This is a genomic window from Kitasatospora sp. NPDC057904, assembly GCF_042887925.1.
Taxonomy (GTDB): Bacteria; Actinomycetota; Actinomycetes; order Streptomycetales; family Streptomycetaceae; genus Kitasatospora.
Genome location: NZ_JBHVOL010000004.1, coordinates 397,972 through 451,986, shown reverse-complemented (window position 1 = coordinate 451,986; position 54,015 = coordinate 397,972). Strand labels below are relative to the sequence as shown.

The window sequence follows — 54,015 nt, the reverse complement described above, 5'->3', positions numbered from 1 at the left end:
GTCGAACGTCCGGCCGAGGACGTCGTTGCGCACCGTGAGGGTGGCCAGCGGGCAGCCGGGTTTGACGAGGACCTCCAGGGCCCAGTGCCGTTGTTCGGCGATGGCGATGCCGGCCGAGATCCACTGTCCGGCGTGCGAGTCGCCGAGCAGGACGACGCGGTCGGGGCTGTTCTCGTCGCCGAACAGGCAGCGCGGGCTGGTGTCGGCGTTGAGCGGGATCTCGCAGCCCTTGCCGGGCGGGAAGTCGGCCCGGGCTCGCGCGAGCGACGGCGTGAGCCCGGTGACGCGCGTGCCGGGGGCGAGGAGGCCGGGCCCGTCGACGGCGCCGGCCGGGGCGACGGCCGGCGTGTCGGCGGTGCCGAGGGCGCGGACGGTGCCGCCGCCGAGGGTGAGGCCGGCGATCAGCGGGATGACGAGCGCGCTGGCGCCGACGGCGAGGCCTCGGCGCGGGGCCGGGCTGCTGCCGTACCGCAGGGGCTGTTCGACGAGCCGCAGGGTGAGCCAGGCGGGTAGGGCGGCGGCCGCGACGAGGGCGAGCTGGACGGGCCAGGACAGCGTGCCGTACCGGGCCTGGGCGATGGTCAGCACCGGCCAGTGCCACAGGTACCACGCGTACGAGAGGCGCCCGGCGGCGCGCAGCGGGCGGGTGCCGAGGAGCCGTCCGGCGTCCGGCGCACCGCCCGGGCCGGCGAGGAGGACGGCGGCGGTGCCGAGGACGGGCAGGAGTGCGGCGGTGCCGGGGAAGGGCGTGGTGTGGTCGTACAGGAGGACCGGCGCGACGACGGCCGCGAGGCCGCCCCACCCGACGATCCGCCGTGCCCACCCACCGCGGCCGAGCACCCCGCCGAGCAGCGCCGCCAGCGCCCCCGCCGTGAACTCCCAGAGCCGGCCGGCGGTGGAGAAGTACGCGAGCGGCGCCGACGTCTGCGTCCACTGGATGCACAGCACCAGCGAGGCGGCACCGACGCCCGCCGTCACGAGGAGGGTGGCGGCGGTGCGGCGGCGGCCGTGGAGGTGGCGGGCGAGGCCGAGCAGCAGGACCCCCCACAAGAGGTAGAACTGGTTCTCGACGCCGAGCGACCAGAAGTGCTGGAGCGGGCTCGGATCGCGCCCGGCGGCGAGGTAATCGGTCTGCTGCCCGACGAACCGCCAGTTGGCGTACTGCCCGGCGGCGGCGATCAGGTCACGGGCGAGGTCGGTGCCGCGCAGCGGGTCGAGCAGGACGCCGCCCGCGACGGCGGTGGCGACGAGCACGACGGCGGCGGCGGGCAGGATGCGGCGGGCGCGGCGGGCGAGGAAGTCGACGAGGCCGGGCGGACGGCCGGACGAACCGCCGGACGAACCGCCGGACGAACTGCCGGTCAGCAGGCCGGTGATGAGGAATCCGGAGATGACGAAGAAGACGTCGACGCCGACGTAGCCGCCGGTGAGGCCGGGCACGGCGGCGTGGTAGGCGAGGACGGACAGGACGGCGACGCCGCGCAGGCCCTCGACGTCGGGACGGAAGGCGGCACGCTTGCGCGGCGCGCCGGCATCGGGAACGGGAACGGCTGCGGGAACGGGAACGGCTGCGGGAACGACGGGCCGCTCGACCCGGACGACGCCGGGGAGCAGGGACGCAGAGTCGGAGGCGGTGTCGGAGTCGGATGAGGTCGGCGGTTCGGCGCTCGCCGGTGGTACGGCCGTCGGCACGGCGGGGCTCCTTGCTGGGCAGGCAGCGGGGATCGGGGGCCGCCTGGCCGATGGGGCGGCCGGGCGGCGGGTCCGCGCCGGTGGGGCGACGCGCAAGGAAGGGAAGAGCTCGTAGGACTCGTAAGGGGGGCGCGGGTCAGAAGACCAGCGGGTCGGCCCAGCCGGACGCCAGCAGGCCGCAGAGCAGCAGCACGGCGGTGACGGCGACGGCCTCGGCCCGGCCGAAGCCCGGGTCGGTGCGGCGCCGCGCGGGCGGGGCGACGTCGGCGACGGCGGCTCCGTTGCCGCCGCGCAGCAGGGGACACAGGGCCCTGATGAGCGGGACGATCGTGTACGCGGTGAGCGCGAGGAGCGCGGTGAGCGCCCAGTACGGCCGCCAGCCGTGTTCGGCGACGGCGCGGCCGAGTCCGGCGGCGCCCGCGAGGACGACGAGCCCGAGCCAGCCGACGCCGATCCGGGCGACGGTCCGGGCGAGCGAGCCGCCGCGCGACACGGCGCCGGTGGGCACCCAGTCGGCGCTGCGGCGGCGCAGCGCGTGCGCGATGGCGACCACGTGGCAGAGCCCGCCGAGGAGTTGGACGCGGGTGACCTCGAAGCGCCAGCGGGTGCGGGACATCGCGGGCAGCAGGACGAGGGCGACCCAGATCGGCGGCAGGAAGGGCAGGACCTGCCAGGGCCGGATGTCGTCCGGGGCGAAGAACAGCATGATCAGGGCGGGCAGCGGAACGGCGAAGACGTTCACCGCGCTCGTCACGTAGCCGAGGATGCCGTTCCAGAAGCAGAGCCGGGCGGAGCGGGGCAGCGGTCCCCGGCGGAAGTCCGGGTCGCGGACGAGGGCCAGGGAGCCGAGGCACCAGCGGTACTGCTGGCTGATGAAGGCGGGCAGGCCGGTGGGCGACATGCCCTTGGCGACCAGGGCCGGCACGTACCGGGTGGTCCACCCGGCGCGGGCGAGCGAGAGGCCGGTGTAGAGGTCCTCGCTGTGGTCGGTCTCGGCGAAGCCGCCGACGCGCATCAGCGCGGCGCGGCGGTAGAGGGCGTTGGTGCCGCAGCAGACGGTGCCGTCCTGCGCGTCCCGGGAGGGCTGGATCCAGCGGTAGAAGATCTCCTGGGTGGCTCCGGCGGCGCGTTCGAGCCAGGACATGTCGGCGTCCGTGTCGAAGCACTGCGGGCTCTGCACGATGCCGACCTCGGGGGTGTCGAGGTAGGGCACCAGGTGGTGCAGGAAGTCGGGGCGCGGGCAGAAGTCGGCGTCGAGGACGGCGATGATCTCGCCGTCGCCCTCGGCGAGGCCGTGGTTGAGGTTGCCGGCCTTCTTGAATCGGCCGCGGTCGGGCCGGGCGCGGTAGCGGAAGCCGTAGGACTCGGCGAGTTCGCGCACCTCGGGGCGGGCGGCGTCGTCGAGGACGAGGACGGTGAGTTCGCCGGGCCAGTGGACGGCGGCGGTGTGCCGGTAGGCGTTGTCGAGGACGGCCAGCGGCTCTCCGGCGGTGGGCAGCAGCAGGTCGACGCCGGGGTGCCGGGCGGGCCGCCAGGCGCGGATCAGCAGGTCGTGCGAGTCGCGCGTGTAGCGGCGGGCGCGCTGGCCGTCGGTGAGCGAGAGCAGCCAGGTGGCCGCGTTGAGGACGGTGAGGAGCAGGAAGGGCCAGAGCAGCGGCCGGCTCAGGGCGAACAGACCGAGGGTGGCGGTGGCTCCGGCGTAGGAGAGCGTCGCGCACAGCGGCACCCAGCGGCGTTGCGGGCCGAAGTACCAGTAGAGCTCGTCGTCGCCGGGCGGGGCGGGCAGTCGGTGGTCATCAGGGCGGTCGGGGTCGTCGGGCCGGCCCGGATCGGGTGTCCGGCGCGGGCCGGTGTCGGGTGCGGGCATGGCGGTGCCATGGAGTACGGGCATGCGGAATTGGCCCCCTGGGAGTGGGACGGAACGTCGGCCGTTCGAGCCCAGGGTCTCACATTGGCCTAGACCAATCATGAACGAGGTATGACATCTCCGCATCGGTGCTGGTCAGCGACTTTGACGGCACATCAGCTCGGGACCGCCCTCCAGGGATCATGGATCCGGACACGAGAAGACGCCCCCGGCCGTGCCTCGTGGGCAACGTCCGGGGGCGTCGGGACCGCGACCGCTCCCGTCGTGGAAAGGGTCAGATCTCCTTCGTCAGCGTCTCGAAGCGCAGGTCCTCGCGGCGCGGGATGCCGAAGCGCTCGTCGCCGTACGGGAACGGCGTGTAGACGCCGGTCCGGCGGTAGCCGCGGCGCTCGTACCAGGCGATGAGGTCGGCGCGCTGCTCGATCACCTTCATCTCCAGCACCGTGACGCCCCACTCCTCCCCCGCGAGCCGCTCCGCCTCGGCCAGCACGGACCGGCCGAGGCCGCCGCCCTGGAGGCCGGGGCGCACCGAGAACATGCCGAAGTAGGCGTGGCCGGCGTGGCGTTCCAGCTGGCAGCAGGCGAGGAGTTCGCCGTCCCGCTCGGCGACCAGGACGACGCCGTCGGGGTCGCCGACCGCCTCGGCGACGGCGTCGGCGTCGGTGCGCTGCCCGTCCAGGAGATCGGCCTCGGTGGTCCAGCCGGTGCGGCTGGAGTCGCCGCGGTAGGCGGACTCGACGAGGGCGACGAGTGCGGGCACGTCGGCGGCGGTCGCCGGACGGAAGACGGGCGGGTGAGCGGTCTCGGTCATGGGGGCGGTCCTTCCGCTTGCTCTGGTCTGTCGCGATCGGCCCAGGTGGGGCGGCCTTGCGGGCATCGTGTCACAGCCGTGGAGACCCCTGAGCGGCAGGCCCGGGGCGAACCGCGGACGACAAACGGGAGGCGCACGGGCAACGGGCGGACGACCGGGGCGCGCGGTGTCACCCCGCCACACGGGGCGGCGGTTCAGGATGTGGCCCCGGCGTCTGGTCTTCCTGGCGGGTGCATGGCTACTCTGCTCCCCGGCCGGGCCAACTCCCCGCCACACCGGCCCCATTGGGCCGCCACGCACCGGACCAGAGGAGTGTTCATGTCCAGCACTTCCCGCTCCGCCCGCACCACCAGATCCACCGCGACCCGCCGCCGCACCACGCTCGCCGCGCTGGCCGCGACCGTCGCGCTCGTCGCGGGCGCCGCCGCCCCGGCGTACGCGGACGCTCCCGCGCCCGCCGCCGCACCCGCCGCCCGCGGCGACCACCCCGAGCTCGACTTCGCCGGCTCCACGGTCGCCGCGCACGAGGGCGGCGACGCCGACCCGGCCGCGATCCGCTCGCTCGCCGTCACCCAGACCGCCGGGATGGACGTCTCCGGCTGGCAGGGCAGCGTCGACTGGGCCACGGCCGCCGCCAACGGCGCCACCTTCGCCTACGTCAAGGCGACCGAGGGCACCACGTACCGGAACCCGTCCTTCGCGCAGCAGTACAACGGCTCCTACGACGCCGGGCTGATCCGCGGCGCCTACCACTTCGCGCTGCCGGACCGCTCCTCCGGCGCCACCCAGGCCGACTTCCTGGTGGACCACGGCGGTGGCTGGTCCGCCGACGGCGTCACGCTGCCGCCCGCGCTCGACATCGAGTACAACCCGTACGGCGCGACCTGCTACGGGCTGAGCCAGGGCGCCATGGTCGCCTGGATCCACTCCTTCAGCGACACCGTCCTCGCCCGCACCGGCCGCTACCCGACGATCTACACCACGACCAACTGGTGGTCCCAGTGCACCGGAAACAACGGTGACTTCGGCGCCACCAACCCGCTCTGGATAGCCCGCTACTCCAGTTCGCCCGGCACCCTGCCGAACGGCTGGGGCTACCAGACCATCTGGCAGTACGCCTCCTCCGGCACCTTCCCCGGCGACCAGGACCTCTTCAACGGCGCCTACGACCGCCTCCAGGCGCTCGCCGCCGGCTGACGCGCGAAGGGAGCCCCCGGCAGATGCCCGGGGGCTCCCCTGCGTCGCGCTCAGCGCGGGTCGACGAGGTCCTGGGCGAAGACCGTCCCGAGCGGCTCGGGGCCCACGTACTGCTGGCAGTTGCACTGGCGCGGCTCGAACTGCACCGGCCGGCGCTCGGCGTCCCACGCGGTGGGCGCCTCGACCTCCTCGTGGCAGCGGCCCTGCTTGTCGTGCTTGGCCAGGTGGTGCGTGCAGCCGCAGACCGGCTCCGGCGGGCGCTTGGCCGCCTCCAGCGCGGCCTGCTGGCGGTCGGCCGCGTCCAGCAGCTCCAGCTTGCGCTCGTGCCGCGTCTTCAGCGCCCGGCGGGCGTTGTTGGCGACGTACCCGCCGCCGTACAGCACTGCCGGCACGATCCACCACGCGATGTCGAACATCGGCCCATCCCCCGTCGTCCCCGAATTCCCCCCTTGCGGGGTTCCGGCGCACATCGTACGCCTGACCTGCGGTGGAGGACCCAACGAGGACCCGACGAGGATCCGACGAGGACTCGGGTCAGCGGATCACGGGGAGCACCGCGGCGTCCGAACGGCCCGACGCCGCCTCGATGAACGCGACCGGGTCGGCCACCTCGGCGAGCAGCGCGCGGACCGCGCGCAGGGCCGCGTCGGCGGGCGGCGGGCCGCCGACGGCCGCGATCAGGTCGAGCAGGTGGACGGTCGCCTCCATGAGCGCCACCTCGGCCAGCGCGCCGATTCGCACGGTGCCGAGGAGCGGGTGGGCGGCGACGGTGTCGGGCGGGAGGTCCGCGCAGCCGGCCAGCGCGGCAGGGCCCTCGACCTCGAAGCGGGCGATCAGCCCGGCCGGGTCCGTCCCGGCGGCGGTCTGCTTCGCGGCGTCGGCGACCTGCCCGGCGGCGGTGTGCGCGAGACCGCCCGGCTGGTTGAAGAAGCGCAGGATGTCGGCAGCGGACTCCACCTTCGCCGGGCCGTCGACGATGGCGGAGCGCAGCTGCGTGAACGATTCGGCGCTGGGGGCGACGTGCGCGAACAGGTCCAGGACCGTCCACTCCGGCAGCCGGGTCCGCCGGGCCCACGTCTCGGCGTCCAGCCCCTTGCCGCGTTCCGCCCAGGAGAGCCAGGCCTCAGCCAACAGCTCGGTCGCGGGGGCGATGTGACGGGTCATTAGGTCTCCTCCGGCAGGGGCGCGGACAACGTGCGTCCACCGTAACCGAACGGCCCGGAAAACCGGTTGCCGGATGGGCACTTGAGACCCCACGATCGGGGCATGACCAGGACCTCCGCCCGCCCGCTGCCGCTTGCCCCCGCCGCCCGCCCGGCCCGGGCCCAGCAGCAGCGCCGCCACCGCCGGAGGCCCGACCGCGCCCACGCGTGAGCGCCGAGCTCGTCCCGGGGCTCCTCGCCGGCTACGGCATCGCCGTCCCGGTCGGGGCCGTCGGGGCCTACCTCGTGGCGCTCACCGCCCGCACCGGGCTGCGCACCGGGGCCTGCGCGGCCCTCGGCGTGGCCACGGCCGACGGGCTGTACGCGCTGCTCGCCGCCGTCGGCGGGGCCGGGCTGGCGCCGCTGCTCACGCCGGTCGCCGGGCCGCTGCGGATCGCCTCGGCGCTGGTACTGCTCGCCCTCGCCGTCCGGACGGCCGTCACCGCGCTCCGCGCCGGGTTCCGGACCGGGCAGGCCGTCGAGGCCGCACCGCCCGGACCGGCCAGGGCCTACCTCACGCTGCTCGGCATCACGCTGATGAACCCGCTCACCGTGCTCTACTTCGCCGCACTCGTCCTCGGCCGGCAGGACACGGCTCCGGGCTCGGCTCCGGGCGCGGCCGGGCGGGCGGTCTTCGTCGCCGCCGCGTTCGCGGCCTCCGCCAGCTGGCAGCTCCTGCTCGCCGCCGGCGGGGCCCTGCTGGGCCGGGCGCTCACCGGTCCGCGCGCCCGGCTGCTCACAGCACTCGCCTCCGCGGCGGTGATCGGCGGGCTGGCGGTGCACCTCCTCGCCGGTGCGCCCGGTTCACCCTGAATCGGAGCAGTTCATCCGCTTCGGTAGCACATTTACCTTGTATCCTGGATTCGTATCCCTGGACATCCCTCGCCGTCCCCCACCGCGAAGGAGTGCGGACATGGCCGAGCAGGACAGCCCCGGGCCGGACGACACCGGTCAGGTCGGCCCCGCACCCGACAGCCGCGCACACGAGGGCCCCGAGAAGCGGGGACGCCTGAACCGTCCGCTGGTGCTCCGCACGGCCGTCGCGCTCGTCGACCGCGAGGGCCTCGCGGCGCTCACCATGCGGCGCCTGGCCGGGGAGCTCGGCGTCGAGTCCATGGCCCTCTACCGCTACACCCCCGGCAAGGAGGCGCTGCTCGACGGACTGATCGAGGCCTACTTCGCCGAGGTCAACGAGCGACTGCGCAGCTCCGCGCAGTCCCCGGAGCCCGCCTGGCGCGCCGAACTGCGCCGCATCGCGCGGACGTTCGCCGCCGTCGCGCACGCCCACCCCGAGATCCTGCCGCTCGTCGCCACCCGCCCGCTCGCCGTGCCGATGGCCCGCCGGCCCGCGTCCGTGCTCGACCTCACCGAGCACATCCTCGCCGTCCTCGGGCGGGCCGGCTTCGACGACTCCACCGCGCTCACCGTCTACCGCGCCTTCGTCGCCTGGAGCCTCGGCTGCATGCTCGTCGACAAGCGCCAGGTCGTCGACAACGAGGCCGAGCCGGACCCGGCGCTGCGCCTGGGCCTGCACCGGCTGTCCGCCGCCGACTACCCCCGGCTGCGCGCGCTGGTGCCCCGGTTCGCGGACTTCGACGACGAGGCGGAGCTGCTGGCCGGCCTGGACAGCCTGCTCGACCGGATGCCCCCGTCCCCGCTTGACGGGTTCTACGGCGGCGGCGCATCCTGAGGATACGAGGTACACGTCGGACATATCCCCCGCGCCCGAAAGAGGCCGCCATGATGTCCGCCGTTCCCAACGAACCATTCCCCGACGACATCCTCCGCGTCCGCGTCACCGCCAGGGACGCGGACACCCTGCGCGCGCTCCTGCGCGAGGTCCGCCCCGACAGGGGCGGCAGCCCGAGCATCGCCCCCGACGGGAGCGTCGGCATCGACGCGTACGTCCCGGAGGAACTGATTCCCGCCCTCGAACGCGAGGGCGTCACGGTCGTCCGGATCGCGAACGCCAGCGCCAAGGGCCGGGCTGCCCAGGCCGAGGTCGGCACCGGCAACCGGTTCGCCGAAGGCGCCGTGCCGCGCGGCCTGGCCGCCAAGCTCCCCGGCTGACCAGGGAGGAGAGCGTCATGCCGTACCTGAACATCGTCGAGGTCGAGTCCGCGCTGGAGAACCTCGCCACCGCGTACCCGGGCCTCGCCCAACTCGTCGACCTGCCCGAGACCTCCGTCGAGAACCGGACGATCCACGCGCTGAAGATCGGCGCCCCCGCGCCCTTCCCCAAGGACGCCGTCGTCATGCTCGGCGGCGTGCACGCCCGCGAGTGGGGCAGCTGCGAGATCCTCGTGCACCTCGCCGCCGACCTGCTGGAGGCCCACCAGAACGGCACCGGCCTCGGCTACGGCGGCGCGACGTACAGCGCCGCCCAGGTGACCGGGCTGCTCCAGCGCCTGGACCTCGTCCTCCTCCCGCTCGTCAACCCCGACGGCCGGCTCTACAGCCAGACCGTCCAGCCGATGTGGCGCAAGAACCGCAACCCGGCCTACGGCGGCGGGAACCCGGCCCCCGGCTGCACCGGCGTCGACCTCAACCGCAACTACGACTTCCTCTTCGACTTCACCACCGCCTTCTCGCCGGCCGCCGACGTCACCCACATGTCGACCAACCCGTGCGATCCGATGGTCTACGCGGGCCCGCACGCGTTCTCCGAGCCCGAGACCCGCAACGTCCGCTGGCTGCTCGACCAGTACCCGCGCACCGGCTGGCTGATCGACGTGCACAGCTACTCCGAGGACATGCTCTACAACTGGGGTGACGACGACAACCAGTCCGACAACCCCCGGATGAACTTCCAGAACGCGACGTTCGACCACAGGCGGGGCGTCGCGAACGACCTCGACTACGCCGAGTACATCGACAAGGGCGACGTCGACAACGAGGTGCTGCTCGCCGAGCGGTTCTGCCAGGGCGTCGCGAGCGTCCGCGGGATCGTCTACACGCCGAAGACCGGGTTCAACCTGTACCCGACCAGCGGGACCAGCGACGACTACGCGTTCGCGCGGCACTTCGTCGACCCGCAGAAGGGCAGGGTGCTCGGGTTCACCGTCGAGTGGGGAACGGAGTTCCACCCGAAGTGGGCGGACATGGAGAAGATCATCCTCGACGTGGACGCGGGCCTCGTGGCGTTCTGCCTGGCCACCGCGTGAAACCCCCTGAGTGAAATCCCCTGAGCCATCGTGCCCGACAGCGGAGCGCCCGCCACGACCGGTCGTGGCGGGCGCTCCAAGGCGTCTGCAACTCGTCTGCTCAGGCGGCCCGGTGGAAGAAGAACGGGTCGATCGACACCGCCACGCCGGAGGTGCCGTCGACGTCGAGCAGTTGGTGGGTCGTGAAGTCCGCGTTGCGCTGGTACGTCACGCCCACCGGGAAGTTGGCGTTGTCGGGGGTGTTGTTGCCCGAGAACACGCCGTAGAAGTCGGCGCCGACCGTGAGCAGCCGGATGTAGTCGCCGAGGTACGGCAGGCCGACGGCCACGGGCACGTCGGCGGGGGCCTGGTGGAGCACAGTGGTCTCCGGCGTGCTCTTCCAGCCGTCCGCGGTGGTCTCCAGGACCGTCGTCCACTGGTTGTCGGCGAACTTCTGGTAGGCCAGGCCGACCAGGCCGGCGGAGTTGACGGCCAGCGCCGGGTTCTTGACGTCGGTGATGTCCTGGCGCGCCTGCGCCCAGCTCTGGCCGCGGTCGGCCGAGTGCCGGACGTGCAGGGTGTTGTCGGTGCCGCCCGCTCCGCCGACCCGGTCGCACCAGGCGATCCAGACGCTGTCCGCGTCCTTCGGGTCGACCGCGATGGTCAGGTCACCGCCGAGGCGTTCCTGCCCCAGGGTCGAGTTGAAGGCCACGAAGCGGCCGGTCGCCACCCGCTGGCCCGGGCTGCTGTCGGTGGCGTCCTTGAGGTCCTGGAACGGATTGACCCCGGCGCCGGCGCTGTCGTCGCGGGTCACCACGACGTCGAAGGTGACGTCGGAGACGGCCTGGACGGCGGTCGTGGACGTCCAGCTCTCGAACGCCGCGTAGACCGTGCCGTCGGGGTGCAGGGCCAGCCTGACCGGCGGGCCGTCCTGACCGTCCGGGGTGCGCCGTTCGATGCCGGTGGACGCGAAGCCGGCCGGGGCGCGGGCCGTCCGGGCGTCGGCGGAGACGTCCACGGTGGCGGTCTGGGAGGTCGGGGACGGGTGGTTGAAGTTGTTGTTGCCGACGAGGACGCGGTCGTGGTCTGCGCCGGCGCTCGCGACGGTGTCGGCGATGGTCCACGGCTGGTCCACCTGGTCCCGGCTGACGAGGACCTCCATCGGGGCGGTCGACGTGACGGACGGCGCGCGCAGGATCTGCAGGAGGGTCTTGTTCTGCCGGAAGGCGGCCACACCGTTCAGGATGCCCGCGTAGAGGGCACCGCCCCGGTCCGCGAACGCCACCGTGATGTCGCCCGTGCCGAAGCCCCGCCCCCCGCCCGGGACGATCGTGTTCAGCGACCAGGTGTTCCCGCCGTCCGTGGACACGTACACCGGCGCGAACCGGCCGCCCATCGGGTCGGAGGTGAAGGCGGTCGCCACCATCTCGGTGGGCTTCTCCGGATTGACCGCGAGGAACGGCTCGGAGTCCTGCTCGGACTCGCCGCTCAACGCCTTGGGGGTCAGGTCGACGACCTTGAAGGTGGGCATGCCGGCTCACATCCCTTCGCGCAGCGCGGCGAGCCGGTGCGCCGGCTGGTAGTCGTCGGCGTCCCGCAGCGCGTACGGCGCCAGCTCCCGCTGGTCGCCCTCGGTGGCGTGCAGGAGCCACAGCCCGCTCTGGCCGGCCGCGGGCTTGGGAACGTGGTTCCAGTGGCGGTCACGGCTGTTGGGGTACAGCACCCGGACGGTGCGGTCGGGGACCGTGCCCCGCTCCACGTGCTCGACGTCGAGACCGGCCCGCCACCAGTGCGGGTCGTGTTCGGAGCGGGGGCCTGCCCCGTCCAGCCGCTCCAGCCCGGTCACCGTGCCGAGCAGCACGGCATCGGCCTCCCGGGCGTGCACGGCGAGGTCCTGCCGGTGGATCTCGCGCAGCACGGCGGAGAACGGCAGTTCGTCGGCGCTGGTCGCCGCGAGGGCGATGTGCGGGCGGACGGCGTGGGCGGGCAGGCGGCCGACCTCGGTGACGGCGAGGTCGGCGCCGTAGTGCAGGCCTTCGGTGAAGAACGCGGCCGAGTCGCCGACCTCCAGCCGGGGAGCATCGGCCTTCAGCTGCACGGTGACCCGGCTGCCGGCGAGCCGCCGGAACGCGTCGGGCGCGTGCAGGACGTGGTCGACCCGGACGACGGCGGTGTGCTGGTCGGCCTCCACGGTCGACAGCGGGGTACCGCCGGTGCGGGTCACGGTGCCGACGAAGCTCAGCGGGGTGCGCCGGACGAGGTCGGTGATCTCGCCGGGCGGCACCGCGGGGGCCGCGGCCGGTGTGGGATCGGTCATGGCGATCCTCCTTGGATGGCGCGGTCAGTGCGCGGCGCGGGCGGCGGACGGGTGCGTCCGGCGCCACTCGGTCCGCGCGCCGAGGGCGCAGGCGGCGGTGACGGCCGCGGCGAGCGCGACGACGAGCCACTCGGCGGCTCCGCTGCCGGCGTCCGGGTCGACGCCGAGCAGGGTCTCGATCCACTGCGGCCACACCAGGGTGATCAGGAACAGCAGCCCGGAGAGGCTGCCGAGGGCGGTCTCCAGCCAGAAGCGGGGCCGGACCCGGCTCTCGCGACGGGCTGGTTCGCGGGACTGGAAGGACTCGAAGAACTGGAAGGGCTGGAAGGGCATGACTGCACCTCCCCTTCTCCAGACCGGAACGCCCGGGCCGCTCATGGCGCGGTGCACGACCGCGCCGGGACGGCCCGGGGCGGGGTCTGCTCGGGGATCTTGCGGGGTTCTCGCTGGACGTTCTTGCTCGGTTCCGGAGTGTCACGACCGCTTGGGAGTTCGCCGGGCGGGGCGGCAGCGCGGTGTCGGGCCCGCGCGCTCCGGGCGGCGATGTACACCTGCGGCGTACACCTGCGTTGTAGACCTACGAGGCACACGTACTTCGTATACGAGTCTGCTCGCCGCGGGGAGCCCGGTCAAGGCCGGGAACGGCGGGCTCGGCGCTCAGACCTGCGCGCCGAGCATCCTCAGCACCAACTCGCCGTAACGGCGGCCGAGTTCCTCCGGCGTCTCGGTGCTGCGGTCGGTGTACCAGCGGGACACGTCGATGCCGAGCGAGGTGACCGCGCGGGCGGCCGTGCGCACCTCGGAGACGGCGAAGGCGCCCGACGCGACGCCCTCCTCGATCAGTGCGCTCACCTCGCGCTCGATGTCCAGCCGCAGCGCCGCGACGACCGCGTACGCGTCCTCGGGCAGCGCGTGCAGCTCGTAGTTGACCACCCGGCCGACCATCCGGCCCCGCGCGTGCCAGGCGCTGAACTCCTCGACCAGCCGCCGCATCCGCTGCGCCGGCTCCTCCTCGCCCGCCGCCGCCCGCCGGACCAGCGCCAGCGTCGCGGCGTGCCCGGCCTGGCTGATCTCGGCGAGCAGCGCGGCCTTGGACGGGTAGTGGATGTACAGCGCGGCCGGGCTCATCCCCGCGGCGGTCGCGATGTCGCGGGTGGTGGTGGCGTGGAAGCCGCGCTCGGCGAAGGACTCGACGGCGGCCTGGAGCAGCCGGTACGCCGCCTCGGGGCGGGAGTCGGTGCCGCCGGGCGGGGCGGGCCAGAGGTCGGCGATGGGCGTGCTGGTCATGGCGTCATCCTCGCATCATCCTCACCGGGAACTCGTACGCGCATTCGCGCCGGCCGCCCCGGACGTCCCCGGTTCGCCCCGGCCCCGGACGGTCCGGGTGGGCTGTTGACAGGCTCCCCCACCGACACCATGCTGAGCAAGCGCTTAGTCAGCGCTCCTCTCACCGTTGCTCCTCCCGTCGAACCGCGCGAAAGGCAGGACCCTCCGTGGTGCACTCCTTCAAGGGCAAGGTGGCCGTCGTCACCGGATCGAGCCGGGGCATCGGCCTCGGGATCGCGCGCGAGCTGGTCGCCCGCGGGGCCAAGGTCTGCCTGACCGCCCGCAACCCCGAGCCGCTGGCTGAGGCCGTCCGCGACCTGGGCGGCCCGGAGAACGCGATCGCCGTCGCCGGCAAGTCCGACGACCCGGCCCACCAGGAGGAGGCCGTCGCCCGCACCCTGGAGGCCTTCGGGCGGCTCGACCACCTCGTCAACAACACCGGGATCAACCCGGTCTACGGGCCGGTGCTGACCACCGACGAGGACGCCGCCGCCAAGATCCTCGCCGTCAACGTGCTCGCCCCGCTCGCCTGGACCCGCCGGGTGCACGCCGCGTGGATGGGCGAGCACGGCGGGTCGATCGTCAACGTCGCCTCCGTCGCGGGCATCCGCGCCTCGCTCGGCATCGGCATGTACGGCGTCAGCAAGGCCGCGCTGATCCGGCTCACCGCGGAGCTCGGCGCCGAGCTCGGCCCGCAGGGGATCCGGGTCAACGCCGTCGCCCCCGCCGTCGTCAAGACGAAGTTCGCCGAGGCGCTGTACGAGGGCCGCGAGGAGAAGGTCGCCGCCAAGTACCCGCTGGGCCGCCTCGGCGTGCCGGAGGACATCGCCGGCGCCGTCGCCTTCCTGCTCTCCCCCGACGCCGGGTGGATCACCGGCCAGACCGTCGTCCTGGACGGCGGCGTGACGCTGGGCGGTGGCATGTGAGCGCCTTCGACGGACAGGGCTTCGACGGACAGGACTTCACCGGACAGGGCGTCGTGGTCACCGGCGCCGGACGCGGCATCGGCGCCGCGCTCGCGACCGCCTTCGCCGCCGCCGGCGCGCACGTCGTGGTCAACGACCTGGACGCGGACGCCGCCGGCGCCGTCGCCGCCCGGATCGGCGGCACCGCCCTGCCCGGCGACGCGGCCTCCGCCGACGGGCTCGCCGAGCTGATCGGGCGGGCCCGCGAGGCCGTCGGCGAGATCGACGTCTGGTGCGCAAACGCGGGCGTCGCCCCGATCGGCGGCGCCGACGCACCCGCCGCGGCCTGGGCCGGCGCGTGGGAGGTCAACGTCCTCGCCCACGTCCGGGCCGCCGACCTGCTGCTCCCCCGCTGGCTGGAGCGCGGCCGGGGCCGGTTCCTCGCCACCGTCTCCGCCGCCGGGCTGCTCAGCATGCTCGGCTCGGCCCCGTACGCCGTCACCAAGCACGGCGCGCTCGCCTTCGCCGAGTGGCTCTCCGCGACCTACCGCCACCGCGGCATCCACGTCCACGCGCTCTGCCCGCAGGGCGTGCGCACCGACATGCTCGCCGGTACGGGCGCCGTCGGCGAGGCCCTGCTCGCGCCGACCGCCATCGCCCCCGAGGACGTCGCCGAGGCGGCCCTCGCCGGCCTGCGCGAGGACCGCTTCCTGATCCTCCCGCACCCCGAGGTCGCCGAGTACTACCGCGCCCGCGCCACCGACCCGGACCGCTGGCTCGGCTCGATGAACCGGCTCCAGCAGGGACTCGAGAAGGGCGGCGCGCTGTGAGGGCCTGGCAGGTGGGCGAGCTCGGCGAGCCGCTCGGCGTGATGAAGCTGGTCGAGGACGTGCCCCGACCCGTGGCCGGTCCCGGGCAGTTGCTCGTCCGGGTGCGCGCGGCGGCCGTCAACTTCCCGGACGCGCTGATGGTCCGCGGCCAGTACCAGGTGCGCCCGCCGCTGCCGTTCACGCCCGGCGTCGAGCTGTGCGGCGAGGTCGTGGCCGGCGCCCGGCGCGGCGAGCGGCTGATCGGCAACCCCGTGCTGCCGCACGGCGCGTTCGCCGAGTACGCGCTGCTCGACGCCGCCGCCGCGTTCCCCGCCCCCGAGGCGCTGGACGACGCCGAGGCGAGCGCGCTGCACATCGGCTACCAGACCGCCTGGTTCGCCCTGCACCGGCGGGCCCGGCTGCGCGCGGGCGAGACTCTACTGGTGCACGCGGCGGCGGGCGGGGTCGGCAGCGCGGCGGTCCAGCTCGGCCGCGCCGCCGGGGCCCGGGTGATCGCCGTGGTCGGCGGCCCGGCCAAGGCGGAGGCGGCCCGCGCGCTCGGCGCCGACGTCGTCGTGGACCGGACGGCCGAGGACTTCGTCGCCGTCGTGAAACAGGCGACCGAAGGCCGCGGCGCCGACGTCGTCTTCGACCCGGTCGGCGGCGACGCCTTCACCGGCTCGACGAAGTGCATCGCCTTCGAGGGCCGGATCGTCGTGGTCGGCTTCGCCGCCGGGCAGATCCCGGCTCCCGCGCTCAACCACGCCCTGGTGAAGAACTACGCGATCCTGGGCCTGCACTGGGGCCTGTACAACACGCGCGCCCCGCAGACCGTCCAGGCCGCGCACGAGGAGCTCACCAAGCTGTCCGAGACGGGCGTCGTCCGCCCGCTGGTCAGCGCCCGCCTCCCGCTCGCCTCGGCCGCGGAGGCCGTCCAGCGGGTGGCGGACGGGCTGAGCGTGGGGCGCCTGGTGGTGCTGGGTGATTAGTTCGGGGCGATGACGTCCAGCTCGCGGATTCGCGAAGCCGCCGTTCCGTCCGGCGGTGCGCGAGCCGCGCAGGGCAGGTGGTCGCCGTCGCCGGACAGGCTCGTGCTCACGGCGTGCTCGACGCCCGCTTCCTCGGCCGCCGCCATGAGGCCTCGCCCGGCGGGGGTTCAGTCTGCCGGGCCTCCGAGCGGCGCCCGGTGCTGGAGGAGCACCGTCATCTCCACGGCCACCCGGTCCCCCACCGAGAGGCCGTGCAGCCTGCGCACGGCGTTCTTGATCGGCAGCAGGTAGCCGCCGTCCTTCGGGAAGAGCGACGTGGCGAACGCCTTCCCGCCGATCCGGGCCTCGACCGGGACGACTCCCCAGCCGTACGTGGCCATCGCCGCGACCTCGCGCACGTCGGCGGCCTGCTCCTCGGCCACGGGGACGAAGAAGTACGGGGAAGGCCCGCGCCATTCGATCACGTGGCCGGTGAAGGCGATGTCCATGAGGCCGATCCGATCGTGAGAACGCCCGATGCCCGCCCAGCGTATGACGGTGGGCGAGGTGCCCCCGGGAACCAGTGGTTCCCGGGGGCACCTCGCTCACGCACGTCACGCGTGACACCGGCCGCGCACTACCGCTCGTAGACCATCTCGGGGAAGCGCGGCGACGGGCCGTCCAGGAGGTGGTCGTCGTGGCCGCACAGCCAGCGGTCGAAGAACGACGCGACGTAGGAGCGGGTGGCGAGCACCGCGCGGTCCGGGCGGACGTCGCCGACGTCCTCGGTCAGCTGCGCCTGGCTGATCGCGCCCTGGCGGGCGAGCTGGGGCAGCAGGGACTGCGCGTCGGTGTAGGAGCCGTGGCGCGAGCCGGTGAGGGTGACGTCGGCGTGCCAGCCGGTGCTGTGCTGCCAGAGGGCGTCCCAGCCGGGCTGCTTGTGATAGCTGCCGGAGTCGGGGTTCTGGGTGCCCATGAGCAGGAAGGGCCGGGTCAGGCCGTCCTCGGCGACGCTGGTCAGGTGGACGCCGGTGCCGTCCGGGCCGGGGAAGTGCAGCTGGCCGTCGAGGTTGACGCCGACCTTGAGGCGCGGGTCGTCGTGCATGGTCTGGAGGGCCGCGGAGCCGCCCCCGGAGTGGCCGACCATGCCGATCCGGTCGAGGTCCAGGGAGGCGGCGAGGCCGGGCGGCAGCTGCTTGTCGTGGCGCAGCCCGGCCAGCTGGTCCAGCACGAAGCGGGTGTCGTCGACCCGGGTCTGCAGCGTCTTGCGCAGGAGGGCCTCCATGTCGAGGCCGGGCTGGGCCATCAGCGCGGGGAACACGGAGGTGGCGAGGTCCCCGTCGGGGAAGGCGACCTCGGAGGCGTCGTAGGTGTGGTCGACGGTGACGACGACGTAGCCGCGCGAGGCGAGGTCCTCGACCAGGCCGGTGCCCCACGTGCGCGGGTCGCCGAAGCCCGCCGAGTACAGCACGACGGGCCGCTTGCCGCCGGGGAGGGAGGGCGCGTCGGCGCGGGCGTGGGTGCGGATGCCGGCCCAGTCGGTGCGGCCGGGCTCGAAGCCGAGGTCGCTCTGGCCGACGCTCCCGGCGCTGCCGAAGTGGTCGGCGGCGGCGGGGAGCATGTACGGCGCGCGGTCGTTGCCGGTGGCGGGCCGGGTGGTCGGGTACCAGAAGCTGATCATCAGCTTGCGGGCTTGCCCGGGCTTCCAGGGGTCGTCCCGGTGGTCGTCCGTGAGCTGCAGGGACGTCGTGCCGACCGGGTACGGCCCGGTGGGCTGCGGCAGCCAGGCCCTGGCCTGCTGCGCGGTGCCCTGCCCGGTGGCTGCCAGCGCGGCCGGTGCGGCCACCACGCCCAGTGTCGCCGTCGCCGCCAGCAGCACGGCCGCCACGGCCCGTCCTCGCCTGTTCATCGCCGTTCCTCCTCGTTCGGGATCCGTCTCTCGACACGAGGGACGGTACGGGTGAGGAGGGGCCTGGGCCGTCATACCGGGGTGCCAAGTCGGCCCGTAGTACCCCGGTATGACGTCCATACGGTCAGAGGTACTTCTTCAGCTCCCGGCGCGCCAGCGAGCGCTTGTGCACCTCGTCCGGCCCGTCTGCCAGGCGCAGCGTGCGGTTGCCGGCCCAGAGCTGGGCGAGCGGGGTGTCCTGGCTGACGCCGGCGGCGCCGTGGGCCTGGACGGCCTTGTCGAGGATCCACTCGACGGTGATCGGGGTGGCGATCTTGATGGCCTGGATCTCGGTGTGCGCACCGCGGTTGCCGACGGTGTCCATCAGCCACGCGGTCTTGAGCACGAGCAGCCGCAACTGCTCGATGCGGACCCGGGATTCGGCGATCCAGTCCTGCACGACGCCCTGGTCGGCGAGCGGCCGGCCGAAGGCCTCGCGCCCGATGGACCGGCGGCACATGAGCTCCAGCGCGCGCTCGGCGATGCCGATGGCGCGCATGCAGTGGTGGATGCGGCCGGGCCCGAGGCGGGCCTGGGCGATGGCGAAGCCGGCGCCCTCCTCGCCGATCAGGTTCGCGGCGGGGACCCGGACGTCCTCGAACAGCACCTCGGCGTGGCCGCCGTGGTCGGAGTCGTCGTAGCCGAACACCTTCATGCCGCGCTTGACGGTGACGCCGGGGGTGTCGCGCGGCACGAGGATCATGCTCTGCTGGCGGTGCTTGGCGGCGGCCGGGTCCGTCTTGCCCATCACGATGAGGATCCGGCACTGCGGGTTCATCGCGCCGGTGATGTACCACTTGCGGCCGTTGACCACGTACTCGTCGCCGTCGCGCTCGATGCGGGTGGCGATGTTGGTGGCGTCGGAGGAGGCGACCTCGGGCTCGGTCATCGCGAAGGCGGAGCGGATCTCGCCGTCGAGGAGGGGCCGCAGCCAGCGCTCGCGCTGCTCGGGGCTGCCGAACTGGGCGAGGAGCTCCATGTTGCCGGTGTCGGGGGCGGCGCAGTTGAACGCGGGCGGGGCCAACTGGGGGCTGCGGCCGGTGATTTCGGCGAGCGGGGCGTACTGGAGGTTGGTGAGGCCGGCGCCCTCGTCGCCGGGCAGGAAGAGGTTCCACAGGCCCTGCTTGCGGGCCTCGGCCTGGAGGTCCGCGACGATCGGCGGGACGCTCCAGGCGGGGCGGGCGGGGTCGGCGAGCTGCTCTTCGAGAACGGGCTCGGCGGGGTACACGTGCGCGTCCATGAAGGCGAGCAGCTGCTCGCGGAGCTGGTTCGTGCGGGCGTCGTAGGCGAAGTCCATCAGGCTGCTTCCTTCAGGGTGGTCAGGCCGTACCGGGCGAGGATCGGGGCCATCTCGCCGGCCCGCTCGAAGCCGGCGCCGAGGGTGCCGCCCTGCCGGAAGCGGTAGTGGATGCCCTCGGCGACGACGGCGAGCTTGAAGGCGGCGAAGGCGACGTACCATTCGAGGTCTTCGGCCTGACGTCCCGTCAATTCCGCGTAGTGGGCGACCATTTCCTTGCTGGACGGGAAGCCGGGGGCGGTCATGGCGGCGGGGATGATGCCGCCGCCGACGCCGGCGACCTCGGTGTACATCACGAGGAGGCCGATGTCGGTGAGGGGGTCGCCGAGGGTGGACATCTCCCAGTCGAGGACGGCGGCGATCGCGTCGCTGTCGTCGACGAGGACGTTGTCCAGGCGGTAGTCCCCGTGGACGAGCGCGGGGGCGGGCGACTCGGGGCGGCGGGCGGAGAGGAGGTCGTGCAGCCTGTCGAGCTCGGGGAGGTCCCGGCTGCGGGAGGCGGCGAGCTGCTTCGACCAGCGGCGCAGCTGGCGTTCGAGGTAGCCGTCCGGATGCCCGAAGTCGGCGAGCCCGACGGCGGCCGGGTCGATCCGGTGGAGGGCGGCGAGGGTCGAGACGAGGCGACGGCCGAGGGCGCGGACACGGTCCTCGCCGAGGGCGACGAGGGGGGCGGGGTCACGGTGAGCGACGCCGGGGACGAACTCCATGAGGTACCAGGGAGCGCCGAGGACGTCCGAGGTCGGGTCGTGGTGAAGCGTGCCGGGGACGGGAACGTCGGTGTCGCGGAGGGCGGTCATGACGCGGTACTCGCGGCCCATGTCGTGAGCGGTGGCGAGGACGTGACCGAGCGGCGGCCGCCGAAGGACCCACTTAGAGTGGCCGTCGGTGAGCACGTAGGTGAGGTTGGAGCGCCCGCCCTCGATGAGCGAGGCAGAGAGAGGGCCCTGGACGAGGCCGGGCAGCTCGCGGTCCAGGTGGGCGCGGAGCAGGCCCAGATCCAGCCCGGGCGGATCGGCGGGGGTCGTCTCGGGCATCGGGCGGCTCCTGGGGGTGGCGTCGGTTCCATCTCGTTGACTAAGCGCTTGCTTAGCATTCATCCCGGCGTTCCCCCTGTCAATGACACGTGCCCCCGAACGGAGACCACGCAAGGGGCACCGTCCAGGTCGGCCAAAGCCCGGAGACGTCATACGCGTACGCGCCGGGATTAGGGGCAAGTGGTGTGCAACTACGCGGAACCGAGTCCACCGGGAGCATCGTGCAGCCCCTACAGTTCCTCGGAGTCATCCCCAACACCCCGACCGACGACTCACCGACGATCTGGTGAGACCCCGAGAACGGGAACTTGACTACTTGGTCGCGCTCCTCGGCTCGGCCTTCAATCCCTCTGATATTTCGCAACTCCCCACCAGGAATACGAGCCCGAGTAGTCGAGCGTCATGCACACATCGCGATCGTCGAGCGTCCAGCAGGCCCGGAAGCTCCTGGCCGACCGGCTGCGCGAGCTCCGCCGGCTGGCCGAGCTCACCGGGCCTGTTCTCGCACTCCGCTGCGGCTGGCACAAGTCGAAGGTGTCCCGGATCGAGAACGCCATCACGGCACCGTCGGAGCAGGACATCCGGGACTGGTGCCGCGCGTGCGACGCCGGCGAGCAGGCCGAAGACCTGGTGGCGAGCCTCAGGTCCGTGGAGGGCATGTTCGTCGAGTGGAGGCGGATGGAGCGCAGCGGTCTGAAGCGCGCCCAAGAGGCCGTGCTGCCACTATTCGAGCGCACAGAGCGATTCCGCGCCTACTCCCCCGGCATCGTCCCCGGATTGCTCCAGACAAGGGACTACACAACCGCGATCCTCCGGGCCACACAGAAGCGGCGCGTCCAGGTGGACGACGTCGAGGCGGCCGTCCAGGTCCGCATGAACCGTCAACGCATCATCCACGACTCGTACCGGACGTTCGCCTTCCTCATCGAAGAGGCCGTGCTCCTGTCCGGAATCGGCGGCCTGGAGGTGGCAGCCGGACAGCTCGGGCACCTCATCGACATCGCGTCCCGGGCGAACACGAGCCTTGGCATCATCCCTTTCAACACGGCTCGTACGTCGATGCAGGTGGAAGGATTCTGGATCTTCGACAACGCCCAGGCCAACGTCGAGCTTGTGTCCGGCTATCTGACCATCACCCAGCCTTCCGAGGTCGCGATGTACGCCAATCGCTATCGGGATCTGTCGTCGGATGCCGTGTACGGCAAGGCTGCCCGCGCGCTCATCACGAAGGCCATGAACGCCCTCGCGTGATTGATGTGCAACTCGGTGCAACTCCTTTGGGTGACCGCGTGATTACTCCCTAACGTTGTCGATTCCGTCCCGAAGGGACGAGCCCGGCATGGGAGGAGCGCTGCGTTGACCACCCCCGAGAAGCCGCCCGCCCCGGGACCGCCGAACCCCGGCCCCATCCCCCGGACCACGACCGCGAGGCAGTAGGAGAAGACATTGGGAGACGAGAACAAGGGCGGGCCGAACGACGGCAAGGGCGGCGGCCACGCCAAGCCCGGCGGCCCCGTCATCGGCCCGAAGCCCAGCCCCGACGGCCAGGGCCCTGACAAGGGCGGTAAGCACCGCTGATGACGAACCACCAGCACGGCGTGGAGCAGGCCGCCCTGCGCGGCCTGCTCCAGGTCGTCAGCGATAGTCACGGTCACGACGTGGCCCCCGAATGGATCAAGGCTGCCACGGCGGCCCCGCGCCATTCGTTCCTCCCCGGCCGCATCTGGATCGACCAGGACGGCGCCTACCGCACTCTGGATCGCCAGGACGACCTCGGCGCGTGGCTCACTGCCGCGTACGCCGACGAACCGGTGGTGACGCAGGTCAACGACGGAGCCGAACCCGAAGACCCCGCCGATGCGTGGCCGTCCAGTTCATCCTCGGCCCCTTCGGTCGTCTTCCGGATGCTCGAAGCCCTCGATCTCCAGCCGGGCATGCGCGTGCTGGAGATCGGGACCGGCACCGGCTGGACGAGCGCCATGCTGTCCCACCATCTCGGGGACGCCAACGTGACCACGATCGAGGTCGATCGCGGGCTTGCCGAGCGCGCCCGGGCTGCTCTCCGCACCGCCGGCTTCGCCCCGGAGGTGGTGTGCGGGGACGGCGCTCTCGGCTGGGGCATCCGCGCGCCGTACGACCGGATCGTGTCCACGTGTTCGGTGCGGCGGATTCCATTGCCGTGGATCGTGCAGACGAGGCAGGGCGGGATGGTCCTCACCCCGTGGGACAACCCGTGGATCTGCTGGGGCCTGCTGCGGCTCACCGTCGGGGAGGACGGAACGGCGGTCGGCCGGTTCAGCGCGGACAGCTCGTTCATGCTCATGCGGACGCAACGCGACGACGTGGACCTGCTCCGGGACGTCGTCAGCGACGACCACGAGGCCGAGGTGTCCGAGACCGCGCTGCCCCGCCGCTCGGTCGTCCACGGGGACGCGGCGTTCGCGATCGGCCACCGGATCGGCGACATCTGGCACGCCTGGCAGGACGCCCCGGCCGAGGGGGTAGCGGACCGGTTGTGGATCGCCTCCACTGACCGGTCGTCCTGGGCGGCCGTTGACCACGATGGCAGCGACGAGGACGTCTTCACCGTCCACCAGCGCGGGCCGCGCCGCCTGTGGGACGAGATCGAGGCGGCTCACCGGTGGTGGATCGCCAACGGCCGGCCCGGGCCGGAACGGTTCGGACTCACCGTCACGCCGAAGGGCCACCAGGCATGGCTGGACACCCCGGCGGACTCCTGGCCGATGGATTGAGCGGGCTGCGGGTGGGCGGGCCGGACCACCCGGCCCGCCCACCCCCGGACAAGCATCAGATGGAGCCGAACTCACCGGCGGCAGTCGCGGCGACGAAGGATCGCCAGGCGTCGGCGGGGAAGACAAGGGCAGGCCCGTTCGGGTCCTTCGAGTCGCGAACAGGCACGAGACCAGGGAAGTCGGGGGCCACCTCGACACAGTTCCCGCCGTTGCCGCTGTAGCGGCTCTTCACCCACCGAGCACCGGCCAGGTCAAAGGTCGCCGTCGAAGCTCCCTTCAGGACTCGCATCAGATCTCGCCAAACTCGCCGGCAGCAGTCGCGGCGACGAAGGATCGCCACGCGTCGGCGGGGAAGACGAGGACAGGACCTTCGGAATCCTTCGAGTCGCGCACCGGCATCACGCCCGGGAAGCCGGGAGCCACCTCGACACAGTTGCCACCGTTCTGGCTGTATGGGCTCTTCACCCACCACGCCCCGGCCAAGTCAGGGATCACCATCGAAGCTCCTTCCAGATCTCGCATCAGATCTCACTGAATTCGCCAGTGACGGTCGCAGCAACGAACGAGCGCCACACTTCGGTGGGGAAGACGAGCACGGGCCCTTCCAGGTCCTTCGAATCGCGGACGGGAACAACATCAGGGAGGTCGGGCGAGACCTCGATGCAGTTCCCCCCGTTGCTGCTGTAACTACTCTTCACCCACCGAGCCCCAGCCAGGCCAAAGGTCGCCATCGAAGCCCCTTCCATGTCACGCATCCATGCCACCGAACTCACCAGTGACGGTCGCGGCCACGAACGAGCGCCACGCTTCGGCGAGGAAGACGAGGACAGGCCCGTCAGGGTCCTTCGAGTCGCGGACCGGCATGACACCGGGCAATCCGGGAGCCACCTCAACACAGCTGCCACCGTTGCCGCTGTAGCGGCTCTTCACCCACTGGGTACCGGTGAGGCCGAAGGCCGTCATCGAAGCTCCTTCCAGAGTGCGCGTCAGATATCGCCGAACTCTCCGCCAGCGGTCGCGGCGACGAAGGACTGCCATGCATCGGCAGGGAAGACGAGAGCAGGCCCGTTCGGGTCCTTCGAGTCGCGAACAGGAACGACACCGGGGAGGTCAGGCGAGACCTCGACGCAGGAGCCGCCGTTATCCGAGTGCGACGACTTGAACCAGGTAGCGCGGGACAGGTCTTGGCGAGTCATGGGTCAAAGTTCCTTTCGGGCCTTGTGGATCAGATCGAGGGTTGCGGTTCTGGTCAACGCCTCTACCTGCAACCGATCGTAGGCCCTTTCCCAGGTTCTGACAGTCCCGTCTTCCCGGACGACGTACCCCTGATCCGCAGATTCCGTATAGCCGACCACAGAACGGTCGGCGAACGTCAACAACGTGACGAACGCACGGAACGGGGCGTGCTCAGCCAGGCTGAACGGGGCCACCTGGAAGATCACGTAAGGCTTGGACGCGATCTCAGCCAGGTGATCGAGCTGGGCGCGCATGGTCGCAACGCCTCCCACTGGGCGACGAAGGCCGCTCTCGTCTATCACTGCGTGGACGATCGGCGGCTCTGGGCGCTTGAGAAGCCGCTGCCGTGCGACGAGGAACCTCATTCGCTCCTCAGCCTGGTCCTGCGTGCTGCTTCCTCGTTGTACCGAAGCCGATTCCCTCGCCGAAGCGTAGGCCTTGGTCTGGAAGAGCCCAGGAATGAGGTTCGGCTCGAAGATCCTGATCTCCGACGCACGTGCCTCCTGCGCAGCGTGCTCTGGGAAGCCTTCCAGGAAGCCCTTCCTCCTCATCCCGACCCACATCAACTCCAGTGTCTGGCCGGTCCCGAGCGCCTGGTCTGCCGCCCTGACGAAGTCGCGGCTGGTGGATTTGCGGCCCGTTTCCACGGCCGAGATGTAGCTGTCCGAGTACCCCATGGCTTCCGCCAGGTCTTCCTGGGTCCAGCCGATCGCCTCGCGTGAGCTGCGAAGTAGCGCACCGAAGGCTTCGCGAGGGGATGACGTCGGGTCAAGATCCTTGCGGTTCACGGGTCACGCTCAATTCCACTTGATACGCAGACAAGTTGAACGGTTCCCGAGCTTAGACGACAGTGGGCGCTGCCGGTAGTCGTTCCACTACGGAGAGGAGCGGACCTTGAACGGCCGCACGCCCCCACGCACCCTTCACACCCACCGAGTTGAGGCCCCCGAGCGCCTCCAAGCGGTGATCTACCTGACCAAGGCCGGCCCCGCCTTCCCCGAGCTCGAAATGCGCAGCTGCGAGGAGTACGCCCTCGCCTTCAACTGGGGCGTCTGCCTCACCGTCATCGACGACAACCTCAACGCGCCCCCGGACTCCCGGCCGCAGCTCCAGATCGCCCTCCAGCGCATCCGCTCCGCCCGATCCGGCGCGCTGCTCGTCCCCAGCAGGGCCACGATCTCTCCGATCGACGGCGAGTTCCACGAGTTCTCCCGGCAGGTGGAGAAGGCCGGCGGCTTCGTCCAGGTGTCCCGCCGGTGACCGCCCGCCGCTTCACGATCATCCGGGCCGCCAACTCCGCCTGCCCGACCTGGGTCATCTACAGCCACCGCACCCGCCGCCTCGTCCGCGCCCTCCCGCCCCGGCCCGAGCCGCTTCGCTTCTACTCCTACGACCGGGCCCTGACCTGGGTGCACAGAAACGAAACCCCGTGAGCGACACCTACGAGATCCGCCTCATCGACTCCCGCAGCCCCCATTTCCTCCTCCTCGAATGCTGGGGCATCTGGGACCACACCCGCCGCGACTACCTCCGCGTCCCCGGCTCCTCCGACCGGATCCGGCGGTTCTACACCCGCGCCTCCGCCGAGGCCTTCCGCCGGCACACACAGCCGAGCGACTGCCAGACGCAGTCGACCGGCCCGCGGGCTGCTCAAGGTCGAGACAGTCGCCACGAGCAATGACGCACAGCGCCAGCGCCCGCGCCCGGCAGCTTCAAGATCACGAGTCCCATTGATCGCAGTACTCGATGTGCAGCTCGCGTGCGTTTCCCAGCACCCCGTCGAGACTGTGGAGTTCGGTACAGAAGTGACGGTCGCTCGGGTGAGCCCGGATGTAACCGGGTCCCTCGCCGGCAACTTCGAGGAAGTGACCGGCGGTCTCCCTGAACACCTTCGCACTGCCGGTCATGAACAGCGTCTCGGCGTGGAGGTGCTGGTGGAAGAGGTCCCGGTTCTCCCGGTGGTGGCGTGCCTCGTAGTCGATCGCCGCATCGTCCGGAAGTCCGGCCCAGGGCAGGTCCACGGTCTGTGGACGGCCGGAGCCGAGCCGGCCGCGCACCTGCTTCCAGCGGGAGGGGGCGAACTGGAGTGAATGGTGCAGCAACACGAGATCGACCTGGAACCCGGCCTGGTCCGGCACCTCACGTGCCGGTGGGCGGTTGGTACGCATCGGCACGTGGATCAAGGAGCGCGGCGAGCGGGCTGCGAGCATCCACAGCGCGGCGATCCTCCGCGCGGCATCCTGATCCACGTAGGCGTCCCAGCACCGGTCACGATCGACGAGTACCGCGCGCAGCAGTGGCTGGGCTGGGCGGATGACCCTGAACTCATCACGCCCCAACCGCGCCCGGTGGATCACGACCTGCAGCTTCATCTACTCTCCGCCATAGGGTGGATGGCACACGTCTGAGCACCGGATCGGATGTGTCCTCACATCCAACCGGCACGGAGCGTGGCATCGTGAGCCGCACCCCGGTCGACCATCACGGTCACAACGCTAGCGACACCTCCGTTACGAACCTCCCCCCGGCCCCTCGGCAGTCACAGCGGTCGACCTGGGCAACCGTCGGTCATAGTTCAACGTCCGACAGCTGCCTGCCAGTTCAACTCCTTCACCCACACCACTCCAGCCTCGACAGGTGCCGATCGAAGTGTTCTGATGATCGAACTGTCGATCTATTCTCGGAGGTACGGTGCGGGTCTCTCGCGGCACGGCCGGTCTGCTGGCGGTGGGGGTCCTCGCGGCTCTCGCCCTGGCTGCGGGAGGGCCCGACTCCCAGGGCAGACCCACCGCCGCCGGCACGACCCCCGCCGAGAACCCCGCCCCGATCCCGGCCGCCGAGAGCCCGTCCCCATCTCCCTCCCCAACTCCGACCTGGGACGGGCAGGTCAAGGTGCTCGGCGACGGCTCGACCTCCTACACCGGTCCCCAGCCCAAGCAGCCCACCCCCGAGAAGCTCAAACCCGGCGAGAAGCCCCCGCAGTTCGTCGTCTTCTCCTGGGACGGCGCCCTCGAAGGCGACGAGCACCTCTTCTCCCGCTTCCGCGAGCTCGGCGCCGCCAACAACGCCCAGATGACCTACTTCCTCACCGGCATCTACACCCTCCCCAAATCCAAACGCACCCTCTATCAGCCGCCCCAGCACGACCCCGGCTCCGCCTCCATCGACTTCGCCACCGACGCCCACGTCAAGGACACCCTCGAACAGCTACGCCTCGCCTGGCTGGACGGTAACGAGATCGGCACCCACTTCAACGGGCACTTCTGCGGCCCGAACGGCGGCGGCGACTGGACCTCCGACGAGTGGAAGAGCGAGCTCGACCAGGCCGTCTCCTTCGTCGCCAACTGGAAGACCAACACCGGCTACAAAGACCTCCCGCCCCTCCCCTTCGACTACACCAAGGAGTTGGTCGGCGGTCGCGCCCCCTGCCTGGAGGGCCAGCGGAACCTGCTCGTGGCCGAGAAGGCCAGCGGGTTCCGCTACGACGCCAGCTCCAAGGGCGAGTTCCAGGTCTGGCCGATCAAGAAGGAGGGCATCTGGAACTTCCCGCTTCAGTTGCTGCCATTCCCTGCGAGGTCCTCGCAGGGCCTCTCCATGGACTACAACTTCCTCGCCGGCCAGTCCGGGGACAGCACCAAGGGCGACCCGGCCAAGTACCCGGCCTGGGAGAAGGAGGCCCGGGACAGCTACCTCGCCGGGTTCGAGCGCGTCTACAACGGGAGCCGGGCCCCGCTCTTCATCGGGAACCACTTCGAGACCTGGAACGGCGGCATCTACATGCAGGCCGTCGAGGACGTGATCAAGAGCGTGTGCAAACGCGACGGCGTCCGCTGCGTCTCCTTCCGCCAGGTCGCCGACTGGCTCGACGCCCAGGACCCGAAGGTCCTCGACAAGCTCCGCCAGCTCGACCCCGGACAACCGGCCGACTGGTCTCGCTTCGTGAAGTGACCACCCCCACGGGCGCGCTGCGCGAGAAGTCGGCCTCATCGACTTCTCGCGCACCCAGGCATTCGCTCACCGCCGCGCCAGCGCCAGCACGCTCAACCCGAACATCGCCACGCCCAACGGCAGGTGGACCGACGGCACGTGCGCCACGCCGAGCACGACCTGGACGGACGCGAGGACCAGGAAGCCCGACGCCTCCCAGACCGGCCGCACCGGGCCGCCGCCCGGCTTCCACGCCAGCACCGCCGCCAGCACGTACAGCATCGACGCCCCGTACATCACGCGGGCGCCGACGCTGTGCAGCGTCTCCCCGTAGGACGCGGTCAGCAGCAGCCCGGCGGACGCGGCCTGCAGGAAGATCGTCAGGGTCTGGAGCGCGATCGCGATCCGCACCAACGGGAACGTACGCCGCACGGGAGTCGCCTGCGTCGCCATGTCTCGGTCCTCTCTTCAGTAAGGTCTCACGAACACGACGACGCAGGCCCGGGAAAGGTAAGGCCGAAGACCATGGGATCGGCACAGGACGGCATAGCCGGCGAGCGGCGCCAACTGCTCAACATCGCCTACCGCTTGCTCGGCTCCCTCGCCGAGTCCGAGGACGCCGTCCAGGAGGCGTACGCCCGCTGGTACGCGCTGCCGGGCGGCCGGCGCGACGAGATCGTGTCCCCCGGCGCGTGGCTGACGACCGTGACCGGCCGCATCTGCCTGGACGTGCTCGGCTCGGCGCGGGCCCGCCGTGAGCGGTACGTCGGCGCCTGGCTGCCGGAGCCGCTGCCCGACCGTCCCCAGCGCGAAAACGGCCAGGAGAGCCTCGCCGACCAGATCGTCCTCGACGAGTCGGTGGCCATGGCCTTCCTCGTCGTCCTGGAGTCGATGACGCCCGCCGAGCGGGTGGCGTTCGTCCTGCACGACGTCTTCCGCTACCCCTTCGCCGAGATCGCCGACGTCCTCGGCCGCACCCCGGCGGCCTGCAAGCAACTGGCGGCCTCCGCCCGGCGACGGGTGGGCGCCCCTCCCGCCCCCGGAACGGCCACCGCGCAGGCCGACACCATCCGCCGCCTCAAGAAGGCCTGGGAGGACAAGGACGTCGCCGCCCTCGTCGCCGTCCTCGACCCCGCCGCCGTGATGACCGCCGACGGCGGCGGGCTGGTCGGCACCGTCCTGCGCCCGGTCGAGGGCGGCGCGCTGATCGCCCAGTACATGCTCGCCATCGCCGACAAGGCGCCGGGGCTGGAACTCCTGGAGCGATCGGTCAACGGCGTGCCCGGCCTGGTGGCCCGGCGCGACGGCGTCGTCATGACGGTGGCGTCGTTCGACGTCGCCGACGGCCGGGTCACCCGGATCTGGGCGGTCCGCAACCCGGAGAAGCTCGGGCCCTGGGGTCTGTAGGCCCTACCCGGCCGCCTTCATGAACGACGTCCAGATCCGCGCCGGCAGCTCGGAGTCCAGGGTGTCCGGGGCAGCCCCGCCGAGGCCCTCCAGAGAGAGCAGCTTCATGTCCTTCAGGTCCGCCCGGAACACCGTCACCGCCGTCGACACACGCGCGTTGTAGCCGACGAACCACCCCGCCGTACGGTCCACGGTGGTACCGGGCTTCGCCGCCACGTCCGGTCCGGCTTCCGCGGCCGCCTGCGCGCTGCCGCCACGAACCGCGCCCTTCAAGGCCGCGTCGACCTCCTCCGCCGCAGCCGCGCTCAGCGCCTGGACGGCCGTCGGCAGCCGCAGCGCGAGCACCTCCCCATTGCGGGTGATCCGCAGCACCGAGTAGGGGTCGGTGCGGCTGCCTTTCGCCCCGAAGGCGGCGTACGCGTCGGCGGCCCTGATCGCGCTCGGCGTGGAGTTGCCGACACCGAAGGCCGGCACGAGCTCGCCCATGCTGCCCGGGAGGAGGCCCAGGTCCGTGGCGGTCTGCTGCACCCGGTCCAGGCCGACGTCCATGGCGAGCTGCGCCATCGGCCCGTTGACGGACTGCTCGATCGCGCTCCGCAGGCTCACCGGGCCCCAGCTGCGTCCGCCGTCGTTGGCGGTCTTGGCGGTCTTCCCGTCGCGCCCCCAGTACGGCCCCTCCGGGGTCATGACGTTCACCCCGTGGTCGCCGTTGTAGAGGGTGGCTGGCGTCACCGGCGAGCGGCTGCCGCCGCGCTGGCGCTGCACGCCCTGGCCGAGCCCCGCCGCGTACACCAGCGGGGTGAAGGCCGAACCCATGGGCACCGACGAGGCGTTGGCGTTGTCGTACCCCTGCTTCAGGTAGTCCGGGCCGCCGTACAGCGCGACCATCCGCCCGTCCGGGGCCACCGACGCGGCGCCGACCTTCAGCAGCTTGTCGGCCTCGCGGGCGTTCGGGTCGATGCCCTTCGTGGCCTCCTGCACGGCCGCCGCCAGCGCGGTGACCCGCGGCTTCTCGAAGGTGGTGAAGATCTGCTGGCCGCCGAGGTCGAACTGCGCCGGGGTGATGTCGCTGTGGCCCTCGACGTAGGCCCTGGCCATGTCCACCAGGTAGCCGACCTGGCCGCTCAGCCCCGCCGCCTTCGGCTGGGGCCTCGGTTCGGGGAACTCCGTGTAGCCGGCGCGCTCGGCCGCGGACAGCTTTCCGGCCTTCACCATCCGGTCCAGGATCCAGGACCACCGGTCCTCGGCGCGCTCGCGGTTCTCCTCGCCGAGCGCCGGATCGAACTGCCCTGCCCCCTTCAACAGGGCCGCCAGGAAGGCCCCTTCGCTCGGGTTCAGCTGCGAGACGTCCTTGCCGTAGTACGCGGCGGCGGCCCGTTCGATGCCGTAGCTGCCGCGCCCGAACCAGCTGGTGTTCAGGTAGCCGGCCAGGATGTCCCGCTTGCTCATCCGCTGGTCGAGCTTGATCGCGATGACGGCCTCGCGGAGCTTGCGGGACATGGCCTGGCGCTGGTTCAGGTAGCTGTTCTTGACGTACTGCTGGGTGATGGTCGAGCCGCCCTGGGTGTCGCCGCCGGTGGCCATCGAGACGACCGCCCGGCCGATGCCCGAGAGCGAGATCCCCGGATCCGAGTAGAAGGTCTCGTTCTCCGCGGACAGCACCGCCCACTGCACCGGCTCCGGCACCCGGTCGAGCGGCACCTCCTGGCGGTTGGTCTCGCCGATCCGGGCCATCTCGGTGCCGTCGGCCCAGTAGTAGACGTTGTTCTGCTGGGTGGCGAAGGCGTTGAGGTCCTCGGGCACCTCGGTGGTCGCGTAGAGCCAGGCCGCCAGCGCCGTGACCGTCACCGCTCCGGCACCGGTGAGCAGGAGCAGCTGCCGCCAGGACGGCAGCCAGCGGCGGATCCCGCGCCGGCCCCGGCGCGGGTAGTCGAGCCGCCGTAGCGGGTGCCGTCGTCGGCGCCCCGTCTGGTCCTCGTCGCCCCCGCCGTTGCCCCCGCCCTTGCCCCCGACCCTGTGTAAACGCACAGCCCGGTCTCCGATCTGTCGGTGGATGCAGTCCCCGTCAAAGGGGTAGACGCCTGCGGGACCGCGCCAGGACGCCACCAAATCGGTGTGATCATGTTCATACCGCACACGACCGCTCGCGTTGAACCACCGCCGAGCCACCGCCGTACCCGGCGCCGAACCGCCACCGTCGGCGCCCCGCGCCGCGCCTGACCTGGACGACCGCCAGAATGACCCCATGAGGTTGATCCACACCGTGGCCGGCGTGCTCGTGCTCCTGCTCGTCATCGGCAGCATCCTGCGCACGCTCGTCGTACCCCGCGGCCTGTACTCGGCGCTCGTCTTCCGGCTCTGGGCCGCGCTCCGGCTGCTGCTGCGCGTCTGGGCCGCGCCCTTCGGCACCTACCGGGCGCAGGACCGGGCACTGACCTGGCTCGCGCCGCTCGTGCTGCTGGGCATGCTCGGGGTGTGGCTCAGCGGGATGCTGCTCGCGTACACGCTGCTGCTGCACGGCACGTCGGAGCTCGACTGGTCGGTCTCGTTCCGCGAGGCCGGATCCAGCCTCTTCACACTCGGCTTCGCCAGCGGCGACCGCCTGCACCTGTCCGTGATCGACTTCATGGCCGCCTCCAGCGGCCCGCTCGTCATCGCGCTGCAGATCGCCTACCTGCCCACCCTCTACGCCGCCTACCAGCGGCGCGAGACCGAGGTGACGCTGCTCCAGTCCCGGGCCGGCGAGCCCGCGTGGGGCCCGGAGCTGCTGGCCCGGCAGTCCCTCGTCGACACCGAGACGGCCCTGCCGCAGCTCTACCGGGACTGGGAGCGGCTGGCCGCCGACATCGGCGAGAGCCACTCCAACTACCCGGTGCTGCTCTCCTTCCGCTCCCCGCAGCCCAACCGCAGCTGGGTCGTCGGCCTGATCGCCGTCATGGACGCCGCCGCCCTCCACCTCGCCCTGTGCCCGCGCTCCGCCCCGCCCGAGGCCCGCCTGGTGATCCGCGCCGGCTTCACCGCGATGCGCGACATCGCGCGCGCCCTGCGCGTCGACTTCGACGCCGACCCGGACCCGGCCACCCCGATCCGCCTCACCTACGCCGAGTACATCGGCGCCGTCGCGATGATCACCGCCGCCGGGTTCACCCGCGAGCGGCCGGTCGAGGACGCCTGGCGCCACTTCAACGGCTGGCGCGTCAACTACGAGGCCCTCGCCTACGAACTCGCCCGGCGCAGCGACGCCGTCCCCGCCCTGTGGTCCGGCCCCCGCGACTTCCGCGCCCCCGTCATCCCCCCGACCCGGCCCGCCGACCGCCGCCCCGACCAGGCCGGGCCCGGCCTGCCCCCGGCCTGACGGCGGCTCGCCGGCCGCGTCGAGAAGGTGCCCTGCCCGGCCGGGCGGCGAAGCCGGCCGGGCAGGGGTGGGCCAGGAGGTCAGGCCTGGCGGGTCTGCGCCCAGGTGTAGAGGTGGCGGGCACTGTCACCGAAGCGCGTGGCGTAGAGCGTGTTGGTCTGCCCGCCCGCGAGGTCCTCGCTGGTGGTGGTGACGCCGACGACGGTGCCGACGCCGGTGCGCGTGTCGAAGCGGGTCAGGTGCGGGCCGCCGCTCGCTCCGTGGGACATGTCGCAGGACTCGCCCCACAGGAGGGGGGCCTTGGGGCCGGGGCGGGCCGGTCCGGCGCAGTGGATCATCCGGGATCCGGCGTACTTGGCGGCGGGGTTGTTGAGCCGGTCCTTCGGGTACCCGAAGGTGTGGATGAACTCCCCCTCGACGGGCCTGGTGAACGCGATCCGCTGGGCTCCGGTGACGTCCGCGATGCGCCGCCCCTCGGCCGAGGGGTTCGCCACCAGGACTCCCGTGTCGTGGCCGGCCACGGCGACGTCGCTCGACGTCGTCGTGGCCGGGTCGGCGTCCCAGCGGGCGGAGGTGGCCATGCTCCTGATGCTGAAGCCGCCGAGCGGCTTGGTGCCGTTGCGGTAGCCGGGCACGAAGTAGACGTTGTGCCGCCAGGTGCCGTCGGCGGCGGAGGGGCCGACGCCCCGCAGGCAGTGCGCCGCCGTGACGACGGTGCTGCGGTTGGCGCTCTCGACGACCGTCGCCGTGCAGCTGCCGTCGTAACCGTCGGAGAAGGTGAAGAAGAGCCGCCCGACGCTCTCGTTCACCGCCCCGCCGTGCGTCCAGGTCGCCCCGGGGTCCGGCGTGTTCGGGGGAAGCGGCAGCGGATCGTCGGGCGTGTTGTCGTCCTCGGGCACGGGGGTGATCTCGGGGACCACCGCGCCCGCCAGCTTCATCCGGGCCGGGGTCCAGTAGGCGTCGATCCGGCTGCGCTCCTGGTCGGTCGTGGCTCCGGCGTGCGTCGCGATGGGCTCCGGTTCCGCGGCGTGGGCGGCGGCCGGCAGCAGGACGGCCGCCGCCGTGGCCGCGCTCAGCAGGAGGGCTCCCGCGGCGGCGAGGTTGCGGGGGAATGCTCGGTGTTCGGCTGACATCGTTGCCATTCTCGGTAGGGTCCGGTTCGTTTCGGGGGACGGTCGCGATCAGGCGACGGGTGCGGCTTCGGCGGCCCGGTACAGCGGCTCCGTGATCGCGGAGGTGAACTGCGGACCGACGAGGTGCCGGGTGCAGGAGGCGGTGCCGCGCTCGCACACCCGGCCCGAGGAGTCGAAGAAGGCGCCCTGGGTGTTGTCGCCCACGACGGTGCCGATCCCCGAGGACGGGTCGAAGTCGGCGACGCGGGGACCGCCGCTGGAGCCGCCGCCCATCACGCAAGGGGCGCCCCACTCGCCCCGGGGCTCCGGGTGCTCCTTGGTACCGGGGTACTCACGGGTCCGTCCCGCGCAGTGGGCGAGCCTGGCCCCGGTGAACTCGGGCAGACCCGCGCGCGAGGGGTCGCCCGAGGCCTCGCGCGGGTAGCCGAAGTGGTGGACCGACGCGTTGCCCGGCCGGTCGAAGCCGATGCGCTGTGCGGCACCGACGGCGTCCTGCACGCGCTCGCCCGCGGCGTTGCCGTTCAGGACCAGGAACGCCTGGTCGTACGCGTCGAACTTCAGGCCGTTCTGCTGGTCGTTGAGGAGCCAGGTGGCATCGGCGACCCCGGCGCGCGCGACGAACCTGCCGTACGGCGCGAGGCCGTCGTGGTAGCCCGGGACGAACATCTCGTTCGACAGCCACTCGTCGTTCTCACCGAGGAGGTCGGTGCTGTTGACGCAGTGCGCCGCCGTGACGACGGTGCTGCGGTTGGCGCTGTTCACGACGGTCGCGGTGCAGCTCTCGTCCTCACCGTGGTTGGTGAAGAAGAGCCTGCCCACCGTCCCGCTCAGGGTGGCGGTACCGGTCCACGGGGCTCCGTCGGGGCCGCTCCTGGGCGGGTTGCCGGACGACGGCTGGGTCAGGGCGGCGATCCGCGCCGGGGTCCAGTAGTCCAGGACGGCTTGCTGCTGCGCGGCCGTGACCGCCTCCGGATGGACGGCCACCCGGCTCGTGGCGGCCCCGTCCTCCGGCACCGCCCCTGCGGACGGGGCCAACGCGAGGCCGGCGGCCAACACGACTGCGGTCAGGGCGGCTTGGGTGCACGCTCGGCCGGGGGTCCGGCTGTGACGAAGGCGATTCCGGCAATCGGTATGTGACATGTGCGGCACTGTAGGGACGGGACATCAGGTTCTCGTCTGGACCGCGTTTCATCCCTTCATCGGTCACATCAGTTTCCTGTGACGACGTTTCATTCTCGTATCGGCGACCGGGGCCGTCCTCGTCCCCGCAAGCCCCGCCGGGCACCGGCCGGACGAGGTCCGGCAGCGGATCGATGTGCTTCACGAGGAGTCCCACGGCCCGCCGTGGGCCGCATCTCGCGAGCAGGCAAAATGGGGGTCATTACTGGGTAAAGAACTTCACCCCTTATGATCGCCGCGTGAATCACGAGGTCATCGACGGAATACCAGTCCTGTGGGCCCCCGCGCCCGGCCCGCTGGAGGCCGAGCTCATCTTCGGGTGCGGGGCGCGGGACGAGACGCTGCGCACGCTCGGGGTGGTCCACCTCGTGGAGCACCTGGCGATGAGCACGCTGCCGCGGCTCCACCACGACCACAACGCGTCCGTCGACCTCGAACTCACCCGGTTCACGTGCTCCGGGCAGCCCGAGCAGGTCGTGGACTACCTGGGCGGGGTGTGCGCCGCGCTGAGCGATCTGCCGCTGGACCGCATCGACCGGGAGGCCGGGGTCCTGGAGGCGGAGGACGGCCGGGTCGCCGTCCCCCAGACCGCCGAGCTGCTCTCGCACCGGTACGGCGTCCAGGGCCTCGGGCTCGCCGCCTACCGCGGGCCGGGCGCCGACCGGATCACCGTCGAGGCCGTCCAGGACACGCTGTTCCGGTACTTCCACGCCGGCAACGCCGTCCTCGTCCTCACCGGCCCGCCGCCCGCCGGGCTGCGCCTGCCGCTGCCCGCCGGCGCGCGGCCCGACCGCGCCGGAGCCCGGCCCGCGCTGCTCAGCGGCCGGTCCTGGCGCCAGGAGGACGTCCCCGGGCCCGGCATCGCGCTGCACGGCGCACTGGCGGACGCCGCCCTCATGGCGGCCGTCGCCGTGTTCGCGCAGCGCCTGCGGGACAGCGCCCGGCACGCCTTGGGCCTCACCTACGACGTCGGCGGCAGCCTCGACAACGCCGGCGCGGCCACCGGCGAGCACACCGTGTACCTCGACGCCCGCGAGGGCCAGGAGCAGACCGTCAGCGAGCTGCTCTGGCACGAGGCGCTGCGGCTCGCCCGCGACGGCGTCACCGAGGCCGAACTCGCCGAGGAGCGCGAGGGCATGCGCGAGGTCTGGACCGACCCGCGCAACACGATCGCCGAACTCGGCCACGCCGCCGCCCGGTCGCTGTTCGGCGAGACCTACCGCGACGCGCCCGCGCGCCTCGACGCCCTCGCCGCCGTCACCCCCGACCGGGCCCGGCGCGCGTTCGCGGACGCGCTGCGCACCGCCCTGCTCGTCGTGCCCTGCGGCGTCGAGGTCTCCCCCGTCCTGCCCGACGGCACCCCGGTGCCCCGCCACCGCTGCACCCACCACACCGAACTGCCCGCCGACGGCGAGGTGTTCAAGCCCCCGCTGGCCGACCGGCTGCGCTACTCGGCGGCCCGCAAGACGCGGTTCGTCGTCAACCACGCCGGGGTGTGGGCGCGCGAACCCGACGGCGAGATCCACCACGTGCCGTTCGACGACATCGCGGCCGTCGAGGTGCGCGGTCCGGCCCGGATCGTGTACGGGCACAGCACCTGCTTCGTGCCCGTCGTCCCCGACCTGATCGGCGACATCAGCGCGGCCGCGCGGGCCATCGACGCCGCCGTCCCGGCACACCTCGTCTACCACGCGTCCGCGCTGCGCAGCGCCGACTGACGGCACCGACCGACCGGTCCCGACCCGACCATCACTTCCGAGGATCCACCGTGCCCACGTACGCCGCCATCACCTCCGCCCCCTCCGAACAGGTGCTCACCGCCCTCGCACGAGGCAAGCGCGGCGGCTACCTCTACCGGGGACCGCAGGGCACCGGCCTGCTGTTCGACCCGCCGAAGCCGCGCTTCGGCCGGATCAGCCGCAGCCGCATCATGGACCCGGCCTGGATGCTCGCCGTCGACTCCAAGACGACGGTGTGGCTGCTGGAGGACGCCGAGTGGGGCCTGTGCGTCACCGTCTGCTTCCCCGGCGGCGGGTACGAGAACATGGGCTGGGCCCGCGACTGGACCCCGCCGGCCGACCCGGCCGAGTACGCCGCCCACCGGACCGACTGGGACTCCTACTGCGGGAAGATCGCGCGCAAGGCCGGCCTCGCCGACCCGGCCGCGCTCGCCGCACTGCGCAACGACCCGGCGCCGGACGGCAGTCGGACCTCCGGGGAGGAGCTGATGCGCCGCCTGTGCGAGCTCGTCGGCGCGCCGACCGCGGTGATCGGCCAGTCCCTCGGCCTCCAGGCGGGGCCCGCCGGGCGGGACTTCGTCCGCTTCGAGGCCAAGGGCCGGTAGGCCGAGGGACGCTGGCCCGCCGGGATCACACCTCGACGGGCGCCGACGACTCCAGCGAGCGCTCGGCGGCCGCGAGGATCTCCACCACGCGCAGCCCGAACTCCGCGCCGCACGCGTGCGGTTCGCCCGTGCGCGCGGAGTCCCGGAGGGCGTCCAGGGCGCGGTGCAGGGCCGCGATCGGGCCCTCGCCGCGCTCCGGCAGGTGGGCCACGCCGTGCTCCCCGCGGATCTCCATGCCCGTGCCGCCGGCCGCGACCGGCGCCGTCAGGCTGAGCGCCAGCGTGCTGGACGCGCCGCCCGCGTGGCGCAGCACCAGGTGGATCGTGTCGAGCGGGCCGGCCACGGCCGTCACCCGCGTCGCATCGCCGAGCACCGGCAGCAGCACGGACAGCGCGTGCGGGCCGACGTCCCACAGCGCGCCCTTCTCCTGCCGCCACGGCGACGCCGCGTACGGGCTGCCGCTGCCGGGGGCGAACACCGAGCCGAGCCAGTCCGATCGGCCGGTGAACCAGCCGCCCAGGGCGGCCTGTTGCTCGATCCACGGGATCTGGTCACCGCCGAAGCGGACGGTGAAGAACACGACGGACGCGACGCGGTGCCGCTCGACGGCCCCGGCGACGCGCCGCGCGTCCGGGACGGTCAGCGCGACCGGCTTGTCGAGCAGCAGGTGGCAGCCGGCCTCGGCGGCGCGCACCGCGAGGTCGGCCTGGACGGTCGGCGGCAACGCGATCGAGACCGCGTCCACCTCGGCGAGCAGCTTGTCGAGGTCCGCGTACCCGGGCACGCCGTGCGCCGCGCCGAGCGCCGTGGCGGCGTCGGGACGGCGTCCCCACACGCCCGCGAACTCCAGCCCGGGGTGGTCGGCGAGGACGGGCGCGTGCACGCGCTCCGCCCAGGGGCCGGTGCCCAGCAGTCCGATCCGCACAGGGTCCTCCAAGGTGTTGCGGTGGTTCAGTTCTGCACGCGCGCCAGCGTGAAGCCGTCGTAGCCCTTGCTGCCGACGGTCTGCACGGACGTCGCGGTGACGCGCGGCTCGGCCGCGATCACGTCGTGCAGCCTACGCGTGGCGACGACGGCGGGGTCGGTGCCGGCCGCGTCCGCGACGGCGCCGCCGCGGACCACGTTGTCGACCACAATCAGCGAGCCCGGCCTGGTCAGCTTGAGCGCCCACGCGAAGTACGCGGGGTTGTTGACCTTGTCTGCGTCGATGAAGACGAGGTCGAAGGGCTCGCCGCCCTCCGCGCCGATCACGGCCAGCGAGTCGAGGGCGCTGCCGAGCCGCACCTCGGCCACCTTGTCCAGCCCGGCGCGGGCGAGGTTCCCGCGGGCGACCTCGGCGTGCTTCGGGTCGATCTCCAGGGTGATCAGCGTGCCGTCGGCCGGCAGGGCGCGCGCCAGCCAGATCGCGCTGTAGCCGCCGAGCGTGCCGACCTCCAGGATCCGCCGGGCCCCGACCGTCAGCGCCAGCAGGTGCAGCAGCTTGCCCTGATTGGGGGCGACGGCGATGTGCGGCAGGCCCGCCGCGTCGGCGGCGGCGGACGCGGCCTCCAGGACGGGGTCGTGGCCGACCAGCGTGTCCGAGAAGTACGCGTCCACGGCGTCCCAGGTCGGCTGCGTCATCGGGGCCTCCAGTGCTCGGTGCGGTGCGGGCGGTGCCTTCGGTGCGGGCTGTGCGTGATCACACGCTACTCCGCACCGCCGCCGACGCAGGTGACCCCGCGGCCCGAACGTCAGTCCGCCACCGGCTCCTTGACGCTCTCCGATGCCGCCGCCTCCGCCGCCTCGTGCGCGGCGTGCGCCTTCGCGGCGCGCCGCTTCATGAACCACGCCGAGCCGGCGCCCACGACGACGGCCGCCGCCAGCCCGGCCCACGAGAAGCGCGACAGCCACGGCTCGATGCTCTTGCCGACCTTGTAGACCAGCAGCGTCGTGCCGCCGGCCCAGACCACGCCACCGAGCACGTTCGCGATCAGGAACTTCCAGTACGGCATCTTCAGCGCGCCCGCCAGCGGCCCCGCGAAGATGCGCAGCAGCGCGATGAAGCGGCCGAAGAAGACCGCCCACATGCCCCAGCGCTGGAACGACCGCTCGGCGGTGGCCAGGTGGGAGGGCCCGAAGTGCTTGGGGAACTTGCGGCCGAGCTTCTCGAAGAGCGGCTTGCCGCCCTTGCGCCCGATCGAGTAGCCGATCGAGTCGCCGATGATCGCGCCCGCGATCGCCACGCCGGCGATGCCCCACGGGCTCACGACGCCCTTGACAGCCATCAGCGTCGCCGTGACCAGCGCGATCTCGCCGGGCAGCGGGATGCCCAGCGACTCCAGACCGATGATCAAGCCCACGAGGCCGTACACGGCCCCCGGGGGGACGCTCTCGATCCAGGCGTCGATGTGCAAGGCCAGTACCTCCGTGGCAGGTCGGTGCGGGCGCGCCCCTGTGCGGTGCGCCCGTCCCGGCGGTCTTCCGATGGCGGCACGCGGGCCGCTCCCCCTCTGACCAGGCAGCCTAACGTGCCGGCCGGCCGTGTTCTCCCCGCCGATCGCCTGGTCTTACCTGGTCTTACGACGTACGGGCCGCGGCGGAGGTTCCGCTACCTTCGGCCGATTCCCTCTTTTTGGCAAAGCGCAGTGCGACCACGGACGGCCTGCCGTTCACACGGGCCGCGAGGGGCAGCAGCGCCCGGACGATCCCGCGCCCGCCCTCCGGGTACACCTCGCGGACGTCCGTCACCGCCGGGTGGGCGGTGGCGAGCTTCCCGCGCTCGCCCGCGTCCATGCCGAACGGCATGGCCGGCGCCTTGTAGTACTTGTCCCGCAGCTTCCCCTGGACGGCCCGCGCGCTGAACCAGCGCGGCACCGCGTCGAGGACGAAGGTCGCGCCGGGGAAGCGCTCGGCGCAGGCCGCGATCAGCCCGCGGACCTCGGGCGGGCGCAGGTACATCAGCAGGCCCTGGGTGCTGATGAGCACCCCCTGCGCCGGGTCCACCTCGTCCATCCAGCGCGGGTCCGTGGCGGAGCACACGACGATGCGGTGGCGCGCGTCCGGCGGGAGCAGGCGCTCGCGCAGCGCGGCCGTCTCCGGCAGGTCGACGGAGATCCAGCGGGCGCGCCCGTTGTCGACCCGCCAGGCCTGCGTCTCCAGGCCCTCGCCCAGGCAGACGACGGTGCCGCGCGGGTTGCGGGCGAGGAAGTCCGCCACCTCGCGGTCGAAGCACGCCGCCCGCAGCGCCTGGAGCTGCGCGACCGCCGCCCGGCGCCCGAACCGCTCCTCGAACGGGAAGTCGATCCGCCCGACGAGCTCGACCGCCTTCGGGTCGTGCAGGACCGCGTCCGGCCGCCGGGCCTCCACCGCCCGGTGCCACAGCGTCCACAGCGCCGTCTCCGGCACCTCCCCCAAGTCCGGCCGCTCCACGCCGCCCATCGCCCTCTCCCTCCGCCGTCCACCCGAGCACCCGCTCGAACCCGCCGATTCTCACACCCCGGGACGACGGCCGCGCGAGCCGACGCGCGGCCGGGCCCACCGGAAGGGGCCAGCCGCCTCAGCCGACGCTGAAGGCGCCGTCCGGGGGTGGCGGGGAGTCGGTGGCGTCGGCGTCCGTCACCGGGGGTGTGCGGCCGACCAGGGTGGCGAGGTCGGTGCCGTCCGTCAGGCGGGCCGGGAAGATGTCGGCGGCCAGGGCGCGGGAGAGGTCCGCGACCGGGAGCGGGGCGGTCGAGCCGGCCAGCAGGATGTTGCCGTAGCGGCGGCCGCGCAGCACCGGGGCCTCGGCGATCAGGCAGACCTCGGGGAACACCGCTCGCACGGTCGCGGCCTGGGCGCGGGCGAAGGCCAGCGGCGGGCCGTCGGCGAGGTTCGCGGCGTAGCAGCCGCCGGGGCGCAGCGCGGCGGCTGCCAGGCGCAGGAACTCCACCGACGTCAGGTGCGCGGGCGTGCGGGAACCGTGGAAGACGTCGGCGACGACGAGGTCCAGCGATCCGGCGGGTACGGCGGCCAGGGCGGTGCGGGCGTCGCCGACCGTCGCCGTGATGTCGACGCCGGGCCCCTGCCACGGCAGGTGCTCCTCGACCAGGGCGAGCAGGGGGCCGTCCACCTCGACGACCTGCTGCCGCGACCCGGGCCGGGTCGCGGCGACGTACCGGGGCACGGTGAGCGCCCCGCCGCCGAGGTGGAGCACGTCGAGGGGACGCCCGGCGGGGGCGAGCGCGTCGGCGAGGTGGCCGAGGCGGCGGGTGTACTCGAACTCCAGGTGCGTGGGGTCGGCGAGGTCGACGTACGACTGCGGCGTGCCGTCGAGGGTGAGCAGCCAGCCGCCGTCGCGGTCGATGTCCGGCATGAGCTTGGCGAACCCGAGGTCGGTGGGCCGCCCGACCGGCACCGGCTCGTCGGTCACGCGGGCTCCCCGACCGGCACGGCCGGCAGGTAGGCGTCGAGCCAGCGGTCGAGCTCGGCGAAGACCTGCGTGCGGGCGCTCTCGCCGGACAGGACGAGGTCGTGCATGCCGCCCTCGATCCGGACGATGGTGACGTGCCGGCCGAGGTGCGGGCCCTGGGCGGCGATGTCGTCGGCGCGCAGGACGCCGTCGGCGTGGTGCAGGGCGTTGTGCCACTTGGTGGTGGAGATCGACGCGGTGGAGGCCATGAGCAGCACCGGCACGTCGATGCCGAGCCCGCGCCGCACCCGCCGGTGCCCCTGGTGGATGGCCGCGAGCCAGCCGGCGAACAGCGGGAAGCCCTCGGGCCGCTTGAGCCGGAGGTCGAAGTCCCACTCGCCGCGGTGGTCCTTGTGGAGGCTGTGCGTGTAGTGCGGGTTCAGCCCGGAGGGCAACACCCGCGTCGGCGCGACCCGGGCGATGGCCGAGACGGCCGGGCCGCCGAAGGTCACGGCGGCGGCCGAGGCCGGCATGGACAGGAAGGGGCTGTTCAGGAACAGCCCGTCGATCAGGCCCCGCCCGGAGCGCCGTCCGGCCCACAGCGCCCCGATCAGGCCGCCGGTGGAGTGCCCGTTCAGCAGCACCTGCCGGTGCCCGTCCGCCTCGCGGACGATCCGCACCGCCTCGTCGATCTCCTCGTCGTACTCGACGAGGTCGCGCACGAAGTTCGGCGACTGGTGCGGGCGCAGCGAGCGCCCGTACTTGCGCAGGTCGAGCGCGTAGAAGGAGAACCCGAGCGCGACGAAGTGGTCGGCGAGGTTGGTCTGGAAGAAGTAGTCGTTGTACCCGTGGACGTACAGCACGGCCTTCTCGGACCCCGGCACGAGCCGGCGCACGAGCGTCGCGCAGACCTCGCCCTCGTAGTCGCGCCGCAGCGGCAGCTCGACCGCCTCGTAAGGGGCACCCAGGATGTCTTCCCGAAACTCCATCGCTTCTCGCCGCACCTATCCGCACTCGGGCCCGCCGCAGCAGGTCTCCACCGTTCCCGAGCCCCGACGATACCGGCCGGTAGCCCCGCCCCGCGCGGCGGTGCCCACCCGGCGGGAATCAATCGGCGACCGTGTCCGGGCCGGACCCGTCGTCACCGTCGGCATCCAGCACCTGGCCACAGGTCTCGGCCCGCCGGAGCGCCGTCTCGGCCTCAGCCGTCTCGCCCACCCCGTGCAAGGCATCGCCGAGGCAGTACCAGGCCGCCGCCTCGCCGTCGGCCGAGCCGAGCCGCCGGAACAACACGAGAGCCTCGCGGGCCGCGTCCGCTGCTTCCTGGAACCCGCTCCGAGAACAGAGGGCATCTGCCTGACCGAGCAGTGCCACGGCCTCACCGTCCTCGTCACCGAGGTCCAGGTACAGCCGCCGGGCCCGCTGGAAGGCGTCGGCTGCGGCCTGATGATCACCTCCCTCACCGAAGTCCAGACCGAGTTTGTCCTGCAGCTTCGCCTCACCGTGGCGATCGCCCAGAGCCCGATGGATTTCGAGGGCCTGTTCGTGAGCGGCAATCGCCGCGCCGACGTGGCCTGCTTCCCGGAGCACGTCGCCGAGGTTGGTCAAGGACCGGCTCTCCGCCGGTCGGTCACCCACCTCCTGCACAGCACGCAGTGCCTCCTGGTGGGCCTGGATCGCCTCGCCCCGACGGCCTGCTTCCTCCAGCACGGCACCGAGGTTGTTCCACACCCCACCCTCACCGTGCCGGTCACCGCGCTCCTGGAACACGGCCAGTGCCGGCCGGAGTACGTCCTCGGCCTCCTCGAACCGGCCCAGTCCGTTCAGGGCCGCGCCGAGATTGCCGCAGGTACGGGCCCAATCGTGGCGGTCTCCTAGTTCCAGATGTATGGCCAGGGCCTTCTCGTGCGCATCCACCGCCTCTTCGAACCTCCGGACGGCCCCCAGGGCGAGCCCGAGGTTCCCCCACGACAGGGCTTCACCATGACGGTCTCCGAGTTCGCGGAACCCGATGCACGTCTTCTGGTGGATTGCGATCGCCTCCTCGAATCGGCCGGTCATCTGGAAGACCGCCCCGATCTCCTCCAACGCCGTCGCCTCGAGGTGGGGGTCCCCGAGATCTCTGGCGAGTCGGGCGGAATGCCGACCGGCCTCGACGGCCTCGTCGAAGCGACGAGTTTCCCCCATGGCCATGGCGAGGTTCGACCACACCGTCGCTTCCCCGTCCACGTCACCCAGTTCGCGATGGATGTCGCGGGCGCACTCGAGGATCTCGATGGCCTCGTCGAACCGCCGCATGTCCTGCAGGGTGGCCGCGATGTTGTTCAAGGTCCCGCCCTCACGACGGCGGTGGCCCAGCTCCCGATCGATGGCGAGGGCGTGCTGGTGGGCCGCGAGCGCCTCGTCGAAGCGCCGGACTTTGCGCAGAGAGTTGGCGAGGTTGCCCTGCGCGCTGGACTCGCCCCTGCGGTTACCGCACTGACGGAAGAGCTCGCCGGACCGTCCGAAGGCCTCTGCGGCTTCGTCGAAGCGACGGGCCTCGTGCAGTGCCAGACCGAAGTTGTTCCAGGCGGCAGCCTCGTCCGACGTGCTGTCGAGGGCACGAGCCGCATCCAGGGCCGCACGGGTGACCGTCAGACCGTCGTCCGTCCGGAACCTCCTGATCAGGTAGGAGCCCAGCGCCGGGGCCAGCTCCGTGACGAGCTCAGGATGATTCGTCGCCACCGCTGCCTGCACCGTCCCGACGAGGTTGGGACGTTCACGATCCATCCACGTGAGCGCATGCGAACGGTCGTGGAACACGCCGAGTTCAGGAGGACTGTCGGGCAGTGCCGTCACGGAGTCGTTGGCCGCACCCGCAGCGGCGACGTAGAACTCCAACAGGCGTCGCCGGGCTTGCCGGCTCGGCTCCGGATGCATCTGGGCCCGTTCGGCGGCGAACACGTGAACGAGGTCGTGCAGGTACCACCTGCCCCCCTCGGGGGTCTGTGAGACGAGGGCGGTACGAGCGAGTTGGGCGAGCATGATCCTGGTCTCACGAAGCGTCCGGCCCGCCAGGACCGCGGCCGCCACGGTGGAGATCTCGGGGCCGGGATTGAGCGCGAGCAGGCGGAACAGCTCGGCCTGCGAAACGGAGAGGCGCCGATGGGAACTGTCCAGAGTCAGCCGGATCCCGGTTTCCCCGTCCTGCAGCAGGTCCAGCCGGCCGGCCGAGTCCGTCAAGTCCTTCGCCAGCCAGCCGAGTTGCAGGTGCTGATCGACGATGAGCTGCGCGGCCGCAAGTCGCAGCGCCAAAGGCAGGTACCCACACAACTCCGCGACGAGCAGGGCACCATCGGGATCCGCAGCCACCCGGTCGTCATGCGGCCAGGCCGCTCTCACCTCCGACGCCATGAGATCCCGGGCCGCTTCGGGATCCAGCAGGCCGAGTCGAAGCACACGAGCGCCCAGCCCCGGGAGGATCTCCCGAGAGGTCACCAGCAGACGATGGCGAGCCGAAGCAGGCCGAAGAGGGATGACCTGCCGGGCGCTGGACACGTTGTCGGCGATGACGAGAACACCCGACTCGCTCCGGTCGAGTTCCGCCCGCAAGAACGCGGCACGCGCTTCGGTGTCGGGCGGGATGTTCTCCGCGGGGACGCCGAGCATCCGCAGCAGAGTGTCCAGCGCCTGTCCGGCCTCCATGCAGGTGTCGTCGTAGCCACGCATGTCCACGAAGAGCACTCCGCGGAACCAGCCCCGGTCCATGGCCGCACGGCCCGCCGCGATGGCGGCGGTCGTCTTGCCGATCCCGCCCAGCCCCGTGAGCATCAGCCCGGCGAAATCGCCGCCCGAGACCCCGTCGGGGGCCAGCGAAGCGAGGATGTCGTCGACGTCCCGGTCGCGGCCGGTGAACGCAACGGGCAGTGGCGGGAGCGGCGGCAGCGGCGATGCGGAAGTGCGGAGGACGCTTCCGGATCTGTGGTCATGGACGGTCACATGGGCGGTCCCCGCCTGGATCGTATGCCCGTGGAACGTCCCGCCGATGACCGCGTTCGATACCTTCGCACTCTTCGACCGCCTCTTGTCCGACTTGCGGCTCGACCCCACGCCACCCCACCCACTCGGATACAGGCCCGGTGCCCTGCACGGGCCTTGCCCCTCGCAGCGGGCCTTCCCCAGCGTACTGGCCGCGGGTGGGCGGGCGGCGCACCACCGGACCGCTCCCCGTGCGCCTGTGGTGCGCCGGTGGGGGTGTGGAACGCTACCCGGACGCGCGTCACTTCCCGTGACCGGCAGGCGAGTTGAGGGGGTCCGTAGATGGTGCAGCAGGACGAGGGTTCGACGGCCGGGCACACCGATCCGTCGTTGTACCGGTCGGCCGCGGAGGCGATGGCCGCGCCGGCCGAGACGCTGGCGTACGTCGCCGGGTTCGACCGGGCGGGGCGGCGGCCGGACGCGCTGCTGACGGTGGACGTCGACCCGGCGTCGGCGAGCTACGGGCGGGTGCTGAACTTCGCCGAACTGCCGACCCTCGGCGATGAGTTGCACCACTTCGGGTGGAACGCCTGCTCCAGCGCGCTCGCGCACGCCTGCCACGAGAACCCGGAGCGGCGCTACCTGCTGCTGCCCGGGCTGCGGTCGTCGCGGGTGCACGTGATGGACACCCGGCCCGATCCGGTGCGGCCGCGGCTGGTGAAGACGGTGGAGGCGCAGGAGCTGGCGGCCAGAGCCGGGTACTCGCGGCCGCACACGCTGCACTGCGGGCCGGGCGGGGTGTTCCTGTCCTGCCTCGGCGCCGGGGACGGGACGGACGGGCCGGGCGGGGTGGCGCTGCTCGACCACACCACCTTCGACGTGCTGCGCCCGTGGGAGACCGAGCGCGGGCCGCAGCACCTCGCGTACGACGTGTGGTGGCACCTCGGGACGAACGTCGGCATCACCAGCGAGTGGGGCACGCCGCGGATGGTCGAGGACGGGGTGGTGCCCGAGCTGCTGCTCGGGCGCAAGTACGGGCACGCCCTGCACTTCTGGGAGCTGGACTCGGGCCGCCACCTCCAGCGGGTCGACCTCGGCGACCAGTACCAGATGGTCCTGGAGCTGCGCCCGGCCCACGACCCGCAGGCGGAGTGGGGCTTCGCGGGCGTCGTCGCGAACGTCGAGGACCTCTCGTCCTCCGTCTGGCTCTGGTACCGGGACGGGCCGGCGTTCACCGCGCGCAAGGTGATCGACATCCCGGCCGAGCCGGCCAAGACCGAGGACCTGCCGCCCGCGCTCCAGCCGTTCGGCGCGGTGCCGCCGCTGGTCACCGACATCAACCTGTCGGTGGACGACCGCTGGCTGTACGTGTCGGCGTGGGGCACCGGCGAGATCTTCCAGTTCGACGTGTCGGACCCGTTCCACCCCCGGAGGACCGCCTCGGTGCGCCTGGGCGGGGTCACCGCCCGCACCCCGCACCCGGCCGAGCCGCTGCGGCCGCTGAGCGGGGCGCCGCAGATGGTCGAGATCAGCCGGGACGGGCGGCGGCTCTACCTCACCAACTCGCTGTACGGCGCGTGGGACGACCAGTTCTACCCGGACGGCATCGAGCCGTGGATCGTCAAGCTGGACGCGGACACCGAGGCGGGCGGGCTCACCGTGGACGAGCGGTTCTTCCCGCACGGCGAGGAGTTCCGCGGGCTGCGGGTGCACCAGACGCACCTCGCGGGCGGCGACGCCTCGTCGGACTCGTACTGCTACCGGTAGCCCCTCCAGCGGTGGCCGCCGCCCGGGGCCGGGAGGAGGTCACGGCCGCCGCCGGCCGGCGGAAGGGCGCCGCGCGGCGGGCCGAGGCGGATCAGGCGCTGGTCGGCGGCGCCGTCGTACCCGTAGGCCTCGGCGTTCGGTTCGAACGGCTCCGAGGGGATGAGGAGTTGACGCCGGAGGAGCATCGCGTGGTGGCGCGCGATCAGCCGGTCGTACTCGGCGGTGGTGGTCGTGGGGCTGCTGCTGATCTCCATAACCAGCCCAGTCAACGGCCTGCCCCGGCCCGGCCGGAAGGGCCGATGGCCCCGGGGGCACCCGGGACCATCGGACCGGACGTCAGCCCTTGGGTTCCGACGTGCGGCTCTCGGCGACCGGCCGGGGCTCCCCCTCGGCCTTCGCCGCGAGATCCTTGGCCGCGAGCTCCTTCGCTGTGAGCTCCTTCGCTGCAAGCTCCGTCGCCGCCCAACTCGCCAGCAGCCGCAGAGATTCGGCCGACGCGGAGCCGGGCTCGGCGTGGTAGGTGACGAGGACCTGGTCGGAGTCGTCGCCGGCCGGGCGCAGCGTCTCGTACTGGAGGCTGAGCCGGCCGACCACCGGGTGGTGCAGTTCCTTGGTGCCGTGACCCTTGTCCTGCACCCGGTACGCGGCCCACATGCGGCGGAACTCCTCGCTCTTGAGGGAGAGTTCGCCGATCAGGGAGGCCAGGCGCGGGTCGTCCGGGTCGCGCCCGGCGTCCAGGCGCAGGATGCCGACGACGTCGCTGGCCTTGCCCTCCCAGTTCAGGTACAGCTCGCGGGCGGCCGGATCGAGGAAGACGTGCCAGGCCATGTTGCGCTGCTCCGGCGGCATGGCGCCGAAGTCGCCGAGCAGGGCGGTGCCGAGCCGGTTCCAGGCGACGATGTCGAGCCGCCGCCCGAGGACGTACGCGGGCACGCCCTCCATCGCGTCGAGCAGCTGCTGCAGCGCGGGCCTGACCTGCTGGATCCGGGCGGCGGCGCGGCCCGGGCGGCGGCGGGCGGGCTTGGTGAGCCGGCCGAGGTGCTCGCGCTCGGCCGGGCCGAGCCGCAGCGCACGGGCGATGGCGTCCAGGACGGCGGAGGAGACGCTCTCGCCGTGGCCCTGCTCCAGCCGCGTGTAGTACGCGGTGCTGACCCCGGCCAGCTGGGCCAGCTCCTCGCGGCGCAGCCCCGGCACCCGGCGACGGGTGCCGAGGTCGGGCAGGCCCACGTCCTCGGGCCGCAGCCGGGCGCGGCGGGATCGGAGGAACTCGCTGAGTTCGGTGCGCTGGTCCATGTCTGCAGTATGCGGGCGGGCAGCCGCTCCCGGGGGCGGGCGAGGGTGATACTGCCGTGCGTAGGTTGCGCGCTGCTACGTTCCGCTTCCCTACGTCGGGGTTGCGTACGTTGATCGTTGGTCTGGTTGGCCCGTACGGTCCGGCGCAGCCTTGAGGACATGACGAACACGGGCATCACGAACGACACGGCTCAGGCTCCCACCCGCACCGCCGCCGCCTACGCGGCGCTCACCGCGAACTCCCCGCTCCGGAAGACCACCGTCGAGCGCCGGGCGGTCGGCGAGCACGACATCGTGATCGACGTCCGGTTCTCCGGCATCTGCCACTCCGACATCCACCAGGTCGGCGAGGACTGGGGCACCGGCATCTTCCCGATGGTGCCGGGCCACGAGATCGCCGGCGTCGTGAGCGAGACCGGCCCCGGCGTCACGAAGTGGAAGGTCGGCGACCGCGTCGGCGTCGGCTGCTTCGTCGACTCCTGCCGCGAGTGCGACAACTGCACGTCCGGCCTGCAGCAGTACTGCACCGGCGGCGGCATGACCCCCACCTACAACGGCGTAGGCCGCGACGGCCGGCCCACGTACGGCGGGTACTCGACGGAGCTGGTCGTCGACGAGGGGTACGCGCTGCGCATCCCGGACAACCTGCCGCTCGACGCCGCGGCGCCGCTGCTGTGCGCGGGCATCACCCTGTACTCGCCGCTCACCCACTGGGGCGCGGGCCCGGGCAAGAAGGTCGCGATCGTCGGCCTCGGCGGGCTCGGCCACATGGGTGTCAAGATCGCCCACGCCCTGGGCGCGGACGTCACGGTGCTCAGCCAGTCGCTCCGCAAGCGCGAGGACGGCGTGAAGCTCGGGGCCGACGACTACCGGGCCACCTCCGACCCGGCCACCTTCACCGAGCTGGCGGGCCGCTTCGACCTGATCGTCAACACCGTCTCGGCCGACCTCGACCTCAGCGCCTACCTCGGACTGCTGCGCGTCGACGGCACCATGGTCCAGGTCGGCGCGCCGGAGAAGCCCGTCACGGTGAACGCGCACGCGCTGCTCACCGGCCGCCGCTCGCTGGCCGGCTCCATGATCGGCGGGCTGCCGGAGACCCAGGAGATGCTGGACTTCTGCGGCGAGCACGGCATCACCGCCGAGATCGAGCTGATCAGCGCCGACCGGATCAACGAGGCCTACGAGCGGGTACTGGCGAGCGACGTCCGCTACCGCTTCGTGATCGACGCCTCGACCATCTGAGCCCGGCCCGGCCACGGAGCGCGACCCCGCGACTCCGCAACCATCCGAGCCCGCCCCGGCCGCGGAACGCGACGCCCCGTCCTCGGTGCTCTCCCGACACCGAGGACGGGGCGCTGTCACGCCCCGGCCGGACCGGCCGCCTCACCGCTGCCCGCCGACCGCCGCTGCGCCCTGCGCCGCTCGCGCCGGGCCCGGCCGCGCCGCACCGGCTGGTCGGGCACCCACCCGAAGGTGACGCAGGCGCCGATCACGCCGAGCAGCATCCCGAAGAGGAAGCCGCCCATGTTGGACGTCAGCCAGCTGCCCAGCGACGCGAGCACGGCCATGAACGAGTAGAACAGCCGCTGCGCCGGGTTGAAGACGATCAGCACGCCGCAGAGCACCATCACCGCCGGCACGAGGTAGCCGGCGATCCCCTGCATCCCCATGTGCAGGACGACCGGCAGCGGCGCCCGCAGGGTGAAGAGGATCTCGGCGCCCCCGAGCGTCACCAGCAGGCCGCCCCAGAAGGGTCGCTGTCCCCGCCAGTCGCGCCTGACCGGCCGGGCGGGCGCGACGGCTGCCGCGACGCCGGCGGTCGGTGCGGGCACGGGGACCGGCGCAGGGACCGGCGCAGGGCCGGACCCGGCCGCGCTCGCCGCGGCGGGAGCGGGAGCCGTCCCCTCGGCTCCGCCCCCTCCGCCACGGGCGCTCGGCGGTGTGGGCTCCGTCATCAGCAGCCCTTCGAGCTGAAGCTCAGCTTCAGGTGCGGCAGCTTGAAGCTGGCTGCGGTGCTGGCGTAGTTGTGCTGGTTCACGTTCACCATGTCGATGGTGTCGGCCTGCTGGCCGAAGACGCCCGGCTTGCCCTGAACCCCGGCCTTGGTGTACTCGCTGGCGTCGCCGCCGATCTCGATGTTGGAGAACGAGGCGTCGCCGGACATCATGTCGGAGTCGCTGGTGAGGTTCTGAGCGGTGACCGGGGTTCCGGCGTCACCGGCGTGGATCACCAGGTTGATGCCGCCGAGGTCGACGCTCTGGCACAGGTTGGTGATCTGGGCCGTCTTGATCGCCGTCACCGCGACCAGCACCTGCCCGCCGGTGTGCCCCTGGTTCGGGCTGTTCTTGATCATGTGGTCGAGGCTCCCGAACTGCTCGAAGCCGTCGCCGTGGAGCGAGGTCGCGGTGATCGTGAACGGCATGCCGGAGATCGAGAACTGCGTGGCGAGCACGCCCTGCGCGGTGAGCGTCATCAGGACGCCGCCCGCGACGACGGCCGGGACGGCCATCAGGGCGGTCCGCTTGAGCCGGACGCGTCCTCTTCCGGGCCCGGCCGGAGTGTCGGGTGCCTCCGCCCCGGCGGCGGCTTCCTCGGACATGGCCATGTGCGCTCCCTGGAGTGGGTGGATTGGGCAGTCACTGGCACGTTGTCCTGGCGCGGACAGCGTTCCGCGGCCGGCCGGTCGGCCGCCCCTCGGCAGCGGGGCGGAACCGGTCGGACCGCGATTGGAGCAACCGTGAAGCTACTGCCCGGTATTCGCCCGGTCAATAGAAGTGCACGAAGGGATCTTCACCAAACGATCCAGCCCATGAAACACTTTGACCAAACGTCAAATGATCCGTCCCGTAACGGAATTCATGATTCCGCGGCCGAACCGTCGGCCTCCCGGCCGATACCGAGCCGCCGCGCCGCCTCGGCCGGACCGAGGAACGGGGCGAGACAGAACAGGCTCAACGCCGGGAGGAGCTGCGGCAGTTCGGCCGTCCGCCCGGAGTTCACCCGCCGGTAGACCGCGCTGTAGACGCCGCCCACCACCGCGTCCACCAGGGGCTCCACCGCCACGTCGCACGGGAGTTGGGGCACCTCGGCGAAGAACGCCCGGAACCGCTTGAGCAGCTGCTCGCGCTCCCGGCGACCGGCCGGGCCGACCGCCTCGATCTCGATCACCGCCATGGTCGCGAACGCCGGCACTCCGGCCAGCAGTTGGAGCATCGCGCCCAGGGCCTGCCGGATCCCGGCACACCAGTCCGGCTCGGCCGCGAAGGCCGCCGCCATCCGCCGGATCACCACGCCGGTGCCGAACCGGTGGGCGGCGAGGAAAGCGTCCTCCTTGCCGCTGAACAGCTCGTAGAACACCGGTCTGGTCACGCCCGCCGCCCGGCAGATGTCGCTCACCGTCGCGTGCTGGTAGCCGTGCTCGGCGACGGTGTGGACCAGCCCGTCCAGCAGCCGCTCGCGCTGGGTCGCGGCGACCACCGCCGGGGGCAGCCGGCTCGGGCCGCGCTTGATCGAACGGGCCGGGTCACGGCCGGTGCGCGCCCCCGGCAGCAGGATCACGTCGGCCCCCCGGACGGTATTCCGCTCCATCACCAACTCCTGTGTCCCGTCTTGACATTGATGCAACACCGGGTTTACAACACTGGCAGGTTTCCAACCGGTGGGCGAACGACCGCCGGAGAACCCGCCAGGGCCCGCCGGCGCCGACTGCGCCACCCGGGCCCGGGAGCACGGCGGACGCACGCACGGCGGTGGCAGCCGCCGGCCTGCACCCCACTGCACCGCGCACCTCCGCACCCCTTCCGCCGCACGGCGGGCCCGTGGCGCCGGGCCCGCCCCGGCGCGGCCCGCTGGGAGCCGCACCGCCGTGCCCCCGCACCTCCCCCGCCGTGCACGCCACCACACCCGCACGCGGGCACCCCCACCCGACTCCGTACGGAGAGGCACCTTCATGCGCATCCGCCGCACCCTCGGGGCTGCCGCCCTCGCCGCCCTCGCCCTCGCCGCCACCGCCGTCGCCCCTGCCCAGGCCGACGCCGCCGCGGTCCTCACCACCGGCAGCCTGGGCGGCCCGGCCGCCTCGGTGGGCGACGTCCTCAATGCCAGTCTCACCTCCGGCACCACCGCCAACTTCTACGACAGCGCCACCAGCACCAACGGCATCAGCTGCACCAGCTCCTCCTTCTCGGCGACCGTCAGCGCCAACCCGGCCGCGCCCGGAAACGCCGTCGAGTCCCTCAACACCCAGACCTTCGACGGCTGCAGCTCCAGCGTCCTCGGCGTCACGGGCGTGCAGAGCATCAGCGTCGACAACCTCGCCTACACCAACACCGTCGGCGACGGCACCGGCAGCCCGGTCACCCTCTCCCCGGGCGCGGCCGGCCCGATGCAGACCACGGTGGTGCTCAACACCATCCTCGGCAGCGTCACCTGCGTCTACCAGCAGGCGACCAGCATCTCCGGCACCACGTCCAACAGCGACAACAGCATCTCCTTCGCCGCCCAGCCCTTCAACCTCACCTCCGGCTCCGGCCTGTGCTTCCAGACCGGCTACTTCACCGCCGCCTACGGCCCGGTCACCGACACCTCCGTGGCGGGCAGCCCGCTGATCTACGTCAACTGACCCGAAACGCGAACGAAGCGGCGTGCGGCCACCCCCGGTGGGGGCGCCCCCCGCGGGGGGGGGTTGGGGGGGTTGTTTCGGTCCCCGGGGGGCGCGGCCGGCCGGTGCACCGGGGCCGCCCCGTGAGGGACGGGACGTCAGACGCTCTCGGGCTGCGG

General features: G+C 72.4%; 58 protein-coding genes (1 of these 58 only partly in view). 22 read left to right on the top strand and 36 right to left on the bottom strand.

Going from position 1 to position 54,015, the window contains the following annotated elements; all coding sequences use genetic code 11:
* The 3 genes from ACFVSN_RS13715 to ACFVSN_RS13705 all read right to left on the bottom strand — a co-directional run.
* Positions 1-1,692: the 5' portion of an acyltransferase family protein gene (locus ACFVSN_RS13715; RefSeq protein ID WP_387955116.1), read on the bottom strand. 477 nt of this gene lie to the left of the window's left edge; only the first 1,692 of its 2,169 coding nucleotides appear in the window; the start codon lies at positions 1,690-1,692; its stop codon lies beyond the left edge, outside the window.
* 136 nt (positions 1,693-1,828) lie between these two features.
* The gene (locus ACFVSN_RS13710) at positions 1,829-3,583 is read right to left on the bottom strand and encodes a glycosyltransferase family 2 protein (protein ID WP_380502645.1); all 1,755 of its coding nucleotides are present in this window, start codon (positions 3,581-3,583) and stop codon (positions 1,829-1,831) included.
* Between the two features lie 250 nt (positions 3,584-3,833).
* Complete coding sequence (locus tag ACFVSN_RS13705) at positions 3,834-4,370, bottom strand: GNAT family N-acetyltransferase (RefSeq protein WP_380444107.1); 537 nt, start codon at positions 4,368-4,370, stop codon at positions 3,834-3,836.
* Positions 4,371-4,688: 318 nt separating this feature from the next.
* Between ACFVSN_RS13705 and ACFVSN_RS13700 the strand changes: the two genes are divergently transcribed.
* Positions 4,689-5,567: a lysozyme gene (locus ACFVSN_RS13700; protein ID WP_380502648.1), complete on the top strand. Its 879-nt coding sequence runs from the start codon at positions 4,689-4,691 to the stop codon at positions 5,565-5,567.
* Positions 5,568-5,617: 50 nt separating this feature from the next.
* On the opposite strand, the gene ACFVSN_RS13695 is transcribed toward ACFVSN_RS13700, so the two are convergent.
* Positions 5,618-5,983 carry a hypothetical protein gene (locus tag ACFVSN_RS13695; RefSeq protein WP_380444103.1) on the bottom strand — a complete coding sequence of 122 codons (366 nt, stop codon included), beginning with the start codon at positions 5,981-5,983 and terminating at the stop codon, positions 5,618-5,620.
* A gap of 118 nt (positions 5,984-6,101) precedes the next feature.
* Positions 6,102-6,731 carry a maleylpyruvate isomerase N-terminal domain-containing protein gene (locus ACFVSN_RS13690; protein WP_380502651.1) on the bottom strand — a complete coding sequence of 210 codons (630 nt, stop codon included), beginning with the start codon at positions 6,729-6,731 and terminating at the stop codon, positions 6,102-6,104.
* 206 nt (positions 6,732-6,937) lie between these two features.
* Between ACFVSN_RS13690 and ACFVSN_RS13685 the strand changes: the two genes are divergently transcribed.
* The 4 genes from ACFVSN_RS13685 to ACFVSN_RS13670 all read left to right on the top strand — a co-directional run bounded on the left by ACFVSN_RS13685 (position 6,938) and on the right by ACFVSN_RS13670 (position 9,933).
* Complete coding sequence (locus ACFVSN_RS13685; RefSeq protein WP_387955114.1) at positions 6,938-7,582, top strand: LysE family transporter; 645 nt, start codon at positions 6,938-6,940, stop codon at positions 7,580-7,582.
* Between the two features lie 100 nt (positions 7,583-7,682).
* Positions 7,683-8,459 carry a TetR/AcrR family transcriptional regulator gene (locus tag ACFVSN_RS13680; RefSeq protein WP_380444097.1) on the top strand — a complete coding sequence of 259 codons (777 nt, stop codon included), beginning with the start codon at positions 7,683-7,685 and terminating at the stop codon, positions 8,457-8,459.
* Positions 8,460-8,509: 50 nt separating this feature from the next.
* Positions 8,510-8,839 (top strand): hypothetical protein, encoded by a 330-nt coding sequence (locus tag ACFVSN_RS13675; protein ID WP_380502655.1) that lies wholly within the window; start codon positions 8,510-8,512, stop codon positions 8,837-8,839.
* A gap of 17 nt (positions 8,840-8,856) precedes the next feature.
* Entirely contained in the window at positions 8,857-9,933 is a 1,077-nt protein-coding gene (locus ACFVSN_RS13670) for a M14 family metallopeptidase (protein WP_380502658.1), read from the top strand.
* Between the two features lie 100 nt (positions 9,934-10,033).
* On the opposite strand, the gene ACFVSN_RS13665 is transcribed toward ACFVSN_RS13670, so the two are convergent.
* The 4 genes from ACFVSN_RS13665 to ACFVSN_RS13650 all read right to left on the bottom strand — a co-directional run bounded on the left by ACFVSN_RS13665 (position 10,034) and on the right by ACFVSN_RS13650 (position 13,516).
* Positions 10,034-11,443, bottom strand: a complete 1,410-nt coding sequence (locus ACFVSN_RS13665) for a hypothetical protein (protein WP_387955112.1) — start codon at positions 11,441-11,443, stop codon at positions 10,034-10,036.
* 6 nt (positions 11,444-11,449) lie between these two features.
* Complete coding sequence (locus tag ACFVSN_RS13660; protein ID WP_387593970.1) at positions 11,450-12,229, bottom strand: hypothetical protein; 780 nt, start codon at positions 12,227-12,229, stop codon at positions 11,450-11,452.
* A 24-nt stretch (positions 12,230-12,253) separates the two neighbouring features.
* Positions 12,254-12,562: an ABC transporter permease gene (locus ACFVSN_RS13655; RefSeq protein WP_380494860.1), complete on the bottom strand. Its 309-nt coding sequence runs from the start codon at positions 12,560-12,562 to the stop codon at positions 12,254-12,256.
* Positions 12,563-12,886: 324 nt separating this feature from the next.
* On the bottom strand, positions 12,887-13,516 hold the full coding sequence (locus ACFVSN_RS13650) for a TetR/AcrR family transcriptional regulator (protein ID WP_380494862.1): 630 nt from the start codon (positions 13,514-13,516) through the stop codon (positions 12,887-12,889).
* A gap of 206 nt (positions 13,517-13,722) precedes the next feature.
* On the opposite strand from ACFVSN_RS13650, the gene ACFVSN_RS13645 reads away from it, so the two are divergent.
* From ACFVSN_RS13645 to ACFVSN_RS13635, 3 genes are read left to right on the top strand one after another with little or no spacing between them, the layout of a single operon-like run.
* A complete protein-coding gene (locus tag ACFVSN_RS13645; protein ID WP_387593972.1) occupies positions 13,723-14,481 on the top strand; it encodes an SDR family oxidoreductase in 759 nt (252 codons plus the stop codon).
* Positions 14,478-15,290 carry an SDR family NAD(P)-dependent oxidoreductase gene (locus ACFVSN_RS13640; protein WP_380502664.1) on the top strand — a complete coding sequence of 271 codons (813 nt, stop codon included), beginning with the start codon at positions 14,478-14,480 and terminating at the stop codon, positions 15,288-15,290. The genes ACFVSN_RS13645 and ACFVSN_RS13640 overlap by 4 nt, the downstream gene beginning before the upstream one ends.
* Complete coding sequence (locus ACFVSN_RS13635) at positions 15,287-16,258, top strand: NADPH:quinone oxidoreductase family protein (protein WP_387955110.1); 972 nt, start codon at positions 15,287-15,289, stop codon at positions 16,256-16,258. The genes ACFVSN_RS13640 and ACFVSN_RS13635 overlap by 4 nt, the downstream gene beginning before the upstream one ends.
* Before the next feature lie 167 nt (positions 16,259-16,425).
* Here ACFVSN_RS13635 and ACFVSN_RS13630 read toward each other — a convergent pair whose 3' ends face one another.
* The 4 genes from ACFVSN_RS13630 to ACFVSN_RS13615 form a co-directional block, all read right to left on the bottom strand.
* A complete protein-coding gene (locus ACFVSN_RS13630; RefSeq protein WP_380502669.1) occupies positions 16,426-16,746 on the bottom strand; it encodes a DUF1905 domain-containing protein in 321 nt (106 codons plus the stop codon).
* Between the two features lie 128 nt (positions 16,747-16,874).
* Positions 16,875-18,146 carry an alpha/beta hydrolase family protein gene (locus tag ACFVSN_RS13625; protein WP_387955108.1) on the bottom strand — a complete coding sequence of 424 codons (1,272 nt, stop codon included), beginning with the start codon at positions 18,144-18,146 and terminating at the stop codon, positions 16,875-16,877.
* Positions 18,147-18,270: 124 nt separating this feature from the next.
* Positions 18,271-19,482: an acyl-CoA dehydrogenase family protein gene (locus ACFVSN_RS13620; protein ID WP_387593981.1), complete on the bottom strand. Its 1,212-nt coding sequence runs from the start codon at positions 19,480-19,482 to the stop codon at positions 18,271-18,273.
* Positions 19,482-20,516, bottom strand: a complete 1,035-nt coding sequence (locus tag ACFVSN_RS13615) for a phosphotransferase family protein (protein ID WP_387955106.1) — start codon at positions 20,514-20,516, stop codon at positions 19,482-19,484. Before ACFVSN_RS13615 ends, ACFVSN_RS13620 begins: the two co-directional genes overlap by 1 nt.
* Before the next feature lie 402 nt (positions 20,517-20,918).
* On the opposite strand from ACFVSN_RS13615, the gene ACFVSN_RS13610 reads away from it, so the two are divergent.
* From ACFVSN_RS13610 to ACFVSN_RS13600, 3 genes are all read left to right on the top strand, one after another.
* Positions 20,919-21,767 (top strand): helix-turn-helix domain-containing protein, encoded by an 849-nt coding sequence (locus ACFVSN_RS13610; protein WP_387955104.1) that lies wholly within the window; start codon positions 20,919-20,921, stop codon positions 21,765-21,767.
* Positions 21,768-21,962: 195 nt separating this feature from the next.
* Complete coding sequence (locus ACFVSN_RS13605) at positions 21,963-22,094, top strand: hypothetical protein (protein WP_387955102.1); 132 nt, start codon at positions 21,963-21,965, stop codon at positions 22,092-22,094.
* Complete coding sequence (locus ACFVSN_RS13600) at positions 22,094-23,269, top strand: methyltransferase domain-containing protein (protein ID WP_387955100.1); 1,176 nt, start codon at positions 22,094-22,096, stop codon at positions 23,267-23,269. The genes ACFVSN_RS13605 and ACFVSN_RS13600 overlap by 1 nt, the downstream gene beginning before the upstream one ends.
* A 55-nt stretch (positions 23,270-23,324) precedes the next feature.
* Here ACFVSN_RS13600 and ACFVSN_RS13595 read toward each other — a convergent pair whose 3' ends face one another.
* The 6 genes from ACFVSN_RS13595 to ACFVSN_RS13570 are packed head-to-tail and all read right to left on the bottom strand — an operon-like array spanning position 23,325 to position 25,293.
* The gene (locus ACFVSN_RS13595) at positions 23,325-23,558 is read right to left on the bottom strand and encodes a DUF397 domain-containing protein (protein ID WP_387955098.1); all 234 of its coding nucleotides are present in this window, start codon (positions 23,556-23,558) and stop codon (positions 23,325-23,327) included.
* On the bottom strand, positions 23,558-23,767 hold the full coding sequence (locus ACFVSN_RS13590; protein ID WP_380444059.1) for a DUF397 domain-containing protein: 210 nt from the start codon (positions 23,765-23,767) through the stop codon (positions 23,558-23,560). The genes ACFVSN_RS13595 and ACFVSN_RS13590 overlap by 1 nt, the downstream gene beginning before the upstream one ends.
* Positions 23,768-23,790: 23 nt before the next feature.
* Positions 23,791-24,024, bottom strand: coding sequence for a DUF397 domain-containing protein (locus ACFVSN_RS13585; RefSeq protein ID WP_387955096.1), 234 nt, complete (start codon positions 24,022-24,024; stop codon positions 23,791-23,793).
* Positions 24,017-24,232, bottom strand: coding sequence for a DUF397 domain-containing protein (locus tag ACFVSN_RS13580; RefSeq protein WP_380444055.1), 216 nt, complete (start codon positions 24,230-24,232; stop codon positions 24,017-24,019). The genes ACFVSN_RS13585 and ACFVSN_RS13580 overlap by 8 nt, the downstream gene beginning before the upstream one ends.
* A gap of 23 nt (positions 24,233-24,255) precedes the next feature.
* Positions 24,256-24,465, bottom strand: a complete 210-nt coding sequence (locus tag ACFVSN_RS13575) for a DUF397 domain-containing protein (protein WP_387955094.1) — start codon at positions 24,463-24,465, stop codon at positions 24,256-24,258.
* A 3-nt stretch (positions 24,466-24,468) separates the two neighbouring features.
* Positions 24,469-25,293 carry a helix-turn-helix domain-containing protein gene (locus ACFVSN_RS13570; RefSeq protein ID WP_380444051.1) on the bottom strand — a complete coding sequence of 275 codons (825 nt, stop codon included), beginning with the start codon at positions 25,291-25,293 and terminating at the stop codon, positions 24,469-24,471.
* Positions 25,294-25,399: 106 nt separating this feature from the next.
* On the opposite strand from ACFVSN_RS13570, the gene ACFVSN_RS13565 reads away from it, so the two are divergent.
* Genes ACFVSN_RS13565 through ACFVSN_RS13555 form a run of 3 tightly spaced genes read left to right on the top strand, consistent with a single transcriptional unit; the run spans position 25,400 to position 26,186 of the window.
* Positions 25,400-25,765 (top strand): hypothetical protein, encoded by a 366-nt coding sequence (locus tag ACFVSN_RS13565; RefSeq protein WP_380444049.1) that lies wholly within the window; start codon positions 25,400-25,402, stop codon positions 25,763-25,765.
* Positions 25,762-25,938, top strand: coding sequence for a hypothetical protein (locus ACFVSN_RS13560; RefSeq protein ID WP_387955091.1), 177 nt, complete (start codon positions 25,762-25,764; stop codon positions 25,936-25,938). The genes ACFVSN_RS13565 and ACFVSN_RS13560 overlap by 4 nt, the downstream gene beginning before the upstream one ends.
* The gene (locus ACFVSN_RS13555) at positions 25,935-26,186 is read left to right on the top strand and encodes a hypothetical protein (RefSeq protein ID WP_387955089.1); all 252 of its coding nucleotides are present in this window, start codon (positions 25,935-25,937) and stop codon (positions 26,184-26,186) included. Before ACFVSN_RS13560 ends, ACFVSN_RS13555 begins: the two co-directional genes overlap by 4 nt.
* A 37-nt stretch (positions 26,187-26,223) precedes the next feature.
* On the opposite strand, the gene ACFVSN_RS13550 is transcribed toward ACFVSN_RS13555, so the two are convergent.
* Positions 26,224-26,877: a hypothetical protein gene (locus ACFVSN_RS13550; protein ID WP_380502721.1), complete on the bottom strand. Its 654-nt coding sequence runs from the start codon at positions 26,875-26,877 to the stop codon at positions 26,224-26,226.
* A 319-nt stretch (positions 26,878-27,196) separates the two neighbouring features.
* Here ACFVSN_RS13550 and ACFVSN_RS13545 point away from each other — a divergent pair, with 319 nt between their 5' ends.
* Positions 27,197-28,453 (top strand): hypothetical protein, encoded by a 1,257-nt coding sequence (locus ACFVSN_RS13545; RefSeq protein WP_387955087.1) that lies wholly within the window; start codon positions 27,197-27,199, stop codon positions 28,451-28,453.
* A 66-nt stretch (positions 28,454-28,519) separates the two neighbouring features.
* On the opposite strand, the gene ACFVSN_RS13540 is transcribed toward ACFVSN_RS13545, so the two are convergent.
* A complete protein-coding gene (locus ACFVSN_RS13540) occupies positions 28,520-28,885 on the bottom strand; it encodes a hypothetical protein (RefSeq protein WP_380444040.1) in 366 nt (121 codons plus the stop codon).
* Positions 28,886-28,957: 72 nt separating this feature from the next.
* Here ACFVSN_RS13540 and sigJ point away from each other — a divergent pair, with 72 nt between their 5' ends.
* Entirely contained in the window at positions 28,958-29,839 is an 882-nt protein-coding gene (gene sigJ, locus ACFVSN_RS13535) for an RNA polymerase sigma factor SigJ (protein WP_387955085.1), read from the top strand.
* Between the two features lie 3 nt (positions 29,840-29,842).
* Here the strand turns inward: sigJ and ACFVSN_RS13530 are convergent, their stop codons facing one another.
* Positions 29,843-31,867, bottom strand: coding sequence for a transglycosylase domain-containing protein (locus ACFVSN_RS13530; protein ID WP_387955083.1), 2,025 nt, complete (start codon positions 31,865-31,867; stop codon positions 29,843-29,845).
* Positions 31,868-32,084: 217 nt separating this feature from the next.
* Here ACFVSN_RS13530 and ACFVSN_RS13525 point away from each other — a divergent pair, with 217 nt between their 5' ends.
* On the top strand, positions 32,085-33,194 hold the full coding sequence (locus ACFVSN_RS13525) for a hypothetical protein (protein WP_380444034.1): 1,110 nt from the start codon (positions 32,085-32,087) through the stop codon (positions 33,192-33,194).
* Between the two features lie 80 nt (positions 33,195-33,274).
* Here the strand turns inward: ACFVSN_RS13525 and ACFVSN_RS13520 are convergent, their stop codons facing one another.
* Together ACFVSN_RS13520 and ACFVSN_RS13515 are read right to left on the bottom strand one after the other, a co-directional pair.
* A complete protein-coding gene (locus tag ACFVSN_RS13520; RefSeq protein WP_387955081.1) occupies positions 33,275-34,327 on the bottom strand; it encodes a trypsin-like serine peptidase in 1,053 nt (350 codons plus the stop codon).
* Positions 34,328-34,375: 48 nt separating this feature from the next.
* Positions 34,376-35,341: a trypsin-like serine peptidase gene (locus ACFVSN_RS13515; RefSeq protein ID WP_387955079.1), complete on the bottom strand. Its 966-nt coding sequence runs from the start codon at positions 35,339-35,341 to the stop codon at positions 34,376-34,378.
* Between the two features lie 404 nt (positions 35,342-35,745).
* On the opposite strand from ACFVSN_RS13515, the gene ACFVSN_RS13510 reads away from it, so the two are divergent.
* A complete protein-coding gene (locus ACFVSN_RS13510; RefSeq protein WP_387955077.1) occupies positions 35,746-37,224 on the top strand; it encodes an insulinase family protein in 1,479 nt (492 codons plus the stop codon).
* A 50-nt stretch (positions 37,225-37,274) separates the two neighbouring features.
* Entirely contained in the window at positions 37,275-37,850 is a 576-nt protein-coding gene (locus ACFVSN_RS13505) for a hypothetical protein (protein WP_387594007.1), read from the top strand.
* Between the two features lie 25 nt (positions 37,851-37,875).
* On the opposite strand, the gene ACFVSN_RS13500 is transcribed toward ACFVSN_RS13505, so the two are convergent.
* The 7 genes from ACFVSN_RS13500 to ACFVSN_RS13470 all read right to left on the bottom strand — a co-directional run bounded on the left by ACFVSN_RS13500 (position 37,876) and on the right by ACFVSN_RS13470 (position 46,305).
* The gene (locus ACFVSN_RS13500) at positions 37,876-38,775 is read right to left on the bottom strand and encodes a Gfo/Idh/MocA family protein (RefSeq protein ID WP_387955075.1); all 900 of its coding nucleotides are present in this window, start codon (positions 38,773-38,775) and stop codon (positions 37,876-37,878) included.
* A gap of 26 nt (positions 38,776-38,801) precedes the next feature.
* Positions 38,802-39,470 carry an O-methyltransferase gene (locus tag ACFVSN_RS13495; RefSeq protein ID WP_380448784.1) on the bottom strand — a complete coding sequence of 223 codons (669 nt, stop codon included), beginning with the start codon at positions 39,468-39,470 and terminating at the stop codon, positions 38,802-38,804.
* A 110-nt stretch (positions 39,471-39,580) separates the two neighbouring features.
* Positions 39,581-40,243 carry a DedA family protein gene (locus ACFVSN_RS13490; protein WP_380494913.1) on the bottom strand — a complete coding sequence of 221 codons (663 nt, stop codon included), beginning with the start codon at positions 40,241-40,243 and terminating at the stop codon, positions 39,581-39,583.
* 163 nt (positions 40,244-40,406) lie between these two features.
* Positions 40,407-41,267, bottom strand: coding sequence for a class I SAM-dependent methyltransferase (locus ACFVSN_RS13485; protein WP_387594012.1), 861 nt, complete (start codon positions 41,265-41,267; stop codon positions 40,407-40,409).
* A 118-nt stretch (positions 41,268-41,385) separates the two neighbouring features.
* A complete protein-coding gene (locus ACFVSN_RS13480; RefSeq protein WP_387594040.1) occupies positions 41,386-42,180 on the bottom strand; it encodes a spermidine synthase in 795 nt (264 codons plus the stop codon).
* A 53-nt stretch (positions 42,181-42,233) separates the two neighbouring features.
* A complete protein-coding gene (locus ACFVSN_RS13475) occupies positions 42,234-43,205 on the bottom strand; it encodes an alpha/beta hydrolase (RefSeq protein WP_380446938.1) in 972 nt (323 codons plus the stop codon).
* 118 nt (positions 43,206-43,323) lie between these two features.
* Positions 43,324-46,305: a tetratricopeptide repeat protein gene (locus tag ACFVSN_RS13470; RefSeq protein WP_387955072.1), complete on the bottom strand. Its 2,982-nt coding sequence runs from the start codon at positions 46,303-46,305 to the stop codon at positions 43,324-43,326.
* Positions 46,306-46,515: 210 nt separating this feature from the next.
* On the opposite strand from ACFVSN_RS13470, the gene ACFVSN_RS13465 reads away from it, so the two are divergent.
* Complete coding sequence (locus ACFVSN_RS13465) at positions 46,516-47,940, top strand: selenium-binding protein SBP56-related protein (protein ID WP_380494919.1); 1,425 nt, start codon at positions 46,516-46,518, stop codon at positions 47,938-47,940.
* Here the strand turns inward: ACFVSN_RS13465 and ACFVSN_RS13460 are convergent.
* Both ACFVSN_RS13460 and ACFVSN_RS13455 read right to left on the bottom strand, forming a co-directional pair.
* The gene (locus ACFVSN_RS13460) at positions 47,931-48,194 is read right to left on the bottom strand and encodes a hypothetical protein (protein ID WP_387955070.1); all 264 of its coding nucleotides are present in this window, start codon (positions 48,192-48,194) and stop codon (positions 47,931-47,933) included. The two genes, ACFVSN_RS13465 and ACFVSN_RS13460, sit on opposite strands and share 10 nt — an antisense overlap.
* Positions 48,195-48,276: 82 nt before the next feature.
* Positions 48,277-49,233, bottom strand: coding sequence for a helix-turn-helix transcriptional regulator (locus tag ACFVSN_RS13455; protein WP_380446929.1), 957 nt, complete (start codon positions 49,231-49,233; stop codon positions 48,277-48,279).
* Between the two features lie 159 nt (positions 49,234-49,392).
* Here ACFVSN_RS13455 and ACFVSN_RS13450 point away from each other — a divergent pair, with 159 nt between their 5' ends.
* Complete coding sequence (locus ACFVSN_RS13450) at positions 49,393-50,478, top strand: NAD(P)-dependent alcohol dehydrogenase (protein WP_380446926.1); 1,086 nt, start codon at positions 49,393-49,395, stop codon at positions 50,476-50,478.
* Positions 50,479-50,594: 116 nt separating this feature from the next.
* On the opposite strand, the gene ACFVSN_RS13445 is transcribed toward ACFVSN_RS13450, so the two are convergent.
* The 3 genes from ACFVSN_RS13445 to ACFVSN_RS13435 form a co-directional block, all read right to left on the bottom strand.
* Positions 50,595-51,068, bottom strand: a complete 474-nt coding sequence (locus ACFVSN_RS13445) for a DUF6114 domain-containing protein (protein WP_387955068.1) — start codon at positions 51,066-51,068, stop codon at positions 50,595-50,597.
* A 122-nt stretch (positions 51,069-51,190) separates the two neighbouring features.
* Positions 51,191-51,841: a DUF6230 family protein gene (locus ACFVSN_RS13440; protein WP_380446922.1), complete on the bottom strand. Its 651-nt coding sequence runs from the start codon at positions 51,839-51,841 to the stop codon at positions 51,191-51,193.
* 251 nt (positions 51,842-52,092) lie between these two features.
* A complete protein-coding gene (locus tag ACFVSN_RS13435; protein WP_387594020.1) occupies positions 52,093-52,824 on the bottom strand; it encodes a TetR/AcrR family transcriptional regulator in 732 nt (243 codons plus the stop codon).
* A 361-nt stretch (positions 52,825-53,185) separates the two neighbouring features.
* Here ACFVSN_RS13435 and ACFVSN_RS13430 point away from each other — a divergent pair, with 361 nt between their 5' ends.
* Positions 53,186-53,857: a Tat pathway signal sequence domain protein gene (locus ACFVSN_RS13430; protein ID WP_380446918.1), complete on the top strand. Its 672-nt coding sequence runs from the start codon at positions 53,186-53,188 to the stop codon at positions 53,855-53,857.
* The last annotated feature ends 158 nt before the right edge of the window (positions 53,858-54,015 follow it).

Coding starts and splice junctions, on each gene's coding strand:
- ACFVSN_RS13435 (WP_387594020.1), bottom strand. CDS start 52,824: ATGGAGCGGAATACCGTCCGGGGGGCCGACGTGATCCTGCTGCCGGGG.
- ACFVSN_RS13630 (WP_380502669.1), bottom strand. CDS start 16,746: ATGGACATCGCCTTCACCGGCCACGTGATCGAATGGCGCGGGCCTTCC.
- ACFVSN_RS13700 (WP_380502648.1), top strand. CDS start 4,689: ATGTCCAGCACTTCCCGCTCCGCCCGCACCACCAGATCCACCGCGACC.
- ACFVSN_RS13670 (WP_380502658.1), top strand. CDS start 8,857: ATGCCGTACCTGAACATCGTCGAGGTCGAGTCCGCGCTGGAGAACCTC.
- ACFVSN_RS13650 (WP_380494862.1), bottom strand. CDS start 13,516: ATGACCAGCACGCCCATCGCCGACCTCTGGCCCGCCCCGCCCGGCGGC.
- ACFVSN_RS13480 (WP_387594040.1), bottom strand. CDS start 42,180: ATGCCGGACATCGACCGCGACGGCGGCTGGCTGCTCACCCTCGACGGC.
- ACFVSN_RS13710 (WP_380502645.1), bottom strand. CDS start 3,583: ATGCCCGTACTCCATGGCACCGCCATGCCCGCACCCGACACCGGCCCG.
- ACFVSN_RS13695 (WP_380444103.1), bottom strand. CDS start 5,983: ATGTTCGACATCGCGTGGTGGATCGTGCCGGCAGTGCTGTACGGCGGC.
- ACFVSN_RS13455 (WP_380446929.1), bottom strand. CDS start 49,233: ATGGACCAGCGCACCGAACTCAGCGAGTTCCTCCGATCCCGCCGCGCC.
- ACFVSN_RS13475 (WP_380446938.1), bottom strand. CDS start 43,205: ATGGAGTTTCGGGAAGACATCCTGGGTGCCCCTTACGAGGCGGTCGAG.
- ACFVSN_RS13595 (WP_387955098.1), bottom strand. CDS start 23,558: ATGCGAGTCCTGAAGGGAGCTTCGACGGCGACCTTTGACCTGGCCGGT.
- ACFVSN_RS13495 (WP_380448784.1), bottom strand. CDS start 39,470: ATGACGCAGCCGACCTGGGACGCCGTGGACGCGTACTTCTCGGACACG.
- ACFVSN_RS13660 (WP_387593970.1), bottom strand. CDS start 12,229: ATGACCGATCCCACACCGGCCGCGGCCCCCGCGGTGCCGCCCGGCGAG.
- ACFVSN_RS13615 (WP_387955106.1), bottom strand. CDS start 20,516: ATGCCCGAGACGACCCCCGCCGATCCGCCCGGGCTGGATCTGGGCCTG.
- ACFVSN_RS13485 (WP_387594012.1), bottom strand. CDS start 41,267: ATGGGCGGCGTGGAGCGGCCGGACTTGGGGGAGGTGCCGGAGACGGCG.
- ACFVSN_RS13690 (WP_380502651.1), bottom strand. CDS start 6,731: ATGACCCGTCACATCGCCCCCGCGACCGAGCTGTTGGCTGAGGCCTGG.
- ACFVSN_RS13600 (WP_387955100.1), top strand. CDS start 22,094: ATGACGAACCACCAGCACGGCGTGGAGCAGGCCGCCCTGCGCGGCCTG.
- ACFVSN_RS13620 (WP_387593981.1), bottom strand. CDS start 19,482: ATGGACTTCGCCTACGACGCCCGCACGAACCAGCTCCGCGAGCAGCTG.
- ACFVSN_RS13575 (WP_387955094.1), bottom strand. CDS start 24,465: ATGACTCGCCAAGACCTGTCCCGCGCTACCTGGTTCAAGTCGTCGCAC.
- ACFVSN_RS13680 (WP_380444097.1), top strand. CDS start 7,683: ATGGCCGAGCAGGACAGCCCCGGGCCGGACGACACCGGTCAGGTCGGC.
- ACFVSN_RS13580 (WP_380444055.1), bottom strand. CDS start 24,232: ATGACGGCCTTCGGCCTCACCGGTACCCAGTGGGTGAAGAGCCGCTAC.
- ACFVSN_RS13705 (WP_380444107.1), bottom strand. CDS start 4,370: ATGACCGAGACCGCTCACCCGCCCGTCTTCCGTCCGGCGACCGCCGCC.
- ACFVSN_RS13675 (WP_380502655.1), top strand. CDS start 8,510: ATGATGTCCGCCGTTCCCAACGAACCATTCCCCGACGACATCCTCCGC.
- ACFVSN_RS13430 (WP_380446918.1), top strand. CDS start 53,186: ATGCGCATCCGCCGCACCCTCGGGGCTGCCGCCCTCGCCGCCCTCGCC.
- ACFVSN_RS13665 (WP_387955112.1), bottom strand. CDS start 11,443: ATGCCCACCTTCAAGGTCGTCGACCTGACCCCCAAGGCGTTGAGCGGC.
- ACFVSN_RS13465 (WP_380494919.1), top strand. CDS start 46,516: ATGGTGCAGCAGGACGAGGGTTCGACGGCCGGGCACACCGATCCGTCG.
- ACFVSN_RS13550 (WP_380502721.1), bottom strand. CDS start 26,877: ATGAAGCTGCAGGTCGTGATCCACCGGGCGCGGTTGGGGCGTGATGAG.
- ACFVSN_RS13440 (WP_380446922.1), bottom strand. CDS start 51,841: ATGGCCATGTCCGAGGAAGCCGCCGCCGGGGCGGAGGCACCCGACACT.
- ACFVSN_RS13655 (WP_380494860.1), bottom strand. CDS start 12,562: ATGCCCTTCCAGCCCTTCCAGTTCTTCGAGTCCTTCCAGTCCCGCGAA.
- sigJ (WP_387955085.1), top strand. CDS start 28,958: ATGGGATCGGCACAGGACGGCATAGCCGGCGAGCGGCGCCAACTGCTC.
- ACFVSN_RS13450 (WP_380446926.1), top strand. CDS start 49,393: ATGACGAACACGGGCATCACGAACGACACGGCTCAGGCTCCCACCCGC.
- ACFVSN_RS13585 (WP_387955096.1), bottom strand. CDS start 24,024: ATGCGTGACATGGAAGGGGCTTCGATGGCGACCTTTGGCCTGGCTGGG.
- ACFVSN_RS13540 (WP_380444040.1), bottom strand. CDS start 28,885: ATGGCGACGCAGGCGACTCCCGTGCGGCGTACGTTCCCGTTGGTGCGG.
- ACFVSN_RS13590 (WP_380444059.1), bottom strand. CDS start 23,767: ATGGTGATCCCTGACTTGGCCGGGGCGTGGTGGGTGAAGAGCCCATAC.
- ACFVSN_RS13525 (WP_380444034.1), top strand. CDS start 32,085: ATGAGGTTGATCCACACCGTGGCCGGCGTGCTCGTGCTCCTGCTCGTC.
- ACFVSN_RS13610 (WP_387955104.1), top strand. CDS start 20,919: ATGCACACATCGCGATCGTCGAGCGTCCAGCAGGCCCGGAAGCTCCTG.
- ACFVSN_RS13520 (WP_387955081.1), bottom strand. CDS start 34,327: ATGTCAGCCGAACACCGAGCATTCCCCCGCAACCTCGCCGCCGCGGGA.
- ACFVSN_RS13460 (WP_387955070.1), bottom strand. CDS start 48,194: ATGGAGATCAGCAGCAGCCCCACGACCACCACCGCCGAGTACGACCGG.
- ACFVSN_RS13625 (WP_387955108.1), bottom strand. CDS start 18,146: ATGAACAGGCGAGGACGGGCCGTGGCGGCCGTGCTGCTGGCGGCGACG.